The organism is Bradyrhizobium sp. USDA 4532 (assembly GCF_024171315.1).
Taxonomy (GTDB): domain Bacteria; phylum Pseudomonadota; class Alphaproteobacteria; order Rhizobiales; family Xanthobacteraceae; genus Bradyrhizobium; species Bradyrhizobium australafricanum.
The window spans coordinates 3508226-3565896 of record NZ_JALJZN010000001.1; the positions used below are offsets into that span (position 1 = coordinate 3508226).

The window sequence follows — 57671 nt, forward strand, 5'->3', positions numbered from 1 at the left end:
GCCCTCCACAAACATCCGGTTGTCCCGTCCGGTCGAACCCTTCTGGTCAGGCCGGCCGATGATCAGCGGCGCCATCCGCTCCCATGTCGCGTCGCTCAATACCAAGCGGTCCATCACACCCAAGGCGGCCTCCCCAAAAGCAGCCTTGAATCTGATTTGCGCCTAAAAGGGAATCCTTAGAGTCCACACCACCTAGTGCGACTTGGCAACGTAGGGGCAGCCGCCCTCATCGAGCGGACGGAAGGCCTGGTCGCCCGGCACCGTCGCGAGATACTCGTAGAGGTCCCACTTGCTCTTGGACTCTTCCGGCTTCTTGATGCGCATCAGATACATGTCGTGCACCATCCGGCCGTCCTCGCGCACGAGGCCGTTCTGGGCAAAGAAATCATTGACCGGGGTCTTGCGCATCTGCGCGATCACGGTCTCCGAATCGACCGAGTTGGTGGCGGCAACTGCCTTGAAGTAGTGCCGGAGCGCCGAGTTGACGCCGGCCTGATAGGCGGTCGGCATCGCCCCGTGCCGCTTGAAGAACTCCTGGGCGAACACGCGCGTCTCCGGCGTGCGATCCCAATAGAAGGAATCGGTGAACAGCAGATCGTGCGCATGCGCGAGGCCAAGCGCGGGCACGTCGGTGAGCGTCACCTGCAGCGCGACGACCTGCATGCTGGCGCGGATATTGAACTCGTCGGCCTGCGACACCGCGTTGCGGAAGTCGGAACCGGCATTGGCAAGCGCCAGGATCTTGGCGCCGGAGGACTGGGCCTGCAGCAGGAACGACGAGAAATCGGCGGTATCGAAGGGATGGCGGACCGCGCCCAGCACCTTGCCGCCGGCCGATGTCACGGCCTTGCTGGCATCGCGCTCCAGCGCCTGGCCGAACGCATAATCCGCCGTCAGGAAGAACCAGGGCGTGCCGCCGCGCGCAACCACGGCCTTCGCCGTCGCGTTCGAGGAGGCATAGGTGTCATAAGTCCACTGCACGCTCGTCGGCGAGCATTGCTTGCCGGTGAGATCGGACGAGCCCGAGCCCGAGATCAGAAACAGCTTCTTGCGTTCGCGCGTCACGGTCTGGATCGCGAGCGCCACCGCGGAATTGACGCCTTCGGCGATCACGTCGACACCCTTGTTGTCGATCCAGTTGCGCACGATGCCGGTCGCCACATCAGGCTTGTTCTGGTGATCCGCCGAAATGATCTCGATCTTGCGTCCGGCGACCGTGCCACCGATTTCCTCCGCGGCCATCTGCGCCGCGATCACCGATCCCGGGCCATTGCCGTCGGAATATTGCCCGCTCATGTCGGTGATGATGCCGACCCGCAGCACGCCATCCTCCGCTCGGGCAGCGCCGGCCGCAAATGAGAGACACACGGCAATTGCGACCAGGACATGCGAGCGTTTCGTGATGGACATTTCGTTCCCAGGGGTTTCGACGTTTCGGACGATCTCCTGAAGCAATCAGGGATCGCCGACAACCCCGTCGCCGGCATGGCGCTCTGCGATTCCGCTCAGAAATTCCGGGAGAAGGAACACAGCTGGACCCCGGCACGCTCGCATTTCCGATCATGCGAACGCCGCGACGAAATTTCGCCGCGGCGCGCGTTGAATCATACGAATGGATAATGCGTGGTGGCGTCGAGATCGCCTCAGCGCCGCTGCCACAATTGCCGTGCCAGAACGCCGGCCTTGCGTTCGATCGCCTCGGCGGCGTCGAGACACATGTCCTCGCGATAGCGCGAGCCGACGATCTGGACGCCGACCGGCAATCCCTCATCGAGACCCACCGGCACCACGGCCGCCGGCAGCCCCAGAACGTTCATCGACGAAATGAAGCGCAGGTCGTTCCAGAACAAATCCTTGACGCGCTGATCGCCGCCGAGATCGGCGTTGACCTCCGGCGTCTTGCGCACGGTGGTCGGCATCACGACCAGCGGATACTGCTCGAGGAACGTCATCCAGTTCCGGATATGGCGCGAGCGCTCGGCGATCGCCTTCATGTAGCCGGCCTGGTCGAGCGGGTTGGCCAGCGCCATGAAGCCGCGGAACGTCTTCTGGAAGTCGGCGCTGGTGGTCGCCAGCATCTGGTCCTGCTGCAACACGCGGGTCTCGGTCATGATCAGGTCGCACCAGAGCTGCCAGACCTTGTTGAGGTCGGGGACCTCGACCTCGCTGACCGCATAGCCGGCATCGGCGAGATGATCCGCCGCCTTGCGCTGGAGCGCAATCACGCTGCGATCGGTCGCCATGTCCTCGGGGATCTTTGCGAGCGCGACCTTGATCGGCCCGGCCGGCTTCGGCCCCGTCAGCGGCGCCGGCACATACCAGGGATCGCGTGGGTCGCGCTGCGCCATCACCTCGAGGCCGAGGCGCACGTCGGCGACGTGGCGCGCCAGCGGCCCTTGCGACGACATGAACTGCGCCATCAGCGGCCGTTCTACCGTGGCGCTGGGATTGAACGCCGGGATGCGGCCCTGGGTCGGCTTGATGGTGGCGATTCCGTTGCAATGCGCCGGCCAGCGCAGCGAGCCGCCGATGTCGTTGCCATGCGCGATGGTGCCGATGCCGGCCGCGATCGACGCGCCGGCGCCGCCCGACGATCCGCCGCAGGTCACGTCGGCATTCCAGGGATTGCGCGTCAGGCCATGCAGCGGGTTGTCGGTGAAGCCGCGCAGCGAGAACTCCGGCGTGTTGGTGAGGCCGATGATGACGGCGCCGGCCTTTCTGAGATTGGCCGTCACCGGCGAGTCGCCCGGCGCGATGTTGTCCTTGAATGCCACCACGCCGTTCGAATTGGCCTGGCCCTCGACGTCGATGTTGATCTTGATCGTGACCGGCACGCCGTGCAGCGGCCCGACGGCGCCGCCTCCGCGCTTGCTCGCGGCCAGCGCCTCGTCCGCGGCCTTCGCCGCCTGCATCGCAGACGCGCCGAGATCGACCACGACGGCGTTGAGCGCCGGATTGGCGTCCTGCATGCGGTCGAGATGGGCGCGAACCACCTCCTCCGACGTCACTTGGTTGTTTCGGATCGCCGCGGCCGTGTCGACGGCGGACCAGTGCCAGATCGGTGCATTCGTCACGTGATGTTCTCCCATGATGTTCAGTGCTTGTTGTTGGTTCAGTCTCGCGGGTCGATCGGCGTCAGCTTTGATGCACGCGCCTCGATCAGCTCGGCCACTGCGAGACAGACGTCTTCCCGGAAGCGGCCGGCGATCACCTGCACGCCGACCGGCACGCCCTCGGCGGTCCCGGTCGGTACGACGACCGACGGAAAGCCGAGCGCGGGCACCGCAAGCAGCGGCCGCTGCGCGTCGAGCAGCGCGCGGACCACCGCCGCGTCTTCCTGATCCTGATCGAAACGGAACGGCAGTTGCGCCGAGACCGGCAGGATGATGACGGGATAGCGCTCCTGGAACAGCTGCCAGGCCCGCACGATCGCCAGCCGCTGCTCGAAGCAGGCGAGCACCTGATCGCCGTCGAGCTCGGGCGCGTAGGCGATATGGCACTCGAGATTGTAGCGGCTCCGATCGTCGCCGAACTTGCGGATCATCGGCGCCAGCACGCGCCGCTCCTCATTGATGACGAGGCGATGCCAGAGATCGGCCGCCTCCGCGAGCCGCGGCGGCACGGTCTCCTCCACGGCAAAGCCGGCCTCCGCGAGCCAGCGTCCGGCAGCGCGCACCGCCGCGCTCACCTCCGGCGCCTCGTCGCCGAACGGCGCGGGCGCGACCGCGACACCGATCGGACGCTTGAGCGGCGCACCTTGCAGGGGCACCGGCAGCCATGTGCCGTCGCGCGCGTCCGCCTGGGCCATCGCGGCAAGGCCGAGCCCGAGATCGGCGACCGAGCGGGCCAGCGGCCCCTGCACCGACATCATCTGCGCGGTGATCGGACGATCGCTGGTTGCCGACGGATTGAACGCCGGAATCCGCCCCGGCGTCGGACGCAGGCCGGCGACGCCGCAGGCGTAAGCCGGATAGCGGATCGAGCCGCCGAAATCATTGCCATGCGCGATCGCGCCCATCCCGGAGGCGACGGCCGATGCGGCGCCGCCGCTGGAGCCGCCCGGCGTCAGCCGACGGCTCCACGGATTGTAGGTCGCGCCGTGCAGATCGTTGTTGGTGAACCAGCGGTGCGAAAAGGCCGGCGTGTTGGTGCGCCCGACAATGACCGCGCCCGCCTTGCGAAGACTCGCGACCACCGGGCTGTCCTCGGTGGCGATCACCTCGCGGAAGGCCACGACGCCATTGGTGGTGGCGCAGCCGCGCTGGTCGACATTGACCTTGATCGTGACCGGCACGCCATGCAGCGCGCCGAGTTCCGCGCCAGACTTCACCGCGGCATCCGCCGCGTCCGCGGCAACCAGCGCTTCGTCGCCGAGCACAGCGACAATGGCGTTCAATGCCGGATTGACCTCGGCGATGCGATCGAGGCTGGATCGCACGGCTTCCCGGCTGGAAATCGCGCGCGTCGCGATCGCACGCGCCAGATCGACGGCCGACCAGCTCCACAACTCATTCTCGCGCCGCGTGTCCATTGTCGTTTTCTCCAGGGCGTGATGCAGCAGTCCACCGATGCGGTTCAATCGAGCCGCAACGGCTGATGAAACACGGGCAGATCGATGCGCCGGTCTTCCGCGGGAACGACCACCGCTTCGGCGCTCAGCACATGATCGAGCATCACGCGCCGGGCGCGCGCGGCATTGCCGGAGCGGAACGCGGCCATCAGACGCTTGTGAAACTCGATATTCTCGCAGGTGAAGCTGGATGCGAATTCCTGCACGCCGAGCTTGCCGATCAGATGCCTGATGGCCTCGTTGACGAACCGGCACACCAGGCCGAGCAGCGGGTTGGGACAGGCCTCGATCAGGATGTCGTGGAAATCGATCTCGGCGTGGCGATGATGTTCCCAATCGGCATCGCCACGGGGATGATGCTCCTGGACCGCGATCGCCTTTTCCAGTGCTGCGAAATGCTCCGCCGTGAGGTGGCCGACCACGCTGAAGGCGAGCTCCGGCTCGATCAGCCGGCGGATCTGGTAGATTTGCGCGGTAGAGACCGACTGGAAGTAGAAGTAGTTGCTGAGCAGGCCGACGATCCGGTTGATCGACACCGGCGCCACCCGCGCGCCGCCGCCGGGTCCGGTGGTGTTCTGCACCAGCCCCTGCACCTCCAGGGACTTGAGCGCCTCGCGGATGGTCGAGCGGCTGCAGCCGAACATCTCGATCAGCTCGCCCTCCTGCGGCAGCCGGTCGCTCGGCTGCAAGCCGGCCTGGAAGATGTGGCTGCGGATCAGGTCGGCGACGGCGTCCGAGCGCTTGCGCTTGATCGAGGCGCGGCGCGAAGGGTCGAGGGACGGGAGAGCCGATTTATCCATTTTATGATCATAAATAGGTCCGGCACGGTATGGCAAGACGTTTCCGCCGGCCGCCCGGGCGACATCGGTCAATACTCCCGTTCCAGGAACGCAGAAATCGACGCTGCGGACTCAGGATCGATCAACATCTGATGCCTAGAATGCCACGGCAAATTCCAATGAGGCCGGCATGACAGGCGACGAAGTTCGAGATCAGGCTCAATCCGGTGGCGGCGTGGGACTGTCCGACGAAAACCTTGCGCTCCACCGAAGCGCCATCCAGAGCCGCATTACGTTTCAAGGCCTTGCGACCCCGGCCATTCGAGGGGCTGTCGTGGGACTACTTCCTCGCGGATGTCGAGCTGGAAGCGCGCGCTGCGCGCATCGGGATGCGCGACACGACCATCGGGTCGTACTGCGACACCATACAGTTGCTGCCTGCGGCCGCGATCGTCCGCCTGGATGCAGCGCTTTCCGTCTACTTCCTGCCTCCCGAGCCCGAGAGCGAGGCTCACGTCGATTACCTCTTGCGACCGCTGGACGCCGCGACGGCAAAGCGGATGCGGCAGCGTCGGCATGCCGTTCACGCCATGCAGGCCGTGGCGCAACAGCAGGAAGAGGCCAAAAAAAAAGCGGCTGCGCCGGACGAAGAACTCAAGTCGCAATATTGGCCGTGTCCGCATGCGGCGCTGAGTACCGAGCCCGACAACTTCCTGCTCTGGATCAAGGATCAGACGCCCGACACCTGGCACGTCATCGTCGACAGCTGGGATCACAACAGCGACGATCGGGATAGCGTGATCGAATGGATCTTCGAGCAGCCGAACTGCGACCTCGGCACGGCCGCGCAATACTTTTTCATCGCGGCATTGGGGCTCGCCAACGAGGAGCCGGCGCAACTCAGTTCCGGCTATCGGCGCAAATGGCATCTCATGAAGCGCGTGGCCGACAACTGGCAACGCGGGCATTATCTGCGCAATGAATTGCAGCCCTCAGTTCAGCCGTCCGACGTCCAATACTACGACGAGTTGGTGGCGCGCCGGGAGGCCAGTGGTCGTCCGCTGCCGTGGACAGTGCCCGGACCGAAACTGCGCCGGTTTGGCGGACGGCAGGCGAATTCAGCGTATTTCTACGAGGACTGCCATTTGAGGCTGGGCTTTACGGCTTGGAAACAGCAGCGCGAGCAATTCGGGTGCGGCAGGGACTTTCCGCGCTGTTGCCAAGAATGATCACGCCTCCTCAATTCGACAGGCGCTGCGCCTCGAGGCCGCGGCTGTAACGCGACATCGCAAAGCAGAACACGAAGTAGATCACGCCGACGAACAGCGTACCCCCCGGTCGCTTGGCATCGCCCCGTGGCAAAGCGCCTACGCGGTCAAAGGGTCGACCGGACGCTGGACGATGGTGATGACGAGGAGCCCGCGGAACCGAGGCGGCGTCTCGCTTAAAGCGGACTATGGTTCACGGTGTGGCGCATCTGGCGACAAAAGCCCTCCACGAACTGCGCGAGCGCCTCGAAATTGACCAGCAGCCTTTCGGCCTGCTCCCGGTCAACCGATCCAAGGGCAAACGATTCCGCCAGACGCCGCTGGCGATCTGCGCGATCCCGGCACGCTGCGGCCCTGCTTTCGGCAAACTCCAGTTGCTCGTGTCGGCGGCCGAGCTTGTCTTCTTCCTCAAGCAGCCGCTTGTTGAGCATCGATCTCGTGTTGGTTGGAACGTCCGGGCGCTTCAGCAGATCCAGATAGTGGTCGATGTTTGCGCGCGCGGTATACTCGTTCACGTATGTGCCTCCCGCCAGTCGCAGTCTCGGTCGGCGAGGCTTGGCTTCAACATTCAGGAGTTGCTCGATCTCCGCCAGGAGTTGGCGAAGCTCATCGGTCGAAAACCCTTGCAGGGCATCGTGGACCTGGTTTCGGGTACTCTCGGGATAGGAGGCGTTGTCTTCGGCCATTGGCGTACGGCAAAAATCAAGGTAACGCCCTGTCCGGGCCGAACCAAATCAACAAATCAACGGCAGCATTTGCGTTCAGTCCAGATCGAACGATGCCCGCGCGAACAATGATTTCTGTCATCGCGCGCGCTCGCGAATCCAATGGCGCTCAAGATAAGTTACGGGCGGAACATCGCCTAGTGCACTCTGTGCCAGCCGCGCCTTTGCGCCAACCATCGGCCAAGTCTTGGTTGCCGCATCGTTAAAACCAGAACAGGCCGCTCCAGAAATCAAAGCACACGGCTGCGGATGCGAACAGGCCGGCACCGAAGGATGCAGCATGTGAGGGAGGCAAGCGAGCGATGGGCCGCTATTGTGAAAACGCCCAGTAAAGGTGCTTCTCGTCTTCCGACAACAGCCTCACATGATTGATAAAGTCCCAGACCATTTCTCCGAAGGCACTGCCGCCGCCCTGGCTCGACTTGGCGGATACCATATCGAGCTCGTACCAGCCCCTGTACATTTCCTCGTCGATGCCTTCCAAGCGGTCCTTCATGGCCTGAGCATTGAAAGCGCCGCAAGATTCGGTGAACAGGCTTCTGACCGGATGGATTTGCCACATGCCGCGATGGCGCTCTTCGCTGCCCTGCTGCCCGTAGACACCCGACTCTCCACTGAACGGAAACGCGCCGCGCGTCGCCTTGATCATCTCGCGGCGCTTGGCGTTGCCTTCCTTGATGTCGACATACACCGATATGACCATATCGTTGTAGTACCAGAGGTCCAGGCACGCCGGATATCCAGCGTTCAGGATCACTTGCACGAGCTTTTTGATACGCTGCCCCTTGTAGCCCTTCATGCCCTGCGCAAGCGCAAGCAGGCGCATCAGAAACGTCTTGGCATCATTTGGAGTCCAGACGCAGATATCCTCGGCCTCGAAATCGATCGGATCATGATCGACGGGCGGGATGTAGATGATGCCGGGATTGGCCGAATTGCTGAACATCCAATTGTTGCCGCTAGGGCTGACCTTGACGCATCCCACATAGTGGCTGAGGTACCAGTTCACGACATCGGGGTCGTCGGTCATGAAGTTGAAATAGATCAGCTCCTTGACTCCGACACTGAACTTCTCGGCGACGGTGTGCCAGTCTTCCTGAGGCCGGGTATCTCCCGGTCGGACGGGCCCGTGGGGCCGGTAGGGAATGCCGCCTTGCATCAATCCCCAATTGCGTGGGACGGGCATGCCCTTTGGCGGTCGCTCGATCGGGTGAGGCGAGCGTTTCGGGGGCGCCATCATCGATCTCCTCATATGCGGCGTGATCGCATCACATGAGTGCAAGTTGCCGCTGCCGGGGTTCACACACTCACGGAGATGTTTTCCACTTTCTCAAGCTTGTCCGGATGGGGCATATCAGGTTCCGCGCAAAGCGGATCGATCCATCACGGCAGGCTCCAAAAACGTCCCATGCGACGAAGGAAAATGCGATGCGACCCAGACAAACGCATAGAGGTCGAGGCTTCGCGCTCGAACGTGATCACCACCTCAGCCGTGCGCGCGCTGCGCCTCGAGGCCGCGGCTGTAGCGCGACATCGCAAAGCAGAACACGAAGTAGATCACGCCGACGAACACATAGACCTCGACGCTGAAGGCCTGCCAGGCCGGATCGACGATCGCGGTCTTGGCGGTGGTCAAGAGATCGAAGATGCCGATGATCAGGACCAGGCTGGTGTCCTTGAAGAAGGCGATGAAGGTGTTGACCAGCGGCGGGATGACGTGGCGGATCGCCTGCGGCAGCACGATCAGCGCGTTCTTCTCCCAGTAGGACAGCCCGAGCGCGTCGGCGGCCTCATATTGTCCGCGCGGCACCGCCTGCAGACCGCCGCGCACCACTTCCGCAAGATAGGCGCCGGCATAGAGGATGAAAGCGATCTGGGCGCGCAGCAGTTTGTCGATGTTGACGCCGTCGGGCATGAACAGCGGAAACATGACGCTCGCCATGAACAACAGGCTGATCAGCGGCACGCCGCGGATCAGCTCGACATAGAGCACGCAGAGCGAGCGGATCGCCGGCAGCTTGGAGCGGCGGCCGAGCGCGACCAGGATTCCGAGCGGGAAGCCGAACGCCAATCCAAAAGTCGCCAGGATCAGCGTCACCGGCAGCCCGCCCCAGCGGTCCTGCGTGACAAAGGACATGCCGAGAAAGCCGCCCCACATCAGGCACCCGATCGCGATCAAGGCCGCAGCCCACAGCAGGAACAGCTCCTTGCGCCAGAAGCTGCGGCGGCTCGAGACCACGAACAGCGCAATGAAGATCACGACGGCGAGCGCCGGCCGCCACTGCTCGCTGAACGGATAGGTGCCGAACAGGATGAAGCGGTACTTCTCGGGGATCACCGCCCAGCAGGCACCGACGCCGCGCAGCGCGCGGCAGGCGCTGGTGTCGTTGCCCGAGACGATCCAGACCGCGTTGGCGATGCCCCATTGCCAGAGGCCGATGCACGCCTTGCCGAGCACGAACAGCAGCAGCAGCGTCATGATGCTCGACGTCACGGACGCGAACAGGTTGGCGCGCAGCCAGGCCACGATCTGGCCACCGAGCGTGCGCTGCGCGCGACGCCGGCCGATCGGCAGCGGATCCTGCGGGAGATGTGCGACCGAGCTCATGTCAGCGCTCCACCAGCGCGATCCGCGCGTTGTACCAGTTCATGAACAGGCTGATGCCGAGGCTGATGGTGAGGAACACCATCATGATCAGCGCGATCGACTCGATCGCCTGCCCGGTCTGGTTCAGCGTGGTGTTGGCGATCGAGACGATGTCCTGGTAGCCGACCGCGACCGCGAGCGACGAATTCTTGGTCAGGTTCAGATACTGGCTGGTCATCGGCGGGATGATGACGCGCAGCGCCTGCGGCAGCACGATGTGCTGCAGCACGAAGCTGCGCTTCAGCCCGAGCGCCTTGGCGGCGTCCGACTGGCCGCGCGGCACCGCCTGGATGCCGCTGCGCACGATCTCGGCGATGAACGCCGAAGTATACGTGACCAGCGCGATCAGCAGCGCGAAATATTCCGGCGCCAGGGTCAGCCCGCCGACGAAGTTGAAGCCGCGCAACTCGGGCAGCATGACGCTCCAGCTCGCACCCAGAAGCCACGACACCAGCGCCGGCAGCGCGATGATGAGGCCGAGCGCGTAGGGCCAGGCCGGCCGCGCCTTGCCATCGAGCATCTGCTGCGCGATCAGGCGGCGCCTGACGATGAGGAAGACGATCACGCCGGCGACCAGCGCAACGAGCGTCCAGCCATTGGCCTCATGCAGCGGCACCGACGGCAGCACCAGGCCGCGGTTGGACAGATAGACCCCGTCGACCGGCTTCCACGCCTGGCGCGCCGCCGGCAGGCCCTGCATCAGCACGTACCAGAACAACAGCTGCAACAGCAGCGGCAGGTCGCGCAGCACCTCGACATAGACGGCGGCGAGCCGCGCCAGCAGCCAGTTCGACGACAGCCGCGCGATACCGACCAGCGTGCCGATCACGGTCGCCAGCACGATGCCGATGACCGCGACGCGCAGCGTGTTGACGACGCCGACGATGAAGGCGCGCAGGTAAGTGTTCTTCGGCGTGTAGTCGATCCAGCTGTCGGCGATCGGCATGCCGGCTTCACGGCCGAGGAAGGCAAAACCGGTCGAGATGCGCCGCACCGAGAGGTTATGGACCGCGTTGGACCACAGCCAGGCGACGACGGCGACTGCGATGGCGACCACCAGGATCTGCCAGAACAGGCCCGCGACGCGGGGATCGCTGAGCGAAAGCCGCCAGGGCCGGGCGGGAGGGCGTTTCGGCGTCGATGTCGTCACAGCACAAGGACCCCAGTGAGAAGCGATCTTCTGCCATGCGCAAGAGCGTTTTCGAGCGAAGTGGATACCCGGTTCGCGTGAAGAAGACGCGTCAACCTCAAATCCTGCGCGCGTCATATGTTGCACCAATTTAATATTTGTGCAACATATGTTTCATGGCCCAGGCCCAGCCGAAACCATCGCCCCTGAACGAATTGTGCAGCGCACTGCCGTCGCTGCCGATGCGCTTGCAGGAGGTCGGCCGGTTCGTCGCCGCCAATGATTACGACGCCACCACCCGCTCGATGCGCGAGCTCGCTTCCGTCGCCGGCGCCGATCCTGCCTCATTCACCCGTCTTGCCAAGGCGCTCGGCTATTCCGGCTGGGACGAATTGCGCGCCGCGCTCACCGAGGCGCGCCGGCCGGCGCAGGGCTCGCCGTTCTCCGGCCGCGCCAGGAGCCGCCGCGCCGGGCCGAATGCCGATGTCAAACTGGTGCACGACAAATTGGAGGCCGAGGCCGCGGGCCTTGCGCGGATTTCAGCGAGCGCGATCGCGGAAGCCGCGCGTGGGCTGCACTCCGCTGACAGGATCTGGATATCGGGGTTTCGCAGCTGCCGCAGCGTCGCGGAACTGCTGACCTATCAGCTTCGCCTGTTCCGCCCCGATGCCGTGCAACTGGTCGGCGGCTCCGGCCCGTTCGATCTCGACCACGGCGCCTTCCGCTCAGGCGACACCGTGGTCGTGATCGGCTTTGCGCCCTACACCCTGGTCAGCGTCGAGACGGCGCGCGCGGCGCATCAGGCGCGCGCCGCGCTGATCGCGATCGCCGACACCATCACAGCTCCGATGGCCGAAGGCGCCGATCATCTGCTGCTGTTCGAGGCCGCCTCCTCCCCCGGCTTCTTCCCGAGCCTGACCGGCGCGATCGCAGTCGCCCAGTCGCTGGCGGCCGTCGCTTTCACGCTGGGCGGCGCGAGCGCAAAACGCAAGCTGGAGGAGACCGAGGGCCGGCTTGCCGAGATGTCGCAATATTTCGTCGAGAAAGGATGACTGTCATGGCAGCCAACAAGAGCCGCGTGATGCATCGCAGCCTGCGCGAGACCCCGCCGAAAGCGGTCGGCGGCGACGGCGTCTGGCTGATCGCGGAGGATGGCCACCGCATTCTCGATTCCTCCGGCGGCGCCGCGGTGTCCTGCCTCGGCCATCAGCATCCGCGCATCCTGGCCGCGATCGCCAAGCAGGCTTCGAAGATCGCCTATGCCCATACCGGCTTCTTCTCCTCCGAGCCCGCGGAAGAGCTCGCCGAGCGGCTGGTCGGCCACGAGCCCGGCGGCCTCGGCTATGTCTATTTCGTCAGCGGCGGATCGGAGGCGATCGAGGCCTCGATCAAGCTGGCGCGGCAATATTTCATCGAGCGCGGCGAGCCGAAGCGTGCCCGCTTCATCGCGCGCCGCCAGAGCTATCACGGCAATACGCTCGGCGCGCTGTCGGCCGGCGGCAATGCCTGGCGTCGCGAGCCCTACGCGCCGCTGCTGTCGCCCTCGTTCAGCCATGTCACGCCGGCCTTCGCCTATCACGAGAAGCGCGACGATGAATCGGAGGCGGCATTCGTGGCGCGCCTTGCCGCCGAGCTCGAAGCCGAATTCCAGCGGCTCGGCCCCGATACAGTCGCGGCGTTCATCGCCGAGCCCGTGGTCGGCGCCACCGCCGGCTGCGTGCCTGCGCCAGAGGGTTACTTCAAGGCAGTGCGCGAGATCTGCAACCGCCACGGCGCGCTGTTGATCCTCGACGAGGTGATGTGCGGCATGGGCCGCACCGGCACGCTGCACGCCTGGGAGCAGGAAGGCATCTCGCCCGACATCCAGGCGATCGCCAAGGGGCTCGGCGGCGGCTATCAGCCGATCGGCGCGATGCTTGCCAGCGGCACGATCGTCGACACGGTGCGCGACGGCTCCGGCGCGTTCCAGCACGGCCACACCTATCTGGCGCATCCGCTCGCCTGCGCCGCCGCGCTCGAAGTGCAGAAGGTGATCGCTGAGGAGAAGCTGCTCGACCAGGTCAAGGAGCGCGGCCGCCAGTTCGAGCAGCGGCTCACCGAACGGTTCGGCAATCATCGCCATGTCGGCGACATCAGGGGCCGCGGCCTGTTCTGGGGTATCGAGCTGGTCGCCGACCGTGCCACGCGGCAGCCGTTCGATCCCAAGCTGAAGCTGCATCAGCGGATCAAGTCCGCGGCCTTCGCCGGCGGGCTCGGCTGCTATCCGTCGGGCGGCACCGCCGACGGCCAGCGCGGCGATCACGTGCTGCTCGCCCCGCCCTATATCGCGACTTCCGGCGACATCGACATGATCGTCGAACGGCTAGGCGCCGCGTTGGACAGCGCGCTGAAGGATATTGGTCACGGAGCATGATCCGGAAAAACGGGCACCGGTTTTCCCGCGATAAACGCGAAGCGTTCGCGCAGGGATCATGCTCAAACGTTAGGAGGAGGAAAGCATGCTGAGGGTTATCATCACTCTAACCGTTCTCGCCGCGGGCATCGCGGGCGCGAGCGCGGCGACGCTCGACACCGTCAAGCAGCGCGGCACGTTGGTGTGCGGCGTCTCGACCGGCTTTGCCGGATTCTCGGCGCCGGATTCGCAAGGCAACTTCAAGGGCCTCGACGTCGACTATTGCCGTGCGCTTGCCGCCGGCGTGCTCGGCGATCCCGCCAAGGTGCGCTACGTCGCGCTGACCGCGCAGAACCGCTTCACCGCGCTGCAGTCGGGCGAGATCGACGTGCTCTACCGCAACTCGACGCAGACTTTTCTGCGTGGCACTACGCTTGGGCTGCGGCAGGGACCGGTCAATTTCTACGACGGTCAGGGCTTTGTCGTGAAGAAGGACCTCGGCGTGAAGGAACTGAAGGACCTCAAGGGCGCCACCGTGTGCGTCGCCCAGGGCACCACGCATGAAGTGACGCTCGGCGACTACGGCCGCGCCAACGGCATCGACTGGAAGCCGCTGGTGTTCGACCGCGTCGACACCATGTACCAGACCTTCTTCGGCGGCCGCTGCGATGCCATGACCCAGGATGCTTCCGCGCTCGCCGGCGCGGTCGCGACCGCAGCCCCGAAGGCCGATGACTACGTCGTGCTGCCGCAGACCATCAGCAAGGAGCCGCTCGGCCCGTTCACCCGCAACGGCGACGAGGTCTGGAGCGACATCATCACCTGGCTGCATTACGGCCTGATCGAGGCCGAAGAGCTCGGCGTCACCCAGGCCAATGCCGACGAGATGGCGAAGTCGCAGGTCCCGGCGATCCAGCGCCTGCTCGGCGCGTCGGGCGATCTCGGCTCGCGCCTCGGCCTCGACAACAAATGGCTGCTCGCCGCGATCAAGGCCGGCGGCAATTACGGCGAAATCTTCGAGCGCAATGTCGGCAAGGCCAGCCCCTTGAAGCTCGAGCGCGGCCTCAACGCCACCTGGAGCAAGGGCGGGTTGATGTACGCAATTCCGTTCAAGTGACCGAAGTTACCTCGCCCCGCCTGCGGGGAGAGGTCGGATTGCGAAGCAATCCGGGTGAGGGGGCGCCTCCGCATACCGTCCTCTCACCTGTTACGACGATAGAGCCCCTCACCCCAACCCTCTCCCCGCGAAAGAGCGGGGAGAGGGAGAGCAAGAAACATCGATGCGCATCACCCTGATTCACGCCCTGAAACACTCGATCGTGCCGATCGAAGCATCGTTCGCACGGCATTGGCCGGAGGCGCGGCTGATGAACCTGCTCGACGATAGCCTGTCGGCGGACCTCGCGCGCGACGGCAAGCTTGACGAGCGCATGACCGAGCGATTTCTGACCATGGGCCGCTATGCGGCAAGCACCGGCGCCAATGGCATCCTGTTCACCTGCTCGGCGTTCGGGCCGTGCATCGAGGCGGTGGCGCGCGCGCACGCGCCGATGCCGGTGCTGAAGCCGAACGAGGCGATGATCGAGCAGGCGGTGGCGAAGGGCAAGCGGATCGGCCTGCTCTCGACCTTCCCGCCGACGCTGGTGTCGATGCCGCCGGAATTTCCGCCACAGGTCACGCTGGTGCCGAAACTTGCCGATGGCGCGCTGGCAGCGCTCGACCGCGGCGACCGCGCCGAGCATGACCGCATCGTCGTCGAGGCGTCCAAGGAGCTGCGCAACTGCGACCTGATCGCGCTCGCGCAGTACAGCATGGCGCCGGCGGCCGAGCGCGTCGCCGAAGTCACCGGCCGCGAGGTGCTGACGACACCTGATAGCGCGGTGCTGAAGCTAAAGGCGATGCTGGGGGTTTGATCTCCGTCATTGCGAGCCACCCGGTCGGCGCGAAGCGCCGCCGGATGACAGGCTCCGCGAAGCAATCCATTTCACCGCATACGCGGATCGATGGATTGCTTCGTCGCTTCAGCGCAAAATTGCTTCGCAGTTTTGTCGCGAGCTCCTCGCAATGACACAAGGTCGCGGCTCACGCCCCCGCGTCGTGCACGTTCAGATCGACGCCTTGCGGATCCCTAATTGTCGACACCGTGATGAGCGAGATCAGCGACAGCACCGCGATGTAGACGCCGACGCGCCAGGACTGGCCGTAGGTGCCGATGATCCATTGCGCGATCATCGGCGCGAAGGCGCCGCCGAAGATGGCGCCGAGCGCATAGCCGATCGAGACGCCGGAATAGCGCACCTTGGCCGGAAACAGCTCGGCATAGAGCGCCGCCTGCGGGCCATAGGACAGGCCGAGCGCGATGGTGAGCCCGACCGCGCTGACGAAGAACAGCAAGAGGTTCTTGCTGTCGATCAGGAACCACATCGGCACCGCCCACAGCACCATCAGGGTGTAGCCGATCTGGAAGCAGCGCACGCGGCCCATTTTGTCGCCGAGGATGCCGCCGAGCAGCGTGAAGATGAACCAGCTGACCGCCGCGAGCGTGCCGATCAGCAGCAGCTGCTCGGACGGCATCTTCAGCGTGTTGGCGCCGTAGCTGATGATGAACGCGATCAGGATGTAGCCGGCTGCATTGTTGGCCATGAAGATCAACGCGGTGCGCAGTATCTCCTTGCTGTGATTGCGCATCAGGTCGCGCAGCGGTGCAGAGGATTCCTTGTGCCGCCGCTGCATCGCCTGGAACACCGGAGACTCTTCGACCGTGCGGCGGATCACGATACCGACGACGATCAGCACGATCGAGAGCAGGAACGGAATCCGCCAACCCCATTCGATCATCGCCTGCTTGCCAAGCGTCGCGGTGAGCACCCACAACACGCCGGTCGCCAGGATCATGCCGAGCGGCGTGCCGATCTGCGGGAACGAGCCGAAGAAGCTGCGCTTGTCGACGGGCGCCGATTCCACCGCCATCAGCGCCGCGCCGCCCCACTCGCCGCCGGCCGAGAAGCCTTGCAGGATGCGCAGGAGAATAAGGAGTGCCGGCGCCCAGGCACCGATCTGCGCGTAGGTCGGCAGCAGGCCGACCAGCGCGGTCGCCGCCCCCATCAACAGCAGCGTGACGACCAGCATGTTCTTGCGCCCGAAGCGGTCGCCGAGATGGCCGCAGACGATGGCGCCTAACGGGCGGAACAGGAATGAGAGGCCGAGCGTCGCGAACGAGACGATCTGCGCCAGCAGCGGATTGTTCGCGTTCATCGGCGCGAAGAACAGCGCGCCGAACACCAGGCCCGCCGCCTGGGCGTAGACGAAGAAGTCGTACCACTCGATGGTGGTGCCGACGAGCGTTGCAGTGAGGACCTTGCGCTCCTCATCCGACAGTTCAGCGCCGCGCGAGCGCGCGGACAGTTCGATGGACATGTCGCCTCCCCAAAACCCGTTCTTGAACCTGTTCTTGGCCGCGCGGGCGTGGTCGGCGGCGATGCGCCTGCCCCGCACGGATGCTGGGCCCGGGATTAGCAGAGGTTTCCGCACCACACGAGCAAAATAGTTGCAACCGCAACGATATTCGGCGAATTGTGCTTTTGGCCCCGGTTCCCGACCCCGCTACCTCGACCGCGATCGGCGGGCAGCTATCCCGAAACGCCGATTGTGCATCGCAGCAAGATCGCTACGATGCAAGGATTCCCAAGAGGTTGCTAAGTGTCTGACATCAATGCCGATGCCTGGGTTTCCTCAGGCCACCGCCCGATGGGCTTTCCGGAATTCATCGTCGTCATCGCCTCGATCATGGCGCTGAACCCGCTGGCGATGGACATGATGCTGCCGGCGCTGCCGAACATCCGCTCCGCGTTCCAGATCGCCGACGCCAACCGTCCGCAGATGGTGCTGTCGATCTTCCTGGTCGGCTTCGGCGTCGGCCAGTTCGTGATGGGCCCGCTATCGGACCGCTTCGGCCGCCGCCCGGTGCTGCTCGGCGGCATGACCGTCTACACCATCGCCGGCCTGCTCGCGATCATGGCGCCCTCGTTTGAGACGCTGCTGCTGGCGCGCGCGCTGCAAGGGCTCGGCACCGCGGCGACCCGCGTGATCGCAACCTCGATCGTGCGCGACTGCTACGCTGGACGGCGGATGGCGAGCGTGATGTCGCTGGCGATGATGGTGTTCATCGCAGTCCCCGTGATCGCGCCGTCATTCGGCCAGGCGGTGATGCTGCTGACGCACTGGCGCGGCATCTTCGTGCTGCTGATGATCTACGGCGTGATCGCGCTGGCCTGGAGCGCGATGCGGATGCCGGAGACGCTGCCGCTGGAATTGCGCAAGTCGCTGGCGATCCCGGAAGTGCTATCCGCGTTTCGCCAGACCGTCACCAATCGCCAGACGCTCGGCTACGCGCTCGCCGCCGGCGGCGTGCAGGGCTCGCTGTTTGCCTTCGTGTTCTCCTCGCAGCAGATCTTCACCGAGATCTTCAAGCTCGGGCATTACTTCCCGGTCGCCTTTGCGGCCTGCGCGGTCGGCGTCGCGATCGCCGGCTTCCTCAATTCGCGTATCGTCGGCCGCATCGGCATGCGGGTGATCTCGCACGCCGCGCTGACCGGCTTTGCCGTCGTCGCAGGCGCCCTGCTGCTGGCGGTGAAGACCGACACGCTGTCGCTGCCGCTGTTCATGGTGCTGTCGGGCCTGATGATGTTCGCGTTCGGGCTGATGATGGCGAATTTCACCGCGCTCGCGATGGAGCCGCAGGGCAAGATCGCCGGCACCGCCTCCTCGCTGTACGGCACGATCACGACGCTGCTCGGGATCGGCGTCGGCACCACGATCGGCCAGGATTACGACGGCACGCTGGCGCCGTTCGCGACCGGCTTCTTCCTCTGCACGCTGGCCGCGCTCGCCGTGGTCTTGGTGACGGAGAAGGGCCGGATGTTCCGGCCGCATCATCATCCGATTTGATTGATCCGTAGCCCGGATGCAGCGCAGCACAATCCGGGACGGTGTTACCTGCGCCACGAACCCCGGATTTCGCTGACCCTGTCATCGGGCGCGCGTTCGCGCGACCCGTTGGCTCCATCCGGGCTACAATTCTGACTGGTTGCATCACTGTAGCCCGCATGAGCGCAGCGATATGCGGGGCAACTGTTCCCGGATGTCGCTTCGCTCATCCGGGCTACAATTCTGACTGGTTACATCACTGTAGCCCGCATGAGCACAGCGATATGCGGGGCAACTGTTCCCGGATGTCGTTTCGCTCACCCGGGCTACGATTCTGAGATCGCGTCAGGCTTCGCGAGTCCGTCCGACGCTGCTTTGCGCCCGGGCGGGCGCCACCGCACGCCGCGTCGCCGCGAATCCCTCCATCCCCAGCTGCCACTGCAGGCCCACGATCGCGCCCTTGGTCGGCTGCAGCAGCGCGAGCGCGCTGAACAGCGTGAAGGGCAGCCAGATCGCCAGTTGCAGCCAGGCCGGCGGCGCGTAGTTCATCTCGAGCCACAGCAGCGCCGGCACCACGACGTGGCCGACCACGACGATCACGAGATAGGCCGGGAAATCGTCCGCGCGCTGCGGGGTGAAGTCCTCGCTGCAGACTTCACAGTGATCGGCGACCTTGAGGAAACGGCCGAACAGATGGCCACGCCCGCAGTTCGGGCACTTCATGGTGAAGCCGCGCCACATCGCCTTTGGCAGGGAAACCGTCTCGGTCATCGTCGTTTTCCTTTCGCCGTCGTCCTTGACCTGATCTGGATGATCCATACAATATGCATTCGAGCACCTACAATCAAAGACAAAGCGTCGAATTGCATGGATTGGATCCCTACAGTTTCGGAATGGCACGGCCCGATGTTTCTGCGCATCGTCGATGCGCTGGCCGCCGACATCGCGAGCGGCCGGCTGGTGCGCGGCCAGCGGCTGCCGACCCATCGCGCGCTGGCGTCAGCGCTCGATATCGATCTGACCACGGTGACTCGCGCCTATGGCGAGGCGCGGCGGCGCGGACTGCTCGACGCCCGTGTCGGCCAGGGTACGTTCGTCTCGGAGACCACCGCGCGCGCCGCGTCCGACCTGCCCGCGCCCGTCAACATCGACCTGTCGATGAACCTGCCGCCGCAGCCGGTCGAGGCCAATCTCGACCTGCGCATCGCGCAGGGACTTGCGACCATCCGCTCCGAAGCCGGGTTCTCCGCCTATCTCGGCTACACGCGTCCGGGCGGCACCACTGCGGAGCGCGAGGCCGGCGCCGCATGGCTCGCGCCGCGGGTGCCGCAGGCCTCGGCCGACCGCATCGTGATCTATCCGGGTTCGCAGGCGATCATCTTCAACACGCTGCTGGCGCTGACATCGCCGGGCGATGTCGTGGTGACGGAGGCGTTGACCTTTCCCGGCATCAAGGCCGCGGCGGCGCGGCTCGACGTCCGCCTGGTCGGGGTTGCGATGGACGCCGAGGGCGCGCGGCCCGACGCGCTCGACGAGGCCTGCCGCAAGCACAAGCCGAAGGCGGTCTATCTGGTGCCGACGCAGCAAAACCCGACCACGGCGACGATGAGCGCGATCAGACGCAAGGCGATCGCCGATATCATCAGCAAGCGCGGCTGCGTCCTGATCGAAGACGACGTCTACGGGCCGCTCGAACCGCAAATGGCGCCGATCGCTACGCTCATTCCGGAGCGCACCTACTACGCCGCGAGCATCGCAAAATGCATCGCGCCCGCCTTGCGCGTCGCCTATCTCCTGGCGCCCGATGCCGCCGCCGAGCAGCGCATGCGCGCCGGCATGCAGGCCACCATGCAGATGCCGCCATCGCTGATGGTCGCGCTGGTCACGCAATGGCTGCGTTCCGGCGTCGCCGCCGACATCATCCGCGCCATCCGCAACGAGGCCGCGGCGCGCCAACAGCTCGCGGCCCGCTTCCTCAAAGGCGTCAGCTATGCGGCGCGGCCGGCGAGCCACCATCTCTGGATGCCGCTGCCGAAACATTTCGACGGCACCGACCTGCTGTCGCATCTGATGCGCAACGGTCTCGCCGTGGTCGGCGAAGACGCCTTTGCGGCGGGCGAAGCCGCGCCGCGCGGCCTGCGCGTGTCGCTGGGCGCCGCGCGCAACCGCGCCGAACTGAGCCAGGCGCTGCAGGTGCTGTCGAATGCGGTGCGCACGCCCGTCGGCGCTACCCAAATCGTATGATTCCGGCGATCGCCGGGAATAAACTCGCTCCAAAATGATTATGGTGCGCGGGAGCGCGCGCCGCTAAAACTCTGCGCTCAGGGCATCAGGCAGGGGCAGGCTTTTCAATGTCACGCGGATATGATCGGGCAGTCCACCGTGCTGTGCTGACGCTTCGCGGAGCAATGACCGCGATCGGTTGTCTTGCAGTTGTCATATCAGGCGCGGCGCGCGCCTCCGATGCCCCTGCCCCGGTGCCGGAAAAACTCGAACGCATCACCGCATTCTTCGACAACGAGGTTGCGACAGGAAAAATTCCGGGCGCGGTCATCCTGATCCAGCAGCACGGCAAGCCGGTCTACCTGAAGACCTTCGGCTATCGCGACGTCACGACCAAATCGCCGATGCGGCCCGACACGATGTTCGCGCTGCATTCGATGACCAAGCCGATCACCAACTCCGCCGCGATGATGCTGGTCGACGAGGGCAAGCTGTCGCCGCAGGACCCGCTGTCGAAATACATTCCGGCTTTCGCCGACGTGAAGGTCGCCATTGAACCGGACGGTGGAAACGATCCGGCCAAGGTTGAGCTGGTGCCGCCGATCCGGCCGGTGACCATTGAAGATATCATGCGGCACACTTCGGGCATCACCTACGAATATATCGGTGCCGACTGGATCCAGAAGATCTACCGCGCAGGACATCTGTTCGACGGCAAGTTCGACAACGAGGAATTCGTGGCGCGGCTAGCCAAGCTGCCGCTGTCGCGGCAGCCGGGCACGCTGTGGCGCTACGGCCATTCCACCGACGTGCTCGGCCGGGTGATCGAGATCGTCTCGGGCAAGACGCTCTATCAGTTCGAGAAAGAGCGCCTGTTCGATCCCCTGAAGATGAACGACACCAGATACGTGCTCGATGCGGAGACCGAACGGACAAGGCTCGCGGAGCCGCTGCCCTCGGACACCATCCTGATCGAGGGCGAGAACGACCGGCGCGCGCATCCGGAATGGGAATCCGGCGGCGGCGGCCTGGTATCGACCATCCTCGATTATGCGCGCTTCGCGCAGATGCTGCTCAACGGCGGCGAGCTGGACGGCAAGCGCTATCTCAACCCCGCAGCCTTCAAGACCATGACGACGGACCATATCGGGCCGGGCTCCGGTGTCGGCCGCGACTACTGGTACTTTCCCGGCGACGGCTTCGGCTATGGCTACGGCATCGCCGTGCGCACCGATCCCGGCATTGCCAAGCCACCACCGCCCGGCTCGATCGGCGAGTTGAAATGGGACAGCGGCAGCGGCACCTATTTCGGCGTCGATCCGAAGCTCGACATGATCTACATCATGCTCGAGCAGACCCAGAACGAGCGCCAGCGCATTACGCCCGCGTTCCGCAAGCTGGTCTACGACGCGTTCAGCCCGGATTGAGTTCCCACCGTCATTGCGAGCGCAGCGAAGAATCCATGTCTCCGCATGGGGATAGATGGATTGCTTCGTCGCTTACGCTCCTCGCAATGACGCGGAAACCTTCCCGCCTTACGACTTGCGCCGAACCGGTTCCTGCCTGCGCCGTGCTGCGGCCGCGATCAGGCTCGCGGTGCATTCGTCGCAGACGAACGCACACCCGTCCGTAAACAGGCCGACCCGTGCATCGAGGCCGATCGCATCGTCGTCGACGATTCCATCGATGATGCCACCGCAACACACGCATTGGTGGTGCGACGCCAATTCCCGTTCCATGACGCGCTCTCCAGCGGACGCTGCTTCCCTCACGCTATATACTATCGTATATATCGCGACGACAAGGCAGGCGGGTGAACAATCCGGTCGGGAACCCTGCAGACAACAACCATCGACCGGAGACGATCGCCAAGAAAATCCTGCCTGGTCCAACCAGGTTCATCGAGGAAACGCGATCATGATAAAAAACAATGGCGCCGCGGGACGTCCGCGCGCAACGGGAGAACTGCTCGAGATCCGCCGCGCATCGCTAGCGGCCATCATCCTTGCGCTCGGTGCAGCCGGCGCAGTGCGCGCCGAAACAGCTGCGGTCGGCGTTCCCGACAAGAGTTTTCCGGAGAGCGTGACCTCGACTTCCGACGGGACGCTCTACGTCGGCAGCTTCAACCATGGCGGCGTGACGAAGATCTCGGGCGGCAAGGCCGAGCAGCTGGTCAAGCCGGGCGCCGCCGACAGCCGCTCGACGCTGGGCGTGCTCGCCGACGAGAAGAGCGGCACGCTCTATGTTTGCTCCAACGACATCAGCGCTATGGGCGTGGCGGGGCCGAGCGACACCAAGGGCGCCTGGCTGAAGACCTTCGATCTCAAGAGCGGCGCGCCGAAGGGCAGCTTTGCCCTGAGCGATCCGAAATCGTTCTGCAACGACATCGTGGTCGGGGCCGACGGCACCGCCTATGTGAGCGATTCCTTTGCGCCGTTCGTTTATAGCCTGAAACCCGGCAGCACGGCGCTGGCGACGTTCGCGACCGATCCGCAGCTCGCGCCCGCCAAGGACGGCGTCGGGCTCGACGGCATCGCGATCGGCGCCAACGGCAATCTTTATGTCACGACCTTCATTCCGGCAAAACTGTTCAAGATCGAGATGAAGGACGGCAAGGCGGGCGCGGTGACCGAGTTGAAGCCGTCGCGGCGGCTCGACCACGCCGACGCGTTGCGTGCCCATGGCGGCAGCTTCCTGCTGATCGAGGGCAACGGCAAGCTCGACAAGGTCACGGTGAAGGGCAGCGAGGCTACCATCGACACCATCAAGGATGGCCTCGCCGAGCCGGTCTCGGTGACGCAGGTCGGCGATGTCGGCTGGGTCGCCGAGGGCAAGCTGTCCTACGTGATCGGCGACAACAAGGGCAAGGACCCCGGCCCGTTCAAGCTGACGCCGGTGGCGTTGCCGAAGTAGCGGCGGGCTGGGTTATGCTTCGCAGCAAACTCGGTGTATCTCCCCGGCTTGCGGGGTCGAGACGAGCGAAGCTCGCTGTTAGGTCGGGTCGCATCGATAGATGCGATCCGACTCCTCACGGCGTTCGTGCTTAAAGGCCGCGCCGTACTGGATGCCTGTGCGGGGTATGGCACCGGAGAGATGAGAGCCCGCGGCTCCCTCCAACACGTCGTCCCTGCCTAGTGCGCAATTGCGCACGGGAGCAGGGACCCATACTCCGCGGCGGACCTTGTTGAAGGAATTCGTCGTTCCAGCATCGCCCAGCAATTGGCATTTGTGGTTATGGGTCCCTGCTTTCGCAGGGACGACCATGCCGGCACGATTTCTGAATAATGGAAAAATACCACTGATTTGCCCGACGAGTCAAGTTGCCGTGTCCGCCGGCAGCCACCGGCTCCTTTGCATGGGGTTGTTTTCGATATTTTGGCAGTGCGCCCCTGCGTCTCGGCACCGATGCGGTCGCCCCGCCGTCACCACGTCATCCGCTAGATCACATAGAACCCGTGCGTGCCGTCGCGGCGCAGCTGCTCGACGAGGCCGTACTCCCAATCGAGATAGGCCTGCATCGCCTGCTCCGCGACGCCGGTGCCCTCATAGGGTCGCCGGTAGCGGTGCGCGGGATCGGGCCGCGGCACGATGCGCGGCGGGCCGACTTCGAGCCGGCCGTCATAGCCGCCGCCGAGCACATAGACCTCCCAGCCCATCTGCGCGAGCCAGGACGCCGTCATGTCGGCGCGGATGTTTTTGTCGTCGCTCAGCACGATGCGCGCGCCGCGCACGGGCGCGGCCATGTCGATTTCCTGCACCAGCTGGCCGCCGGCATAGTGGCGGAAGCCGGCAAGGTGACCGGTCGTGTATTCCTCGGCATCGCGCACATCGAAGCGATACAGCGTACGGTGTGCGTCCTCGTCCAGCGCAGCGAGTTCATCGATCCCGATGTGACGGACGCCGGCGCGATAGGCGACGTCGCGCGCATTGTCGCCTGCGCCCTCGAACGGACCGATGCCGCCGCGCTTGCCGGCGCCGTGCTCGAGATCGTGCTTCGCCAGCGTCCAGCCGATCGTGCCGTTGCGCAGCGCCCGCACCTTGTTGGGCAGTCCGGCATTGATCAGCGACTGCGTGCCGATGATCGAGCGGGTGCGGCCGGCGCAGTTGACGATGATGGTGGTGTCGGGATCCGGCGCCGCGCCGCCGGCCCGCAGCACCAGCTCGGCGCCGGGCACGCTGACCGAGCCCGGGATGTTCATGGTGGCATATTCGTCGAAGCGACGGACATCGAGGATCGCGATGTTGGCCTTGTCCGAAATCAACGCGGCGACCTCGTCGGCACTCAGCGACGGCGTGTGCCTGCGCGACTCGACCAACTCGCCGAACGCCTTGGCGTAGGAATTGACATCCTCAAACACCTCGTAACCGGCCGCCTTCCAGCCTCCTAAGCCGCCGGCAAGCGCGGCGACATTGCCGTAGCCCAGCGCCATCAACTGCTCCACGGCGGCAGCGACCAGCCCCTCGCCATTGTCATAAAGAACGATCGGCACGTCCTTGCGCGGCAATCGCAGCTCGGCTTCGAGCGCGATCCGGCCGGCCGCCATGTTGGCGGCAAACAGCGGATGACCGGTGGCGAATTCCGCCTCATGCCTGACGTCGAGCAACGCGATCTCCCGACGCAGCAGCAGCGTTGCGCGGATGTCCTGGGGCGTGACGGAAGCAAGTGTCATGGAATGCTGGCCTGACAGAAGAAAACGGCAGGCTTGCTCTAGGCCGAAATCACGCCTCGTCAATAGCTTTATCCGGCCCGCAACCCCGATCTTCACGAGCGGGGGTCCGGGGAACGAAAGCCCGCCATCCCGCTTTGCTCAACCGGGATGCACTTGCTACGTTCCCAATCGGCCCCGTTGGCGCCCGATCAGGCCTTCCGGACAAGAGAAGGTAGCGGGGCCAGCCTGAAGTTCTGGGAGGATGACCATGAGATCCGTCGGAAATGAACCCTTGTCGCGTCACGCCCTCGCCTTCGTGCTGGCCGGCGGACGCGGCAGCAGACTTCAGGAGCTCACCGACAAACGCGCCAAGCCCGCGGTCTATTTCGGCGGCAAGTCGCGCATCATCGATTTCGCGCTATCCAATGCGGTGAATTCGGGCATCCGCCGCATCGCGGTGGCGACCCAGTACAAGGCGCACAGCCTGATCCGGCATCTGCAAGGCGGCTGGAACTTCTTCCGGCCGGAGCGAAACGAGAGTTTCGACATCCTGCCCGCAAGCCAGCGCGTCTCCGAAACGATGTGGTATGTCGGCACGGCCGACGCGGTCTACCAGAACATCGACATCCTCGAAGCGCACGGCACCAAGTACATCCTGGTGCTCGCCGGCGACCACGTCTACAAGATGGATTATGAGATCATGCTGAAGCAGCATGTCGAAAGCGGCGCCGATGTCACGGTCGGCTGCCTTGAAATGCCGCGGGCTGAATCCAGCGCCTTCGGCATCATGCATATCGACGAGACCGGCCTGATCCAGTCCTTCCTCGAGAAACCCGCCGATCCGCCACCGATGCCCGGCAAGCCCGACAAGTCGCTGGCCAGCATGGGCATCTATGTCTTCAATTCGGAATTCCTGTTCGACGAGTTGCGCCGCGATGCCGTTGACCCGAACTCGGCCCACGATTTCGGCAAGGACATCATCCCCTATATCGTGAAGCACGGCCGGGCGATCGCGCACCAGTTCAACGATTCCTGCGTCCGCTCCGGCGACGATCCGCGCTCCTACTGGCGCGATGCCGGCACCGTCGATGCCTATTGGGGCGCCAATATCGATCTCACTGACGTGGTGCCCGAGCTCGACCTCTACGATCGATCATGGCCGATCTGGACCTATGCCGAGATCACCCCGCCTGCCAAGTTCGTGCATGACGAGGACGGACGGCGCGGCCAGGCGGTGACCTCGCTGGTCTCGGGTGCCTGCATCATCTCGGGCGCGTCGCTGCGCCGCTCCTTGCTGTTCACCGGCGTGCACGTCAATTCTTACGCCAATATCGAGAATGCGGTGATCATGCCCTATGTCAATGTCGGCCGCGGAGCACGGCTCCGAAACGTCGTGATCGATCGCGGGGTGAGGATTCCGGAAGGGCTCGTGGTCGGCGAGGATCCCGAATTCGACGGCAAGCGCTTCCGCACCACCGAGAGCGGCATCACGCTGATCACGCAGTCGATGATCGACAGGCTGGGGACATGACGCCCATCCGCGTCCTCGCAGTCGCCTCTGAAGTCTACCCGATCGTCAAGACCGGCGGCCTTGCCGACGTGGTCGGCGCGCTGCCGGTGGCGCTGAAGCAGCACGGCGTCACGACGCGGACGCTGGTGCCCGGCTATCCCGACGTGCTCAAGGCGCTGGCTTCGGCGGAGACGCTGCTGCACTGGCCGGAATTCTACGGCGGGCCGATCCGCGTGCTGGGCGGCACGCATGATGGCCTCGATCTGTTCGCGCTCGATGCGCCGCATCTCTATGCGCGGCCCGGCAATCCCTATGTCGGCCCGGACGGACGCGACTGGCCGGACAACGGCATCCGCTTTGCCGCGCTGTCGCGGATGGCGGCGGAGATCGGCCAGGGCGCGATCACCTCCTTCGTCCCCGACATCGTGCATGCGCATGACTGGCAGGCGGGCCTCGCACCCGCCCTCCTGCATTATGCCGGGCAACCGCGGCCCGGCACGGTGATGACCGTGCACAACCTCGCCTATCAGGGCCAGTTCTCGCCGGACATGCTTGCCGCGTTCGGCCTGCCGGGCGAATCCTACGCGCTCCATGGCGTCGAATATTACGGCACCATCAGCCTGTTGAAGGCCGGCCTGCAATTCGCCGACCGCATCACCACGGTGTCGCCGACCTATGCGCGGGAGATTCAAAGCGACGAGGGCGGCATGGGGCTCGGCGGCCTCCTGCGCGAACGCGCCGATGTGCTGAGCGGCATCCTCAACGGCATCGACATATCGGTGTGGAATCCGGCCACCGATCCCGACATCGCGGCACGCTTCAGCGCCGAGCAGCCGGCGGAGCGCGCGGTGAACAAGGCAGCGCTGCAGCGGCGCTTCGGGCTTGATCCCACGCCGGATGCGATGCTGCTCGGCGTCATCAGCCGGCTGTCATGGCAGAAGGGCCTCGACCTGCTGCTCGAGAACATTCCGACGCTGCTCGGCGAAGGCATTCAGCTTGCGCTGCTCGGCAGCGGCGATCGCGACCTGCAGGATCGCTACGCCGCGCTGGCGCGCGACAATCCCGGACGGATCGCGGTCGTGATCGGTTACGACGAGGCGCTGGCGCATCTGATCCAGGCCGGCGCGGACGCGCTCGCGGTGCCGTCGCGCTTCGAGCCGTGCGGCCTCACCCAGCTGTGCGCGCTGCGCTACGGCGCGGTCCCTGTTGTCGCCAATGTCGGCGGCCTTGCCGACACCGTGCTCGACTTCGACGAAGTCGCGATCACCGGCGATGCGCCGACCGGCGTCAAGTTCGCACCCGTCACCTCGGATGCGCTCGCCCACGGCTTGCGCAAGGCAAACCTGCTGTTCAACGACAAGGTGACATGGCGCCGGCTGCAGCAGGCCGGCATGGCCACCGATGTCTCCTGGCACAATCGCGCCGGCCGCTACGCCGCGCTCTATCGCGAGCTCGCGACGACGCGGCGCTAAGCCGCCGCGATCAGTTCAGCAGATCGCAGGACGCGATGCGGTTGATGTCGGCGAGGCGCCGGTCGGGATTTCCCTTGAGATCAAGGCTTGCGACGAGATCGAGCAGCCGGCCATAGGCGCGGTCGGCGACCGCGACCGGCAGCGGCTCCTCGTCGAAGGTTTCGACGTAGTTGCCGACGAGTCCGCTCAGCAGCCGGCAAACGCCGCGTTGCTCCGGGTCGTCCTTGCTCAGAATCTCGAGTTTTTGCTGGAAGGTCCTGAAGGTTCGCAACCCATGGGGCTGTTGCGAAAGCCAATTGTGCAAATCAGGATACAGATCGGTCATATCAGCCTCTTCAAAATGGAGAAGAAGCTACCGGCTTATACAGCTCATCACGGTTCCGCGCCATCGCGATTTTTGCATGCATCCTCTGCCCTGCCGCGCAGGCCGTGTCATTGGACTGGCACGTCCTGCGATTAAAGTCGCGCGAGGGCCGGCAAGATCCTGTAGCGCGCGATCTCGTGCGGATAGTCGCCGCGATTGGCGAGCAGCACGATGCCGAGCCTGCGCGCCGGCACCAGGCCGACATAGGCTGAGGCGTTATTGAGACCGCCCGGCTTGTCGATCACGGTGATGCCGTCCAGCCGCACATGCTCCCATGCCATCGCCTGGCCGAACTTTTCGTCGACGCGAAAACTCTCCCGCTCGGTCATCTGCAACGCTGCGCGCAATTCGGGATCGATCACCGCGCCGTCGAGGCAGGCGCCCAGCAATATGCCGAGATCGCGCGCCGATGAGAACATCTGGCCGGTGCCTGGAAAATCGTAATAGCGCTGCTGATTGCCCGGCGGACCGATCGCCGTGCCGTCGTGGGAGTAGCCCTGAACCACGCGCTGCATCAGCTCGGGCGCCATCCTCGCGCGGTTGTCCTCGCTGCGGTCCGGAACGAAGGTCGACGTCATTCCGAGCGGATTGAGGATGCGGCTCCCGATCAACGTCGCGATCGGCATCTCATAGCGCCGCTCCAGCACCAGCTGCAGCAGGACATAGCCGGCATGGCTGTAGATGCGCTGCTTGCCCGGCTGCTCTCCTGCCGGCGGCGTCCACGCGTTGAGCATCGCGATGAACTGATCACGGCTGAAGGTCCCGACCGGCCATGGCGGATGATCGGTCGGCAGCAGCAGCCCCGACGTATGATTGACGAGTTCGCCGATGGTGACGCGGCTGACGTAGTCGCCGTTGAGCTCGGGCAGATACTTGCCGACCGGATCGTCCAGCCGCAATTCGCCGCGCTCGGTGCCGAGCGCGACCAGCGTCGCCTCGAACAGCTTGCGCAACGAGGCAAGGTTGAACAGCGTGTCCGGGGTGACCGGCCGCTTCGCTGAGTCATCAGCGAAACCGTAGTTGAAGAACGCGACCCGGCCCCCGGCGTAGACCGCCGCGGCGAGGCCGCCCGGGTCGGTCGCGGTCGCGGTCGGCGCGAGTTCCGTCGTGACGATGTCCCTGATCTGCGCGTCCATGTCGGAATCCGCGCGCGCTACCCCAAGCACGCTACCAGCGACCACGAACAGGACGGCCGCGATCCGGACGGTGAGCCATTGTCTCATGAAGAACGAAATCGGCACGATGTTGCGATGCGACCTGCAGACAATCTGTTCACCATCGATAGATGGCGACATCACGATCCTAGCGGTGGAACCCAAGCGTCCGAATTCACGATTGCGCGTCTTGCGCCGTTACCCGCCCGGCTGGGGACGGGGCGGCCCGATCGCTGTTCCGGTGGTCACTTCCGGAAGCCGCGATCGCGACCGCCCTCCCACTCCAGCCACGGTGCGGGAACTGCAATCGAACTAAAAAATGCGGGACGTTTGAAAATGACGGGAGTGGGCTTCGACGAAAAGGCAAGATCGGCGCTTACCGATCGGGCCAAGGATATTTCTGACTTCGTCACATTCCGCTCCCAACCGGGGACGTTTCTTCCTAGCAACAATTCGTCAATCGAAGGTTGCATAAGCCGATCGGATTCGATTTTCAAGACACGGTCATCCGCGACGTTTTGTCCTGTTCCAGATGCCGGATGCGCGCGATGCCTCGTTAAACATCGATTAACCATCGATCGCGCCGCGCGAGCCTATGTGGCGCGCAAGCGGACGATCGACCGCGGCAACGACGCCAACAGCAGCACGAGACAGACGCAAAGCAGCACGATGTCTTTGAACAGGAACTCGCCGGCCAGGTTCCAGCCCATCGGATCGGTCGACAGGCTCCATTTGACCACCCCCGGCGTCGTGAAGAAGAACGACCACGTCACCGCAAAGGTGATGACGCCCATCAGCGAGCCGATCGCCGAGAGAAGCGGGCTGAACGCGCCGGCGGCGAGCAGCGCCGCAATGCCGAACTCGGCGACGCCGAGCACGTAGGCCTCGCCGCGGAGGCCGAACACCGACAGCCACGAGATGAACGGGCTGTTGCTGATGAACTGCGCGATGCCTTGCGCCGATTGCAGCGTGAACTTCTGCATGCCGAACGACACGAAGATCACGACCATAACCCAGCGCAGGATCGCGAGCGCTCGATAAGACCCCTCGCCCTGTTCGGCGATGTTGAACGACAGATTCATGCGGTTGTTTCTTCCCTCGCTGCGATGCCATCATCGGCCGCTGTTGCGGCGTTCGTGGCAAAACTACGCAGCGTGCCGCGCGTGCGTTACGCGCGGGACAACGTCTCGGCCTTCACGATGATGTGCAGACGAGATGAGGAATAATCGCTGCGAGAGATGTCTTCGGCGCGAAGCCGCAGTGCGCGCCGCGATGGCCTCACGCGCGCTGGCGCAGCGCACGCGCGGCGTCCTTTGCCGGCACCGGCATGGTGAAGCCGTACAGGAACAGGTCCACCACCATGTCGGCGAACTCCGTTGGATCGATCCCGCCCTTCGGATCGTACCAGGTGTGGCTGAAGTTCAGGATGCCGAACAGCATCATGCTGTAGATCTTCTTGGTCCGCTTGACGATCTTGCCTTCCTTGTCGAGCTTGACCAGAAGATCCGAGACCGTGTCGACGAGTTGGCGCTCCAGCGCCTTGATCGCATCCTGCTCGGTCTCGCCGAGGAACGAGAGGTCGTTGAGGATCACGCGCTGCTCGTCGCTCGAACGCGCATTCAGCGCGACGATGGCCTGGATCGCGGCGCGGAACTGCTCCAGCGTCGTCGCCTTTTCGGCCATCGCGGCTTCGACGTCCGCGATCATCTCGCGGATATGGGCGTCGAGGATCGCGAACAGGATCGCTTCCTTGGAATCGAAATAATGGTACAGCGCGCCGCGCGACAGCTTGCAGGCATCCGCAAGGTCGGCGATCGAGGCACGCATGTAGCCCTGCCGCGCGAACAGGCCGCAGGCAGTGGTGAGAATGTTCCGCTGAATCTCGTCGTAATTCTCTGAGCGCGTCCGCGCCATTGCCGTCTCTCTCATGCACCATCGGCGCCGCCGGAATCGGGCGACTGCCTCTCTCTATACTACCGCCGCCCCACGCTCTCCTCCCCTTTGCGGGCACCATCCACCAGACTCTTCCATCGCCCGTGCGACGAGCGACCTGCGTCAAAAAATAATTTGAACGACCGGTCGGATTATATTAGACTGCCTTCCATCAAGCAAGCAGATTGCGCATGCCGGGACCAACCCGGCGGCATCGCGGGAGGTTGCGCGTGGATTCTCAGAGGATCGATGCTGTCGTGATCGGAGCCGGTGCCGGCGGGCTGTGTGCCGCGGCGCGTCTCGCCCATGGCGGGCTGCATACGCTCGTCGTCGACGACAAGGACCGGCTCGGCGGGCGCGCCTCGACCGAGGAGATCGATGGCTTCAAGGTCAATATCGGGGCGATCGCGATCGAGTTCGGTGGCGTGTTCGAGGAAACCTTCAACACCATCGGCGCCCCGCTCGACATCCGCGCGCCGGAGCCGGCGAGTTCGTTCTTCATCGACGGCAAGGTGATCGATGTCGGCCGCGGCGGCTGGTCGCTGCTGCTCGGGCAGCTCACAAAACAGGCCTCACGCATCCTGGAGAAATTCGCCGACGCCCGCTCCGGCAATCTGCCCGACGGGCGGCAATCGACCGAGGACTGGCTGAAGGGCTACACCAGCAACGCCACCGTACACGCGCTGTTCCGCAATCTTTGCGCGGCGATCTTCGCCTGCAACGCCGCCGAGCTGCCGGCCCGCGCCTTCCTCACCTATTTCACCAGCAAGGGCGCCTTCAAGAAATTCGGCTTCTGCCCGCAGGGCACGATCGGCGTCTGGAACAGTCTAGGCAATGCCGTCAGGCGCAATGGCGACATCTGGCTCGAAACACCGGCGACCACGATCCACACCGCGAACGGCAAGGTCGAAGGCGTCACCGTGCTCAGGAACGGCGAGCGGGTGCGGATCGACACCGATCTCGTGATCAGCAATGCGGGACCGAAGGCCACCGTCGCGCTCGCCGGCAGCGAGGCGTTCCCGGCGGATTATATCACCAGGGTGAAGAACGACCTTCGCCCGGCCGCCAACATCGTCATCAATGTCGCGAGCCGCGAGCCGCTGATCGGTCATCCCGGCATCGTCACCTTCGGCAAGACGCGCCGGCTCTGCAACATGGCCAACCTCTCCGCTACCTGTCCGGAATTGGCGCCGCCCGGCTGGCACCTCTATGTCGCCTATGCCGTGCCGGTACCCGCGCTCGGTGACTTTGACTCCGATGCAGAAGTCCAGCTCGCGCTCGAGGATCTGCGCGAGCAGTTCGCGAATTTCGACCAGGCAAAAATCCTGTCGATCCGGGTGATGCGCGACGACTGGCCGGCACAACGGAGTTGCGCCGGCTACGATTTGCCGCGCGAGACCGGTATCGAGGGCCTGTGGTGCGTCGGCGACGCGGTGAAGCAATATGGCAATGGCGGCACGCAAGCCTGCGCCGAGACCGCCAAGCTCGTCACCGATGCGATCCTCGCCGCGCGCCCTCGCCGGTCAGCAGGCGGGGTCTGAACGCGATGCCGACGACCATCCCGCATCCGACGCCGCAAGCAGCGCCGCAGGCCGCGCCGGCGCAGGATGGCTTGCTCGAATTCCGCAACATCCGGATCGTCTACGATAATGCGATCGAGGCGATCCGTGACATCTCGATCGCGGTGCCCGAGGGCAGCATCGTCGCCCTGCTCGGCTCCAACGGCGCCGGCAAATCGACGCTGCTGAAGGCGATGTCCGGCATCCTCTATACCGAGGAAGGCGTGATCGAGAACGGCAGCATCCGCTTCCGCAATGACGAGGTGCATCGCCTTGCACCGGACGAGCTGGTCCGCCGCGGCATCGTGCAGGTGCCGGAGGGCCGCCGCGTGTTCGCGGCGCTCACCATCGACGAGAACCTGCAAATGGGCGGCTACACCAGGACCAGCGCCGAGGCGCGCGAGCGCCGCGACAAGGTGTTTGCGCTGTTTCCGCGGCTATATGAGAGGCGCGACCAGATCGCCGGCTACATGTCCGGCGGCGAGCAGCAGATGCTAGCGATCGGCCGCGCGTTGATGACCGATCCCGTGCTGCTGGCGCTCGACGAGCCGTCGCTCGGGCTCGCGCCGCTGATCATCGACCGCATCTATGAGGTGATCGTCCGGCTGCGCGACGAACTGAAGATGACGGTGCTGCTGGTCGAGCAGAACGCGCAGCGCGCACTCGACATCGCCGACTACGGCTACATCCTGGAGACCGGCAGCGTCGTGCTCGACGGCACGGCAGCGAGGCTCACCGCCAACGAGGACGTCCAGGAATTCTATCTCGGCGTCTCCTCCACCGGTCGCAAGAGCCTGCGCGACGTGAAGCACTACAAGCGCCGCAAGCGGTGGCTGTCGTGACCGCGCTGCTCACGGTCGAGAACCTGTCAAAGCGCTTCGGCGGCCTGCAGGCAGTCGCCGATGTCAGCCTGCGCGTCGCGCCCGGCGAGATCTGCAGCGTGATCGGTCCGAACGGCGCCGGCAAGACCACGCTGTTCAACATGATCTCGGGCGTGCTGCGGCCGAGCGGCGGCCGCATCATCTTCGACGGTATCGACCTCTCGACGATCTCGCCGTGGAAGTTCGCCGCCGTCGGTATCGGCCGCACCTTCCAGAATCTGGCGCTGTTCAAGCACGGCACCGTGGTCGAGAACATCCTGACCGGCCGCCACACCCATCTGCGCTCGACCGTGCTCGATGCGGTGTGGTTCTACGGGCGTACCCGCAAGGAGGAAATCGCGGCACGGCAGCGCGTCGAGCACATCATCGAATTCCTCGAGATCGAGCATATCAGGGACGCCGTGGTCGGCACGCTGTCCTATGGCCAACAAAAGCGCGTCGAGCTCGCCCGCGCGCTCGCCTGCGAGCCGAAGCTGTTGCTGCTCGACGAGATGGTCTCCGGCATGAACCAGGAGGAGACCGAGGACATCGCGCGCTTCGTGCTCGACATCCGCGACGAGCTCGGCATCACCGTCGTGATGATCGAGCACGAGATGCGCATCGTGATGGACATCTCTGACCGCGTCCATGTGCTGAATTTCGGCCGCAAGATCGCCGAAGGCGCACCTGGTGCGATCAGGCGCGATCCGGCAGTCGCGGAGGCCTATCTCGGCGGTCAGCGCACTGACGCGATGACAAAGGCAGGCGCGTGATGTCGACGCTGGACAGCCTGCGCACCGCTCATCCGCCGCTGCCAGCCAGCGCCGCACGCAGTGTGCCCGCAGCCGGCATCGACGCGTTGCAGGCTACGCTTGCGGATGCCGCCATCACCATCCCGCAATTGCTACGGCAGCGCGCCGCGATGCACGGCGAGGCGCTGGCGCTGCGCGAGAAGGACTACGGCATCTGGAATCCCTATTCCTGGCGGCACTATTACGACACCGCGCGCGCGGTGGCGCTCAGCCTGCTCTCGCTCGGCATCAAGCCTGGCGACCGGATCGCCATCGCCGGCGAGAACACGCCGGAATGGTTTTACGCCGACCTTGGTGCGCAGATGATCGGCGCGGTGGCGGTCGGCATCTATCCGACCAATCCCTGGGTCGAGCTGCAATATATCGTCAAGCATTCGGGCGCCCGCATCGTCGTCACCGGCGACCAGGAGCAGACCGACAAGGTGCTCGACGCGATGGCCAATAATGGCGGCCTGCCGGACCTCGAGGCCATCGTCTGCGTCGACATGAAGGGCCTGCGGCATTACCGGCAATCGGAGCTGATGTCGTTCGCCGCATTGTGCGAGCGCGGCAGGACCTACGCCCAGGAGAATTCGGAGGCCGACGCGACGCTCGACCGCCTGATCAGCCAGGGCGCGCCCGACGACGTCTGCATCCTCGTCTACACCTCAGGCACAACCGGCCCGCCCAAGGGCGCGATGCTGACCCATCGCAATCTCGTCTACGCCGCCTATGCCTACGCCAAAACCGTGGGCACTGCCGACAAGCCGTTCGAGGCGGTGAGCTATCTGCCGCTGTGCCACGTCGCCGAGCGCTGCTACGGCACCGTGACCCATCTCGTGCTCGGCGGCACCGTTTCGTTCGCCGAATCGATCGACACCGTCGCGATCAACATCCGCGAGATCGCGCCGACCTTCTTCGTCGGCGTTCCCCGCATCTACGAGAAGCTGCAGCAGGGCTTTCTGTTCCGCCTCGGCGAGAGCGGCCGCCTGCGCCAGAGCTTCACCAGGGCCTGCCTCGCCTGGGGCCGCACGCTGTCCGACCGTCGACAGGCCGGCAAGGCCAGTATGCTCGATCGTGCCGCCTACGGACTGCTCTATCTCCTGATGTTCCGCAATTTGCAGCGCCATCTCGGCTTTGCCTACAGTCGGCACCGGCTCTGCGCCGGCGCCTCGATCTCGCCGGAGACGCTGCGCTTCTTCGACATCATCGGCCGTCCGGTGTCGCAGGGCTACGGCCTCACCGAAAGCGGCGGCGTCGCCTTCATCCAGACCGCAAGCCATCATCGGATCGGCGGCTGCGGCGTGCCGCTGCCGCAGACCGAATGGAAGTGCGACACCGACGGCGAGATCCTGCTGCGCAACCCCGGCGTCTTCAAGGGCTACTTCCTCGACGAGAAGGCCTCGACCGCCTCGCTGGAGCCCGGCGGCTGGCTGCGCACCGGCGACATCATCGATGTCCTCGACAATGGCGAGATCGCCGTGGTCGACCGCAAGAAGGCGATCATCATCACCGCTGGCGGCAAGAACATCGCGCCGTCCGAGATCGAGAACGCGCTGAAGGATTCCGAATTCATCAAGGAAGCGATCGTGGTCGGCGAGGCCAAGAAGTATCTCGGCGCCATCATCCAGGTCGACTACGACAATGTCGGCCGCTGGGCGCGCGACCGGGCGCTCGCCTACACCAACTACAAATCGCTCTCGCAGCTTCCCGAAGTGAATGAGCTGGTCGAGCGCGTCGTCAACGAGACCAATAAGCGGTTCGCCCGGGTCGAGAACATCAGGCGGTTCGCCATCCTGGAAAAGGAGCTCGACCATGACGACGGCGAGCTGACCGCCACCCAGAAGGTACGCCGCGCAATGATCGAGAAGAAGTTCGCCCGTGAACTCGCCATCATCTACCGGGCGGAGGGCTGAATGCAGTATCTCATCCAGCTGCTGATCTCGGGGCTCGCGATCGGCGCGATCTACGGGCTGATCGCGATGGGCTTTGCGGTGATCTACAAGTCCACCGGGCTGGTCAATTTCGCCCAGGGCGAGATGACCATGATCACCGCCTATACCGCCTGGACGATCTCGACCACGGTCAGCGGCAATGTGTTCGTCGTCGCGGTGGGCGCGATTCTCGCCGCTGTCCTGCTCGGCCTGATCATCGAGCGGCTCGTGATGCGGCCGATGCTGGGCGAGCCGGTATTCGCGACCGTGATGGTCACGATCGGGCTCGCCGTGATCCTGCGCTCCGCCATCAACTTCATCTGGGACGCCTATCCGCACGGCCTCGACATCGGCATGGGCCGCGGCATCGTGCATCTCGGCGGCATCGGCGTGCGTACCGGGCAGATTGCGGTGATCGCGACGCTGCTTCTGCTGATCGCCGCGATCTGGGCGTTCTTCCGTTACAGCAAGGTCGGGGTTGCGATGCGCGCGGTCGCAGCCGACGATCGCACGGCGCTGTTGATGGGCATCAGCGCAACAAGAGTTCATGCGCTGGCCTGGGCCGCGTCTTCGGTGATCGCCGGCATCGGCGGCGTGTTCTTCGCGCTGTCTTATGATCTATCGCCGGCGATGTTCCAGCTCGGGCTGAAGGCGTTTCCGGCCACCATCCTCGGCGGCCTCGACGCCGTGCTCGGCTCCGGCCTCGGCGGCCTCCTGATCGGCATCACCGAAAACCTGGCCGGCGGCTATATCGGCTCCGGCATGAAGGAGGTCGCGGGCTTTGCCATGATCATCATCGTGCTGATGATCCGCCCGTTCGGCATCTTCGGCGAACGCGACATCGAGAGGGTGTGATGCGCACCGGCGATTACAAGCAGAGCTACGGCGAACTGGTTGCGCTGATCGATTCCCCGCCGGTGTGGCTATGGTCGGCCGTGCTGCTGCTGGCGCTGATCACCGCTCCTTTTGTGCTGAACTCCTACGCGCTATCGTTCCTGATGATCATCCTGATCACGGTCACCGGTGCGCTCGGACTCAACATCCTGACCGGCTACACCGGCCTGATCTCGCTCGGCCATGTCGGTTTCCTCGTCACCGGTGCCTATGCCTATGCGGTGCTGGTCTCGAAGTACCACATGCCGCCGCTGGTCGGCTTCTTCGGCGCCGGCGTGGTGCCGGCGCTGGCGAGCCTGATCGTCGGTGCGCCGTCGCTTCGGCTCAAGGGACTTTACCTCGCCATCACCACGCTCGCCTTCTCCTTCATCATCAACACCGTGATCCTGGAGATGCGCTGGCTCACCAACGGCGCACGCGGCATTCAGGTGCAGCGGCCCGAGATCCTCGGCATCAGCTTCGACGGCGACGCGGCCTTCACCTATCTCTGCCTCGGCATCGCGGCACTGACGCTGTTCGCCACCCTCAACATCCGCCGCAGCCGGGTCGGCCGCGCCTTCGTCGCGATCAGGGACAACGACACGGCGGCGCGCGTCATGGGCATCAACCTGCATGCCTACAAGCTGTTCGCCTTCGTCACCTCGGCGTTCATCACCGGCATCGCCGGCGCGCTGTACGGCATCTATCTCTCCTTCGTCAGCGTCGAGGGCTTTCCGTTCCTGCTCTCGATCGAGGCGCTGGCGATCCTGATCGTCGGTGGACTCGGCTCGGCGCTCGGCGCGGTGCTCGGCACCATCCTGATCGTGCTGCTGCCGGAGGCGACGCGGCTCGTCTTCAGCCTGTTCAGCGCGCAGATGGACGCGACCTTCACGACCGGCGCGCAGGAGCTGAAGAGCATGCTCTACGGCCTCGTCATCATCCTGTTCCTGCGCTTCCAGCCGCGGGGGCTGGTCGGCGCCTGGCACGACATCAGGCGGGCCTGGGTGCACTGGCCGCTGCGCTACTAATCAAAAAAAGACGCAACACCATGATGAGGAGACAATGATCAGACACCTGGCAGCAGTTGCGCTGCTGCTCACCACGGCCTGTCTCACGACCGGCCCGGCTACTGCCGCCGATCCCGGCATCACCGACAGCGAGATCCTGATCGGCGACGTGGAGCCGCTGACCGGCCCGCCGGCGCTGCTGGGCGTCGCCGCCTCGATCGGCCACAAGATCGCGATCGCCGAAGCCAACGCCGCCGGCGGCATCAACGGCCGCAAGATCAAATATGTGCTGGAGGACGACGGCTACGTTACCGCGCGAACCATCCAGGGCGTCAAGAAGGTGATCGACGTCGACAAGGTCTTCGCGATGCTGGGCATCTCCGGTTCGGGCCAGTCGATCGCCGTGATGCCGGTGCTGGAGAAGTCCGGTATCCCGACCGTGATCGACGTCGCGCCGGTCAAATTCCTGTGGGAGCCGGCGCGCAAGAACGTGTTCGTGGTCGGGCAATCCTACGAGGAGGGCATCATCCACCTCGTCAACTTCCTCGCCGACAGGAACCCCGGCAAGAAATGGGGCCTGATCACCCAGGACGACGATTACGGCATCACCGTGCGCGACGGCTTCGATTCCGTGGTCAAGGCCAAGAAGCTGAACGTCGTCTACAGCGGCAACTACAAGAAGGGCCAGCAGGACTTCTCGTCCGACATGCTGCAGCTGAAAGATGCCGGCGCCGAGGTGTTTTTGGCCGGCGGCATCATCGCCGAGAACATCGCGATGACAAAGGAGCTCGAGAAATTGAACATCAAGCCGGTGACCGGCATCTTCTGGCCCGGCCGCATCGAGCCGGTACTGAAGCTGATGGGCCCGGCCGGCGACGGCATCTACGCCGTTGATTATGTCGAGCCGTTCGCCGGCGCGGCGGGCAAGGCGTTTCTCGAGAAGGCCAAGCCGCTGGTGTCGGAGGCCGAGTTCAAGGGCATCAACCGCTACACCATGACCGGCTATGCCGCCGCGAAGGTCTTGATCGCGGCGATCGAGCGCTGTGGCAAGCAGCCGACCTGGGCCTGCACCATCTCGGAACTGGAGAAGACCAGGAATGTCGAGACCGGCGTGATGGCGCCGATCAGCTTCGGTCCCGGCGTCCGCTTCTCCAACCAGAAGCTGCAGATCATGCAGGCCGATGCCGCGACGCTCAGCTTCAAGCCGGTGAACTAGAGAGATGAAGGTCCTGATCGTCTTTGCCCATCAGGAGACGCAGTCGTTCAACGCTGCACTGCTGGCGCGGTCGGTGGCGGAACTGACCGCGCTCGGGCATACGGTCAGGATCTCCGATCTCTACGCCATGCGGTTCAACCCGGTAGCGACCGCCGAAGACTTTGGCGCGCGGCGGTTTCCCGACCGGCTGCAATATGACCGCGAGCAGAAATACAATCTGCAGCACGGGGCGCTCAGCGGCGACATCGCCGCCGAGATCGAGAAGCTGCTGTGGTGCGACCTCCTGATCTTGCAGTTTCCGCTGTGGTGGTTCTCGGTCCCCGCCATCATGAAAGGCTGGATCGACCGCGTGTTCGTCAACGGCGCAATTTACGGCAGCGGCCGCCGCTACGACACCGGCGGCCTTGCCGGCCGCCGCGCCATGGTCGTGACCTCGACCGCCGCCTATCCCGGCATGTGCGCGCCCGACGGGCTGGTCGGTGCGCTCGATGTGGTGCTGTGGCCGATCCAGAACGGCATGCTGGCCTATGCGGGCTGCAAGGTGCTGCCGCCGTTCGTGTCGTATTCAGTGAACTTCGTCGACGAGGCCACGCGGCACCGCTATCTCAACGACTATGCCGAACGGCTGCGGCGGCTCGAGACCACCGAGCCGCTGTTCTTCCACCCGCTCGCGGATTTTGGCGAGGACTGGCGGCTGAAGCCGGGCATTGCGGCGCAGACTGTCGGCCAGGGCGCTCGTGCCCAGAAATGACATGACCCGGACGTAGGTCTGCTCCCTCGCCCCGTTCTTACGGGGAGAGGGTTGGGGTGAGGGGCCGCATCCGCAGACGCGCTGCCAGAAACGCTCGTGGAGACTCCCCCTCACCCGGATCGCATCTCACGATGCGATCCGACCTCTCCCCGCAAGCGGGGCGAGGTAAGAAAGAGCGCCGGCGTCACATCCTTTTCGCCACTTCCTCCAGCATCACCTCGGTGGCGCCGCCGCCGATCGTCAGCACCCGCGCGTCGCGCACCATGCGCTCGATCGGGGTGCCGCGCATGAAGCCTGAGCCGCCGTGCAGTTGCAGGCAGCCATGCACGACCTCGTGCAGCACCTCGGGCGACAGCGCCTTCACCATCGAGACCTCACGCAGGCAATCCTGCCCGGCCGCCGCGAGCTCGGCGGCCTGATAGGCCAGCGCCCGCGCCGCCGCCGCCTTCGCGGCAAGCTGGGCGAGCTTCAGCCGCACGCCCTGCTGATTCCAGAGCGGGCCGCCGAATGCCTGCCGCGTCTTCACGTAATTCGTCGTCAGCTCGATCGCCTTGGCGGATTCGCCCGCGCAGATGCCGCCGATGCAGATGCGCTCGTTCTGGAAGGTCTCCATGATGCCATAGAAGCCCTTGTTCTCCTCGCCGAGCAGGTTTTCCGCCGGCACGCGCACGTCCTGGAACGCGATCTCGGCGGTGTCCGAGCAGAGCCAGCCATGCTTGTCGAGCTTGGTCGCCGTGATGCCCGGCGTGTTGCGCTCGACGATGAACAGCGAGATGCCGCGGCTGCCCTTGGCATGCGGGTCGGTCCGCGCGGCGACGATCAGGATGTCGCCATAGACCGCGTTGGTGATGAACATCTTTGCGCCGTTGATCACCCAGCTGTCGCCGTCGCGCCGCGCCCGCGTCTTGAGGCCTGCGACGTCGGAGCCCGCATCGGGCTCGGTCACCGCGATCGAGCAGACCGTCTCACCGCGGATAATCGCCGGCAAATACTTCTGCTTCTGTTCCGGCGTACCGCGCAAGGAGATGTGCACCGCCGACATGTCGGTATGCACGAGGATCGACGAGGTGAAACCGCCGAAGCTGGAGCGCCCCAACTCCTCGGCGAATACCATCGAGGCCAGCGGCCCCATGTCGGTGCCGCCATGGTCGACCGCGTGGCGCATGCCGAGAAAGCCGAGCGCGCCCATGCGGCGATAGATCTCGCGCGGGATCTTGCCGTCGCGCTCCCACGCCTCGGCATGCGGCACTACTTCCTTCTCGACGAAGCGGCGCACCTGCTCGCGCAGCATGCGCAGCTCCTCGGGCAGATTGGGCTGCTCCGAAAAGTGGAACTCGGCCTCAGTGAGCTGGCGCGGATCCGACGTCATGACGTTCATTGTGGCGCCCTCTCATGACCGATGTGAAGATGGTTGCGCAAAAAAGCTGCCAGCGATGCGATCGCCTCGCGCGCCTGCGAAATCTCCGGGAACATCTGGAAGACGTGGATCATGCCGTCCCACACCTGGAGCTTGACGTCGACACCGGCAGCCTGCGCCCGGGCGGCCAGTTCCGTCGCATCGTCGCGCACGGTCTCGCGGTCGCCGACCTGCACCAGCAGCGGCGGCAGACGGGTGAGATCGGCATAAAGCGGCGAGGCCAGCGGATCGCGGACATTGCCGTCCTTGCCAAGGTAGTTCTTCGCCAGCGCCAGGATCATCGCGCGCTGGTGGATCGGATCGGCCTCGGCCCTGCTCTGATAGCTCGCGCCGCTCGCGGTAAGATCGGTCCAGGGCGACATCAGCGCGGCGGCGGCGGGCAGCGGCAAGCCACGGTCGCGCGCCGCCAGCATCGCGCACAGCACGAGATTGCCGCCGGCCGAATCCCCGGCGAAGGCGATATCCGCCGGATGCAGCCCCTGATCGCGCAGATATCGATAGGCAATCAGCGCATCCTCGAGTGCCGCGGGGAAACGATGCTCCGGGGCAAGCCGGTAATTGATCGAGAGCACGCGGCAGCCGGATGCATCGGCGATCCGTGCGGCCAGGTCGCGATGCGACGCGACCGAGCCGATACGGAAACCGCCGCCGTGAAAATAGAGGATCACCTTGTCGCGCGATGCGCCCGTCGGCACGAGCCATTCGCCGTCGACCCCGCCGGCGGCGACCGGTTGGCGCGTCACCGGCACCGAGCAGCCGGCAAAGGCTCCGTCCCAGTCGTCGCGCATCTGCGCCACCGATGTATCGCGGGTCCAGCCGCGATAGATCGCGCGCAAACGCTCGATCGCGCGATCGACCGGCGTGATTGCGATATCGTCGTCCGCGCTGCCCATTTCAGCCGCCGATGCCCATGCCGCCGGAAACGCCGAGCGTCTCTCCGGTGATATAGGCGGCCTGGTCGGAAGCCAGGAACAGCGCGGCAGCCGCGACCTCCTCCGGCTCGCCGAGGCGGCCGAGCAGCGTTGCGCCGGTCATTGCCTGCAGGATCCTGTCGCCGCCCTTTGCCACCGCCTGCTCCAGCATCGGCGTGCGGATCGGTCCCGGCGCGATCGCGTTCGCAGTGATGCCATAGCGTGCATTCTCCCGCGCGATGCTCCGGGTGAACGAGATCACGCCGCCCTTGGCCGCGGAGTAGACCGCGCCGCCCTTTGAGCCGAGCCGCGCCGCTTCCGAGGTAACGTTGATGATGCGGCCAAAGCCCGCCGCCTGCATCGCCGGCAACGCGGCGTGGGTGCAGGCCAAGACCGAGGTGAGATTGACCGCGATCAGCCGCGCCCAATCCTCCGCCGTGGTATCGGTGAAGAAGGCATGCTGATCGATGCCGGCATTGTTGACGACAATGTCGAACGGGCCGTCCTGCGCCATCACAGCCTGCACTGCCGTCGCATCGCTGACGTCTAATCCTGCAACGCCGGCGCCGGTCTCGCGCGCCAGCTCCGAGGCCGCGGCGACATCGAGATCGGCGATCACGACCCTGGCGCCCGCGCCGGCAAAGCTGCGCGCGATCGCAGCACCGATGCCCCGCGCGCCGCCGGAGACGAAGGCGCGGCGGCCATCGAGACGTCCGAATGGCAAGCTCGCCACCTCAGCGCCCCGTGAATACAGGCTGGCGCCGCTCGATGACCGCGGCGAGCCCTTCGCGTGCATCGGCCATCCCCGAGAGTTCCGCGACTGTGCGCGCCTCTTCCGAGAGGCACTGCTCGATGCTGGTGCCGGTGCCGGCCCAGACCAGCCGCTTGGTCGCCGCCAGAGCCATCGGCGCGCCGGCCGCAAGCTCGCGGGCCAGCGTGAGCGATGCATCGGCGAGCTCGGCATCGGGCACGACCCTGGTGACGATGCCGATCTGCAACGCTTCGGCAGCCGGGATCACCGGGTTGGTCAACAGGATCGACATCGCGCGCCGCAAGCCGACCAGCCGCGACAGCGTGACGGAGACGCCGGCATCCGGCGCCATCGCCACCCGCGTCGCGCCGGCGAGGAACTTTGCCGATTCCGCCGCGATCACGATATCGGAAGCGCAGACCAGGCCGAAGCCGCCGCCGCCCGCCGCAAAGCCCTGCACCGATGATATGACCGGCGCCTCCAGCCGCAGCAATCCAGTCACCGCATTCTGCAGATACGCCGTCGCCTGACGGATATAGTCCGGCAGCTTCTCGCCCTTGGAGGCGAAGGCGCGGACGTCGCCACCGGCGCAGAAATTGGTACCCTCGCCGCTCAGCAGCACGACGCGCAGATCGGAATGACCATGACAGACCATGATGGCGTCACACAGCGCGCGGAGCAGCTCGACGCTCATGCCGTTGGCCGCATCGGGGCGGTTGAGCCGCAGCCGCGCGATGCCGTCGGTAATATCGAGCAGAACGGGGCCCTTGTCGATCATGGCGCGTTTTCCTCTAGACCAGGAACGAAAGCGTGTAGATCGCCTTGTCGTTGTTGACGAGGATGACCTTCTTGGCGGCCATCCGCAATTCGCCATCGACATGGCGCAACCGGTATTCATTGCGCGCCGCCCACAGCGTGTCGTCACGCAGGCTCGATTCGAAGATGAGGCTGTTGCTGGCGACCGCGATGTCGCCATCGTCAGGCTGGTCATCCATCAATTCGATATTGGAGATCAGCCGGCGCAAATTCGACTGCGGCGTCTGGGTGAAGTGCTTGCCGGTCATCAGCTGCCGGACGCGCAGCGCGATCCGCGAGCGGTTGTCGTAGATGATCGACATCTGCCGTTCCGGGTCGATGTCGGCGCCGTTGGCCGGTACCCAATAGACGCCGTCGTCGGTCCAGAGCTTTTCCCAGGCCTCGTATTGATGCTCGTCCTGTAGCCGCGCCTCGCGATAGAGGAAGGCGGTGATGGCGCTCATCAACGTGGCGCTGCTCTCGCGCGACAGCATCAGCTAGGCTCCATCAACTTGCGATAATGGGTCCAGATGCCGCGCGACGGCACCTCGTCGGTGACGTGGCCGACCGTGAAGCCGAGTTCGTCCTGCCGCTCGCGCTTCTCGCCGCGGCCGAGGAAGATCCACTCGGGATTGCGCGCCAGCACGCCGCGATGGCAGCGCTCGTACATTTCGGAATCGTCCGCCAGCAGGAAGCCGGCTGGGCCGACCGAGCCCATGGTCTGCTGGCGCAGCCTTCGGTTCAGATCGGGCGCGCCCTTGAACTGCAACGCGGTGACGTGCTGCACGCTGTCGTCGACGCCGAGCGGCTGGATCACGAACATCTGGATCTCGGCGATGAACAGGTTCGGGAAGATCATCACATGCGGCGTGCCGTCGATCATGATCTCCCGCGCGGCGGTGTCGCCATGGGCGGCCTTCATGCGCGCCGTGTAGTCCGGCAACCGGTCCTCGCTGGTGCCGAACCAGCTCATCGGCGCGTCGCGCTTGCGGAACTCGGGCCGCAGGTCGATCTCGGTATGGCCGTTGCCGTAGTCGCGCGTCAGCGCGGTCGAGGCTCCGCCATAGAGTTTGCCGATCATGCTGTCGGCGACGCCGAAGATCGAGGTGTGCACGAAGGCCGGGTGATAGCCGTCGCACTCGTTCTCCAGGATGAACTTCCAGTTCGCCTTGACGCGATGCTTGAGGAAGCCCGCCGTGATCTCGACCTCGTTCTCCGGCGAGGTGCGCACCAGCCGGTCGATGGTCTCGGCGGCGCCGCCGAGATGCTCCTTCAACGTCGGGCCATCGGCCGCGAACGAGCCGAACACGAAGCCGCGGTAAGACTCGACGCGCGTCACCCGCCCGAGCGCAAGCTGCGACTTGTCCTGCCCCTCATAGCCGTCGGGAAAGGCATAACCGACCAGGCGGCCGTCATTGGCGAAGGTCCAGGAGTGGAACGGACAGGTGAACGAGCGCGCATTGCCGCGCTCATAGGAGCAGATCTGGTTGCCGCGATGCGAGCAGCGATTGAGCAGCAGATTGACCTTGCCCTGCTCGTCGCGCGTCATGATCACGGATTGCGGGCCGATCGACTTGACGACGTAGTCGTTGGCGTTCGGCACCTCGCTCTCGTGCCCGACATAGACCCAGGTCCGGTACCAGATGTTCTTGAGCTCGGCCTCGAAGATGTCTGGGTCGGTGTAGAGCGATCCGTGCACCCGGTCGGGCCGGATCAGCCGCTCCCATGGCGGGACGCCGGTCATCATGTTCATCGCTCCGTCTCCCTCGCCGGCCGCTTGCCGCGGATGTCTATCGGCCATTCAATAATAATCCGAACGACCGTTCGGTGAATTAATAGCATGAGCGCCATGGACCGGCAAGCTTCTTCGTGAGCGTCGCCGCTGGTCGCGGAAGGCGTGCAACGATGCATCCCGGCGGCGGTCGGCGACGAAACCACGCTAGCCCTGCGCCGCTCCACCGTCGCGCTCGCCACCTGCGATCTGCTGCAGCATCGACTTCGGCGTTGTCGCGAGCTCGATCTTGAGCTGGTCGCAGGTCGCCCGCCGCAGCAGGCGCTCGATCTCGGTCGCGGCATTGGGATTAGCCGCCCGTGCGTGCTCCCCGCTCGCCCAGAGCAGAAGTTGCCCCAGCCGCCGGTCGCCATCGTCGCGCAATGCCTCGATCGCGGCAACGTCGGACGTGCCGCCCTGGATGCGCGGCGTCGAAGGAACCTCCGGATGCGCCATGCTGCCGGCCAGTCGTTCGACCGTCGCGAAAGTATCGTCCTGCAGACGCACTTGCTCGAGCAGCGGCTCGGCCTTCCAGTCGGCTGCGAGCTTCAGCCCGTTCAGCGCGTAGACTGCAGAGAACACCTGCCCGCGAACGAAATCGTCGTTGCTGTTCGGCACGACATGGCTTTGCAGTGCATCGATGATGCCGTCGATCAGCCGTTCGAATGACGCGCTCATGCCGCGGCCTCCAATGCGCGCTCGAAGGCCCGCACGATCGAGGGCATCTGGCTTGCCATCACCGCAAGCCGCATGTCGTTGAAACGATCGACCTCGAAGGCGCGCACCGCGCACATCTGGATCGCGGCTGCCTGATACAGCGCATAGGCCTCATAAAAGGCGAGACTCTTGTCCGAGACGGCAATGCCGGAGGCACGCTGATAGAGATCGATCACCTCCGCGCGCTCGAGCACGCCATAGAGCTTGCGGCTCCTGGCATTGAAGGTCGGCATCAGCGCCCAGGCCAGATCCTCGTGGGGATCGCCGAGATGAGTCAGCTCCCAATCCAGAATGGCGGCGATCCGCCCCTGGTGCTCGATGAAGTTTCCGATCCGGTAGTCGCCATGCACAATGGTACGGCGCGGCGGCTGCGGACAATTGTCGCGCAACCAGCGCCCGCCCCAATCAAGCAGCGGATAATAGCGCGCAGTGGGACGCGCGAGAGAAGCGCGCCAGCCGGCGATCGCACGCAGCTCGGCGCGTTCCCCGCCCAGCTGCAGCGAAGCAAATGGGGTCGAGCCCGGGTCGATCCGGTGCAGCGACGCGAGGATCTCGACGAACTGCCGGGCGATCGCGCGCTTGTGGTTGGGATCAAGCCCGCTCGCCGCCCAGGGCGCAGGAACATCGCCCTCGACATGCGCGCAGATGAAGAACGGAAAGCCGATCTCGGCGCCATCCTGTTCTGATGACACCAACGCCGGCACCGGTACGCCGCTGCCGGCCAGCGACTGCAGCGCATAAACCTGGGGCAGCACCGAGTAAGGCGCAAACAGCCCGCTCGGTGGACCGACGCGCAGGATCAGTTTGCGGTCGCCTTCAGCCGCAGTGCGGGCCACGAACGCATAGGTGATCCAGGAGAAACCCGATGACTTGCGGCCGAAGCCCACAATCTCCGTCCGGCTCCCGGATATCCGCGACAGATGCCGCCCGAGTGCTGGCCGCACCGCGTCGTCATTGACCACGACCGGGCGAACAGGCTCCGGCACATCTTGATGGGATCGTTTCGCAGCCTCCGGCATCAATTGACCGACCTCGTATAGCCTTGCCACTTCTCCTCACGCAGCGCCGACTTCATGATCTTGCCGGAGCCGGTCAGCGGCAATGGCTCGAGGCGGATATCGACAGAACGCGGGCACTTGTAGCCGGCGATCAAGGTGCGGCAGTGCGCGATCACCATTTCGGAATCGAGACTCCTGCCGTCCTTCGGCACGACGATCGCATGTACCGCCTCGCCCCATTGCGGATCGGGCACCGCGATAACGGCGCATTCCTTGACGTGCTCGTGCTGGAAGATGGCGTTCTCCACCTCGCCGGAATAGACGTTCTCGCCGCCCGAGACGATCATGTCCTTCAGTCGGTCGACGATATAGACAAACCCGTCCTCGTCCATCCAGGCGCCGTCGCCGGTGTGCAGCCATCCGTTGCGCAGCACGCGCGCGCTTTCCTCAGGCTTGCGCCAATAGCCGAGCATCACGCCGGCGCCGCGGATCGCGATCTCGCCCACCGTCCCGCGCGGTACCTCATTGCCCGCGGGATCGATGATGCGGATTTCAACGCCTGGCGCTGCCCGCCCCGCCGATTTGCGCTTGCCCGCCAGCGGCCCTTCCAGCGCGTGATACTCCCACGGCAGGATGGTCGCCAGCGCTGCGCTTTCGGTCATGCCGTAGCCCTGGTGAAAGCGCCAGCTCGGCAGCACGCGCATCAGCTTGACCAGCAGCGCGTCGGGCATCGGCGAGGCGCCATATTCGCAATCCTTGACGCTGCTCAGGTCATATGTGCCGAAGGATGGATGATTGAGCATCATGTTGAGCATGGTCGGCACAAACAGGCAGTAGTCCACTCTGTGTTCGGCGATGGTCCTCATCGCGAGCTCGGGCTCGAACTTCGGGATGGTGACGTGGGTACCGCCCACGAGCGTGAGCGCGATCATCGGCGAAGTGCCGGCCAGATGGAACATGCCGGCCGAGTGCAGATACCGGGTATCTTCACGGAACCGGAGCGCATAGATCCAGACCAGCGATTCATAGATGATATTGGCATGTGACAGCATCACGCCCTTGGGAAACCCGGTGGTACCGCCGGTGTAGAAGATGCCCGCGAGATCGTTGTAGGCGCCAGAGGCGTCCTCGATCGGCGCATGCGCTATGAGCTCGTCATAGCTTTGCATACCGTCGGGCACTTGCCCCTCGTCGAGATAGACCATAGCGGTGAGTGATTTTACGCCGCGCAGCGCGGACGCAATCTCGGCAAAGGCCTTGTCGACCAGCAACAGTTTTGGCGTGGAATCGTCAATCGCATAGGCATTTTCGGCGACCGCCCAGCGCGTGTTGAGCGGCACCGCGACCGCACCGGCCCAGGCGATGGCATAGAGCGCCTCGATATAGAGGTCGCTGTTGTGCGCGAGGATGGCGACGCGATCGCCGGCATCGACGCCGAGCCGTCGCAGCCCGGCCGCGGCACAGGCGACGCGATGGCCGATCTCCTTCCAGCTCCGCGACCGTCCGGCGTGGATGGTGCCGGGTGCGTCCTTGCGCAATTGCACCGCCGCGATCAGCGCCTGCGTCAGCTTCATGTTTCCTCCACACCGTCATGCGGCCGCGCACGCCTGCGGATGTTTCCGTCACGCATGAGGCCGATACGCCGTCCGTAGATTCCAGTTGATAATCCGGACAGACGGTCTATTATTGCATAGCCGATGCGAGGGGTAAAGCCTTTCAAGGCTTCCATCGCCGGATCAACCAACCCCGCAAAAGAGGGCGTCATGGGAGGGGAAGATGCGGAAGCCAATCGTCACGCTTGCGGTGTGGGCGTTCGCGCTCACCGGCGCGCTCGGAACGGCGAATGCCCAGAAGGCCTATGGCCCGGGGGTCAGTGACAGCGAGATCCTGCTCGGCGCCAACGCGCCCTACAGCGGACCGGCGTCGATCTATGCGAGCTTCCCGAAAACCATGCTCGCCTATTTCACGATGCTGAACGAGAAAGGCGGCATCAATGGCCGCCACATCAACTTCCTGACCCGCGACGACGCCTATAGCCCGCCCAAGACCGTCGAAGTGACGCGCGCGCTGGTCGAGAACGACAAGGTGCTCGCGATCATGGCGCCGTTCGGCACGCCGACCAACGCCGCGATCCAGAAATATCTCAACAGCAATGGCGTTCCGCATCTGCTGGTGCAGAGTGGCGGCACCCGCTGGAACGATCCCAAGCAGTTCCCCTGGACGACGCCCTACTCGCCGACCTACGTCAACGAGTCCCGGATCATCGCGCGCTACGTGCTGCGCGAGAAGCCGGATGCCAGGATCGGCGTGCTGCTGCAGGCCGACGACATCGGCAAGGACTTTGTGCTTGGCCTGAAGGAAGGGCTCGGCGCCAAGGCCGACACCATGATCGTCAAGGAGGCGATGTATCAGTCGACCGAGCCCACGATCGATTCCCAGATCGTGAACCTGAAAGCATCAGGCGCCGATACGATCCTGATCGCCGCACAGAACAAGTTCGCCTCGATGGCGATCCGCAAGATCCACGAGCTCGGCTGGAAACCGCTGATCTTCCTCGGCTCGACCGCGAATTCGATCGCCGGCGTGCTGGTGCCGGCAGGCATCGAGGCCTCCACCGGCATCCTGACCACGACTTCCTACAAGACGCCGAACGATCCGGCCTGGGCCAATGACAAGGGCATGACCGACTATCTCGCCTTCGCCGCCAAATATATGCCGGGGATGGATCCGAACGACGTGATCGCGGTGACCGGCTACACCACGGCCCAGCTCGGCGCGATCATCCTGCAGCGCTGCGGCGACAACCTCACGCGGGAGAACGTGCTGAAGCAGGCCACCAATCTCAGCGGCATCGAGCTGCCGATGCTGCTCCCGGGCATCACGATCCAGACCGCGCCGCAGGACTACGCGGCGATCACCGAGCGCCGTTTCGCCCGCTTCGACGGCAAGACCTGGGTGCTGTTCGGCGACATCGTGGGCGCCGGCCCGGCCAAGGACTGATCCCGCGCTACCCATCCGACCGAACCGGCTCAAACACAAGGACAAGAACAATGCTGACAGCCCAGGACGATCTCATCGGCCACCAGACGCCGCAGCCGTTTGCCAAGGCAGGCGGCGGCGATGCAAGGTTCACCGAACGCTACTGGTACACCGCGCATCCGATCGACGGCAGCGAACTGCTGATCGACATCGGGCTCGGCTATTACCCGAACCGCAACGTGATCGACGGCTTTGCCGGCATCACCATCGGCCGGCGTCAGCACAATTTCCGTGCCTCGCGCCGGCTCGGGACCCGTCCGCTGGAGACGGAAGTCGGCGGGCTCAGGATCGAGATCGTCGAGGGTAACAGCCTGCATAGGATCTCGCTCGCCGACAATCCGTCCGGCATCAGCTTCGCGCTCGAATTCAAGGCGAGCTTTCCGGCGGCGCAGGAGAAGCAGAATTTTCGCGAGCGCAACGGTGTCGTCGAGGAAGACCTCGCGCGCGTCTCGCAATTCGGCCGCTGGCGCGGCTGGATCGTCGCCGACGGCAAGCGTTACGAGATCGAGCCCGAGCTGTGGTGGGGGCAGCGCGACCGCTCCTGGGGCCTGCGATCCGAGATGCGCACCGACGAGACCAGGCCGCCGGTCGCGACCCATCGCAATTTCTTCTGGACCTGGTCGATGTTCCAGTTCCCGGAGTCGGCGCTATCGATCTTCATCAAGGAGCGCGCGCCGGGCAAGCCGCATTACCTCTCGGGCACCGAGTTCCACCGCGAAGCCGACGGATCGGTGTCGCATCGCGAGGTGACCTCGCTGGAGCACAAGATCGAGTGGGCTGACGATCCGCTCGGTCAGACCATCGCGTCGGCCGACTTCACCTTCACATTCGATCGCGGCGAGCCGCGCCGCGTCAGGATGCATGGACTGCCGACGCGATTCTATCTGAAGGCCGGCATGTATGGCGGCCTGCAAGGCTGGACCCATGGCGACGACCGCGGCGAGAGCCATGCCGGGCACGACATCTGGAACCTCGACGATGCGGCGACGCGCGCCATCGCACGGACGCTGTCGGATCATGTCGTCCGGCTCGAGAGCGGCAACGAGACCGGATTTGGCATCAGCGAATACGGTGTCGCCGCCGGCTATCCGCTCTATCCCGGACCACAGAAATTCCCAGCGATGTGATCGGAATGGACGGGCAACGCAAGCGCGTCGCGGAAGGCAGCGAATTCACTTGCGATCAATGGGACAATCAGGCAGCCGAGGCGCTGGTCTCGCTCGAGACGATCGCCCCGCTCCGCTATCGCAGCCGCTTCGGCGACGGCAATCTCAATGGCCGGTCCTATGGCGGCCAGATCCTTGGCCAGGCGATGATGGCCGCGACCCTCAGCGCGCCCGAAGATCGTCCCGCCGCGATGCTGCAGCTCCTGTTCCTGCGCGGTGCCGATCCCGGCCGCCGCATCACGTTCGACGCGCAGGTCCTGCAGGACGGTAAGCGGTTCTCCTCACGCCACGTCGTGGGAAGCCAGGGCAACGGGCGCACGGTCCTGAGCGCGCAGGCCACGTTCTGCGCAGCGCAACCGGGTCCGCGGCACGCAGCGCCATTCACCCCCTCAGAGGATCCCGAAAGCCTGCCCGATCTGAGCATGATCCCCGACGCGCTGATGGCGCAGTTGCGGCCGCTCGGCCCATATTCCCAGCACATCAAGCCCAGCATGGATTTCCGCATTCCGGAGATCGAACGCCAGCTCTCGGCCACGACGGCAGGGCCATGTCTGCGCTTCTGGATCAGATGCCGGCAGCCGCTCGCCGCCGGTTCCCGCGCCCAGGCCGCGGTGTTCGCCTATCTCTCGGACTGGTGGCTCAACTTCTCCAGCGTCGGCGGCCATCTCGGCGATCTGCAGTCGCGCGCGCCACTCTATCTGTCGAGCCTCAACCATTGCATCTGGTTTCATCGCACATTTTCGCCGGACGCCTGGATGCATGTCGAAACCGAGAGCCCCTGCGCCGATGGCGGCCGCGGGCTGTCGATCGCGCGCGTCCACGACCGTGACGGCGCGATGCTCGCCACCGCGATCCAAGAGACGCTGATGGTCCATCCAGAGGGCGACGCTAGACGCCACGACGGTTGAGCAGATGCCGCGATCGCGGCTTAGTTGCAGTGACGAGCTACAGCAAGTTCCACCCGGTGTTGAATCCTGGCAACACCGGCCAACAAAATGAACAAACGTTCAGCTTAGCTCGATCGCGACCACGACTGTGCCGCATCCCTGTCAAATCCTGCATGCGGGTGGCGCAACAAAAACACTTTGGGGAAAACCTACATGCAGCAGGCACCGCTGGCCGCACGGAGTGCGGAATCGTCTGGATATGTTCTCTACTTCCAGCTCGCCAGCAACGGCACGAGGCGCGCGTGCAGTCTGACGATCCAGGCGGAAAGCGCCAACGAGGCGGCGCGGATCTTTCGCGAGAACTGGGGCACGATCGAATCCATGGCCCGCGACGGCGTCAGCACGGGAATGGTCGGCTCTGCACCGGTCAGCCTGGCGATGTCGTGAAGCGCATCGCGCGGCCTACGGCGAACCATACACCTGAGATGTGACAGGACGACGGCTGCAGCCTTAGGCGACGATCGCACAGCCATTTGACGCGCAGACGCGACAAGCAGGTCACGACGTTCAGGGCTCGCGCACACGCGCGAGCCCTGTCGTGTCTTAGAATGATTCAAATCTATTCCGGTTAGAGAGATTCAAGTCTGCTCCGGTTCTTTTCGCGCACGCCGACTGCTAGAGGCGCGCCGTGAACGAGTTCGCGTGAATCGGAAGTCCAAGAGTGCCTGTGAATGCTGATGGCCGGGTTGTCGGCGACCGTCGAAATGCCGCCGACAAGGGCCGTACCCATCTGCTGATCGGCGCAGCATTCCTGCTCGCCGATGTCGCCTCCCCGGCAACGCCGGCAAACGCCCAATCGAGCGTCCCGTTGCCGCCTGTTTCGGTCGACCAACCGACGCCGAAGCGCAAGCCGGCTGCCGCCGCGGCAAAGCCGGCGCAGCGAACGCTGGCGGCCGCCGCGGCACGGCAGCGCAGCCGGAATGCCCAACCGGCGCCGCCGACACCGTCGGAGCGCGCGGCAGCTGCCGCCGCGGCGCTCAACGAAGCCAAGCTGCACTACCGCGCGATGCCAAGCCCAACCACGCTGCGCAGCGGCGGCTCGCCGCTGGACACCTCGCAGACGGTCAACGTTGTGCCCGAGCAGGTGCTGAAGGATCAGCTGCCGCGCAACCTCGACGATGCGCTCGCCAATGTCAGCGGCGTCACCCAGGCCAATACGCTGGCCGGCACCCAGGATGCGGTGATGCGCCGCGGCTTCGGCGACAACCGCGACGGCTCGATCATGCGCAACGGCATGCCGCTGGTGCAGGGCCGCAGCCTCAACGCAGCGGTCGAAAGCGTCGAGGTGCTGAAGGGCCCGGCGTCGCTGCTGTACGGCATCATGGATCCCGGCGGCATCGTCAACACGATCAGCAAGCGCCCCGAGCTCTACCAGCATGGTTCGGTGACCCTGCTCGGCTCGACCTATGCCAACTCCAGGACCGGAGCCGACGGCACCATCGACATCACCGGCCCGATCGGCGATGGCGGACTCGCCTATCGCTTTATCGGCTATGGCGTGAGCGAGGATTACTGGCGCAATTTCGGGCGCCATCGCGAAATGCTGGTCGCACCGTCGCTGGCCTGGTACGGCGAGAACACCACCGTCCAGCTCAACTACGAGCACCGCGAATTCATCACGCCGTTCGACCGCGGCACCGCATTCGATTCCGTGACCAAGGCGCCGCTGGCGATCCCGGCGACGCGCCGGCTCGACGAGCCCTTCAACAACATGTGGGGCACCTCCGACCTGATGCAGGCGTCGGTCGAGCACCGGCTGAACCAGGACTGGAAGCTGTTCGCGGCCTACAGCTACAACACCGAGACCTTCAGCGCCAACCAGCTTCGCATCACCGGCGTCAACGCCAAGACCGGCGTCGAGACCCGCAGCAATGACGGCACATGGGGCTCGCTCAGCAATGCCAGCTACGGCACCTCCTATCTGCAGGGCAATGTCTGGCTCGGCAACATTCGCAACGAGGTGCTGTTCGGCGGTGACGGCCAGTACCGCACGATCTACCGCGACGACCTGATCCGGCAGGCGACGCCGAGCTTCAACTTCTACAATCCGATCTATGGGCTGATCACGCCGGGGACGACGGTGTCCGCCGCCGATAGCGCGCAGACCGACAAGCTCGGCCAGTGGTCGCTGTTCTTCCAGGACACGCTGCATCTGACCGAGCGCTTCGCGCTGATCGGCGGCGTACGCTACATGGATTACGACCAGCTCGCCGGCAAGGGCCGCCCGTTCATCACCAATACCAATGTCTCGGCCGACAAGGTGCTGCCGCTCGGCGGCGCCATCTTCAAGCTCACCGACCAGGTCTCGCTTTATGCGAGCTACACGCAATCGCTGAAACCCACCTCGACCATCGCGCCGCTTACCGGCGGCGTCGTGATCGGGTCCAACATCGCGCCCGAAGAGGGCACCCAGTGGGAGACCGGCGTCAAGTTCGACTTCAACAAGCAGATCTCCGGCACACTTGCGCTCTACGACATCGACAAGAAGAACGTGCTGGTTTCGCAGCTCAACGCCACGACTGGTATCGTCGAGTACCGTACGGCAGGCAAGGTTCGCTCGCGCGGCGTCGAACTCGACGTCACCGGCAGGCTGACTGACAATTGGAGCATGATCGGCAGCTATGGCTATACCGACGCACGCGTAACCGAGGACCCGACGCTCGCCGGCAAGGCCCTGCAGAACGTCGCGCTGAACACCGCATCGCTCTACCTCGTCTATGATTTCGGCACCACCCTGCCCGGCCGGCTTCGCCTCGGCGGCGGCGCGCGCTATGTCGGCGACCGGCCGGGCGATGCCGCGAACAGCTTCGTGCTGCCGGCCTACACGGTCGCTGACGTGTTTGCGACCTACGAGACCAAGGTCCAGTCGTTCCCGGTCATCTACCAGTTCAACGTCAAGAACCTGTTCGACACGGTCTACTACCCTTCGGCCAACAGCATCCTGACGGTCGCGATGGGCGACGCGCGGCGCTTCTCGCTCTCGGCGACGGTGAAATTCTGATGAGTGACGTTTGGCGCCCAATCAAGGCTGCACTGCTGCAGGTCCATTCCCTGGTTGGCCTCGTGCTGGCGCTGCTGTGGGCCGTGGTCGGCCTCACCGGCGCGACGATGGCCTTTGAGGATGAGATCGAGGCCAGCCTGAACAGTCGGATGATGCACGTCGAGGCCAGTGCAGCCCGGCGGCTCACGCCGGACGAGTTGATCGCGCGGCTGGCGGCGGCGGGCGATTTCGGCAAGGTCTCGGCCGTGACGATGTCGAGCGATCCATCGGCCGCGGCCCGCATCCGTTTTGCTCGCAGCGAAGGCGGCACGCGGCCGTCCTCGGTCTATGTCGACCCCTATGATGGGCACGTGCTCGGCTCGCCGCGCGGCGAGGACTTTTTCGCAACCGTCCGCAAGCTGCACCGCTGGCTGCTGTTGCCGGGCGACGGCAATGGCATCGGCCGCAAGATCACCGGCTCAGCCGCGATCTGCCTGATCGTGATGCTGATCACCGGCCTCGTGCTGCGCTGGCCGCGTCGTGCGCGCAGCGTCAAGATGTGGCTGAAGCCGAATTTGGGACTGCGCGGCCGCGGCCTGCATCGCTCGCTGCACGCCGTGATCGGGACCTGGGTGCTGCCGGTCTATCTGGTGATGACGCTGACCGGCCTGTGGTATTCGTTCGAGTGGTACAAGGCCGGCGCCAACTGGCTGTTCGCGCGGCCTCAGGCCACGGCAAACGCGATACAGTCCAAGCCGCCGCGCGGCGGCGCCGAGAGCAAGGGTGAAGCTAAGACCGAAGCGAAGGCCGAGGCAAAGCCGCTTGCCTTCGATCACGCCTGGTCGGCGTTCCTGCAGCAGGAGGACAACAGTTACGGTAGGGCCCTCCTGACCATGCCGGCCGGCGCGGGCACGGCCGTGCGCGTGCGGTCATGGCCGCGGGACTCGTCGCGCGAGGCCGTGCGTGACGAATTCCGTATCGATGCCCTCACCGGCCGCGTCATCTCATCGGATCGCTACGCCGACAAGACGTTTGGCGAACGCGTCCTCGCCAGCGTGCTCGACATCCACCGCGGCGCCATCCTGGGATGGCCCGGCAAGCTCGCCTTCATGCTGGCCGCCGCCATGATGCCGCTATTCGCCGTGACCGGCCTGCTGCTTTATCTGTCCCGTCGCAGGCACCGGCGGCTCGCGCGGCAGCCGGTCGGCCACCTCGTTCCGGGCGAATGAAGCCGTTCTATCAATTTGTCTCTCAGCCGAAATCGCACGCCGCGAGCCGGACACGTAACTCGGCGTCCGTTTCGGCCGCGAGCTCAAGCAATCCACGATAGGGATCGCCCGATATCCCGAGCACGGTAGCGAACGCAGGCTCGGTCTTGAGACCGCCCGCCCTCAATTCCCTGACGGCTCGCCGCAGCCCTCCATCATCAAGCGCAAGCAGCCGCCGTT

General features: G+C 64.9%; 53 protein-coding genes and 1 pseudogene (2 of these 54 running past the window's edge). 26 read left to right on the plus strand and 28 right to left on the minus strand.

Translation table 11 applies throughout. The features are described 5' to 3' along the window. The 5 genes from J2R76_RS16590 to J2R76_RS16610 form a co-directional block, all read right to left on the minus strand. Positions 1-123, minus strand: a protein-coding gene (locus J2R76_RS16590) for an IS5 family transposase (protein ID WP_139481326.1); it reaches 641 nt to the left of the window's first position. Within the gene, positions 1-123 belong to an annotated coding region that runs on past the window's edge; the region does not span the whole gene. Positions 124-192: 69 nt separating this feature from the next. Next, complete coding sequence (locus J2R76_RS16595) at positions 193-1410, minus strand: ABC transporter substrate-binding protein (protein WP_141343109.1); 1218 nt, start codon at positions 1408-1410, stop codon at positions 193-195. A 233-nt stretch (positions 1411-1643) separates the two neighbouring features. Next, on the minus strand, positions 1644-3089 hold the full coding sequence (locus tag J2R76_RS16600; RefSeq protein ID WP_253624203.1) for an amidase family protein: 1446 nt from the start codon (positions 3087-3089) through the stop codon (positions 1644-1646). Positions 3090-3112: 23 nt separating this feature from the next. Beyond that, positions 3113-4531, minus strand: a complete 1419-nt coding sequence (locus J2R76_RS16605) for an amidase family protein (RefSeq protein WP_253624204.1) — start codon at positions 4529-4531, stop codon at positions 3113-3115. Positions 4532-4575: 44 nt separating this feature from the next. After that, positions 4576-5370 carry a FadR/GntR family transcriptional regulator gene (locus tag J2R76_RS16610; RefSeq protein WP_141343101.1) on the minus strand — a complete coding sequence of 265 codons (795 nt, stop codon included), beginning with the start codon at positions 5368-5370 and terminating at the stop codon, positions 4576-4578. A gap of 569 nt (positions 5371-5939) precedes the next feature. Here J2R76_RS16610 and J2R76_RS40955 point away from each other — a divergent pair. Continuing rightward, positions 5940-6281, plus strand: a pseudogene (locus tag J2R76_RS40955) (DUF4274 domain-containing protein); the annotation flags it as partial. Positions 6282-6327: 46 nt separating this feature from the next. Next, the gene (locus J2R76_RS40960; RefSeq protein ID WP_375166569.1) at positions 6328-6498 is read left to right on the plus strand and encodes a hypothetical protein; all 171 of its coding nucleotides are present in this window, start codon (positions 6328-6330) and stop codon (positions 6496-6498) included. 90 nt (positions 6499-6588) lie between these two features. Here the strand turns inward: J2R76_RS40960 and J2R76_RS40645 are convergent, their stop codons facing one another. The 5 genes from J2R76_RS40645 to J2R76_RS16635 all read right to left on the minus strand — a co-directional run bounded on the left by J2R76_RS40645 (position 6589) and on the right by J2R76_RS16635 (position 11139). Continuing rightward, the gene (locus tag J2R76_RS40645) at positions 6589-6711 is read right to left on the minus strand and encodes a hypothetical protein (protein WP_256520758.1); all 123 of its coding nucleotides are present in this window, start codon (positions 6709-6711) and stop codon (positions 6589-6591) included. A gap of 82 nt (positions 6712-6793) precedes the next feature. After that, complete coding sequence (locus J2R76_RS16620) at positions 6794-7303, minus strand: hypothetical protein (protein WP_253624206.1); 510 nt, start codon at positions 7301-7303, stop codon at positions 6794-6796. A gap of 349 nt (positions 7304-7652) precedes the next feature. Continuing rightward, complete coding sequence (locus tag J2R76_RS16625) at positions 7653-8582, minus strand: hypothetical protein (protein WP_156436369.1); 930 nt, start codon at positions 8580-8582, stop codon at positions 7653-7655. 246 nt (positions 8583-8828) lie between these two features. Further along, the gene (locus J2R76_RS16630; RefSeq protein WP_057018832.1) at positions 8829-9950 is read right to left on the minus strand and encodes an amino acid ABC transporter permease; all 1122 of its coding nucleotides are present in this window, start codon (positions 9948-9950) and stop codon (positions 8829-8831) included. A 1-nt stretch (position 9951) separates the two neighbouring features. Beyond that, positions 9952-11139: an ABC transporter permease subunit gene (locus J2R76_RS16635; protein WP_028339572.1), complete on the minus strand. Its 1188-nt coding sequence runs from the start codon at positions 11137-11139 to the stop codon at positions 9952-9954. 155 nt (positions 11140-11294) lie between these two features. On the opposite strand from J2R76_RS16635, the gene J2R76_RS16640 reads away from it, so the two are divergent. The 4 genes from J2R76_RS16640 (at position 11295) to J2R76_RS16655 (ending at position 15423) form a co-directional block, all read left to right on the plus strand. Continuing rightward, the gene (locus J2R76_RS16640; protein WP_253624207.1) at positions 11295-12170 is read left to right on the plus strand and encodes a MurR/RpiR family transcriptional regulator; all 876 of its coding nucleotides are present in this window, start codon (positions 11295-11297) and stop codon (positions 12168-12170) included. 5 nt (positions 12171-12175) lie between these two features. Continuing rightward, a complete protein-coding gene (locus tag J2R76_RS16645; protein WP_253624208.1) occupies positions 12176-13531 on the plus strand; it encodes an aspartate aminotransferase family protein in 1356 nt (451 codons plus the stop codon). 85 nt (positions 13532-13616) lie between these two features. Beyond that, positions 13617-14627, plus strand: coding sequence for an amino acid ABC transporter substrate-binding protein (locus J2R76_RS16650; RefSeq protein WP_229190959.1), 1011 nt, complete (start codon positions 13617-13619; stop codon positions 14625-14627). A 163-nt stretch (positions 14628-14790) separates the two neighbouring features. Further along, positions 14791-15423 (plus strand): aspartate/glutamate racemase family protein, encoded by a 633-nt coding sequence (locus J2R76_RS16655; protein ID WP_057018837.1) that lies wholly within the window; start codon positions 14791-14793, stop codon positions 15421-15423. 169 nt (positions 15424-15592) lie between these two features. Here J2R76_RS16655 and J2R76_RS16660 read toward each other — a convergent pair whose 3' ends face one another. Next, entirely contained in the window at positions 15593-16927 is a 1335-nt protein-coding gene (locus tag J2R76_RS16660) for an MFS transporter (RefSeq protein WP_253624209.1), read from the minus strand. 330 nt (positions 16928-17257) lie between these two features. On the opposite strand from J2R76_RS16660, the gene J2R76_RS16665 reads away from it, so the two are divergent. Beyond that, a complete protein-coding gene (locus J2R76_RS16665; protein WP_256521636.1) occupies positions 17258-18457 on the plus strand; it encodes a multidrug effflux MFS transporter in 1200 nt (399 codons plus the stop codon). Between the two features lie 324 nt (positions 18458-18781). Here J2R76_RS16665 and J2R76_RS16670 read toward each other — a convergent pair whose 3' ends face one another. Further along, positions 18782-19207, minus strand: coding sequence for a DUF983 domain-containing protein (locus J2R76_RS16670; RefSeq protein WP_057018899.1), 426 nt, complete (start codon positions 19205-19207; stop codon positions 18782-18784). A 135-nt stretch (positions 19208-19342) separates the two neighbouring features. Between J2R76_RS16670 and J2R76_RS16675 the strand changes: the two genes are divergently transcribed. Then, positions 19343-20680, plus strand: a complete 1338-nt coding sequence (locus J2R76_RS16675) for a PLP-dependent aminotransferase family protein (RefSeq protein WP_253624211.1) — start codon at positions 19343-19345, stop codon at positions 20678-20680. Positions 20681-20844: 164 nt separating this feature from the next. Beyond that, positions 20845-22086 (plus strand): serine hydrolase, encoded by a 1242-nt coding sequence (locus tag J2R76_RS16680; protein WP_253624212.1) that lies wholly within the window; start codon positions 20845-20847, stop codon positions 22084-22086. Between the two features lie 108 nt (positions 22087-22194). Here the strand turns inward: J2R76_RS16680 and J2R76_RS16685 are convergent, their stop codons facing one another. Then, positions 22195-22398: a hypothetical protein gene (locus tag J2R76_RS16685; protein ID WP_141342433.1), complete on the minus strand. Its 204-nt coding sequence runs from the start codon at positions 22396-22398 to the stop codon at positions 22195-22197. 178 nt (positions 22399-22576) lie between these two features. Here J2R76_RS16685 and J2R76_RS16690 point away from each other — a divergent pair, with 178 nt between their 5' ends. After that, positions 22577-23572, plus strand: coding sequence for a hypothetical protein (locus J2R76_RS16690; protein WP_253624213.1), 996 nt, complete (start codon positions 22577-22579; stop codon positions 23570-23572). A 524-nt stretch (positions 23573-24096) separates the two neighbouring features. Here the strand turns inward: J2R76_RS16690 and J2R76_RS16695 are convergent. After that, on the minus strand, positions 24097-25329 hold the full coding sequence (locus tag J2R76_RS16695; RefSeq protein WP_253624214.1) for a rhodanese-like domain-containing protein: 1233 nt from the start codon (positions 25327-25329) through the stop codon (positions 24097-24099). 247 nt (positions 25330-25576) lie between these two features. Here J2R76_RS16695 and glgC point away from each other — a divergent pair, with 247 nt between their 5' ends. Together glgC and glgA are read left to right on the plus strand one after the other, a co-directional pair. Beyond that, positions 25577-26839, plus strand: a complete 1263-nt coding sequence (gene glgC / locus J2R76_RS16700; RefSeq protein WP_057018901.1) for a glucose-1-phosphate adenylyltransferase — start codon at positions 25577-25579, stop codon at positions 26837-26839. Then, the gene (gene glgA, locus J2R76_RS16705; protein WP_253624215.1) at positions 26836-28290 is read left to right on the plus strand and encodes a glycogen synthase GlgA; all 1455 of its coding nucleotides are present in this window, start codon (positions 26836-26838) and stop codon (positions 28288-28290) included. The genes glgC and glgA overlap by 4 nt, the downstream gene beginning before the upstream one ends. Before the next feature lie 10 nt (positions 28291-28300). Here glgA and J2R76_RS16710 read toward each other — a convergent pair whose 3' ends face one another. The 4 genes from J2R76_RS16710 to J2R76_RS16725 form a co-directional block, all read right to left on the minus strand. Next, positions 28301-28615 (minus strand): hypothetical protein, encoded by a 315-nt coding sequence (locus J2R76_RS16710; protein WP_057018843.1) that lies wholly within the window; start codon positions 28613-28615, stop codon positions 28301-28303. Positions 28616-28746: 131 nt separating this feature from the next. Then, positions 28747-29877 (minus strand): serine hydrolase, encoded by a 1131-nt coding sequence (locus J2R76_RS16715; RefSeq protein ID WP_082653927.1) that lies wholly within the window; start codon positions 29875-29877, stop codon positions 28747-28749. A 524-nt stretch (positions 29878-30401) separates the two neighbouring features. Then, on the minus strand, positions 30402-30890 hold the full coding sequence (locus tag J2R76_RS16720) for a DUF417 family protein (RefSeq protein ID WP_229190951.1): 489 nt from the start codon (positions 30888-30890) through the stop codon (positions 30402-30404). 196 nt (positions 30891-31086) lie between these two features. Next, positions 31087-31722, minus strand: coding sequence for a TetR/AcrR family transcriptional regulator (locus J2R76_RS16725; protein WP_229190950.1), 636 nt, complete (start codon positions 31720-31722; stop codon positions 31087-31089). 248 nt (positions 31723-31970) lie between these two features. On the opposite strand from J2R76_RS16725, the gene J2R76_RS16730 reads away from it, so the two are divergent. The 8 genes from J2R76_RS16730 to J2R76_RS16765 are packed head-to-tail and all read left to right on the plus strand — an operon-like array spanning position 31971 to position 40731. Further along, positions 31971-33281: an NAD(P)/FAD-dependent oxidoreductase gene (locus J2R76_RS16730; protein ID WP_229190949.1), complete on the plus strand. Its 1311-nt coding sequence runs from the start codon at positions 31971-31973 to the stop codon at positions 33279-33281. Between the two features lie 5 nt (positions 33282-33286). After that, a complete protein-coding gene (locus J2R76_RS16735; protein ID WP_253624216.1) occupies positions 33287-34141 on the plus strand; it encodes an ABC transporter ATP-binding protein in 855 nt (284 codons plus the stop codon). Beyond that, the gene (locus J2R76_RS16740) at positions 34138-34932 is read left to right on the plus strand and encodes an ABC transporter ATP-binding protein (protein WP_253624217.1); all 795 of its coding nucleotides are present in this window, start codon (positions 34138-34140) and stop codon (positions 34930-34932) included. Before J2R76_RS16735 ends, J2R76_RS16740 begins: the two co-directional genes overlap by 4 nt. Beyond that, complete coding sequence (locus tag J2R76_RS16745; protein WP_253624218.1) at positions 34932-36866, plus strand: long-chain fatty acid--CoA ligase; 1935 nt, start codon at positions 34932-34934, stop codon at positions 36864-36866. Before J2R76_RS16740 ends, J2R76_RS16745 begins: the two co-directional genes overlap by 1 nt. Further along, positions 36867-37739 (plus strand): branched-chain amino acid ABC transporter permease, encoded by an 873-nt coding sequence (locus J2R76_RS16750; protein ID WP_076829052.1) that lies wholly within the window; start codon positions 36867-36869, stop codon positions 37737-37739. It begins immediately after the preceding gene. Beyond that, positions 37739-38785, plus strand: a complete 1047-nt coding sequence (locus tag J2R76_RS16755; RefSeq protein ID WP_057018850.1) for a branched-chain amino acid ABC transporter permease — start codon at positions 37739-37741, stop codon at positions 38783-38785. The genes J2R76_RS16750 and J2R76_RS16755 overlap by 1 nt, the downstream gene beginning before the upstream one ends. A 34-nt stretch (positions 38786-38819) precedes the next feature. After that, complete coding sequence (locus J2R76_RS16760) at positions 38820-39980, plus strand: ABC transporter substrate-binding protein (protein ID WP_057018851.1); 1161 nt, start codon at positions 38820-38822, stop codon at positions 39978-39980. A 4-nt stretch (positions 39981-39984) separates the two neighbouring features. Beyond that, positions 39985-40731 (plus strand): NAD(P)H-dependent oxidoreductase, encoded by a 747-nt coding sequence (locus J2R76_RS16765; protein ID WP_057018852.1) that lies wholly within the window; start codon positions 39985-39987, stop codon positions 40729-40731. A gap of 184 nt (positions 40732-40915) precedes the next feature. Here the strand turns inward: J2R76_RS16765 and J2R76_RS16770 are convergent, their stop codons facing one another. The 9 genes from J2R76_RS16770 to J2R76_RS16810 all read right to left on the minus strand — a co-directional run bounded on the left by J2R76_RS16770 (position 40916) and on the right by J2R76_RS16810 (position 49665). After that, complete coding sequence (locus tag J2R76_RS16770) at positions 40916-42109, minus strand: acyl-CoA dehydrogenase family protein (protein WP_092083745.1); 1194 nt, start codon at positions 42107-42109, stop codon at positions 40916-40918. Next, a complete protein-coding gene (locus J2R76_RS16775) occupies positions 42106-43041 on the minus strand; it encodes an alpha/beta hydrolase (RefSeq protein ID WP_253624219.1) in 936 nt (311 codons plus the stop codon). The genes J2R76_RS16770 and J2R76_RS16775 overlap by 4 nt, the downstream gene beginning before the upstream one ends. Position 43042: 1 nt before the next feature. Continuing rightward, on the minus strand, positions 43043-43792 hold the full coding sequence (locus tag J2R76_RS16780; protein ID WP_057018854.1) for an SDR family NAD(P)-dependent oxidoreductase: 750 nt from the start codon (positions 43790-43792) through the stop codon (positions 43043-43045). A 1-nt stretch (position 43793) separates the two neighbouring features. Next, a complete protein-coding gene (locus J2R76_RS16785) occupies positions 43794-44588 on the minus strand; it encodes an enoyl-CoA hydratase/isomerase family protein (protein WP_076829060.1) in 795 nt (264 codons plus the stop codon). Between the two features lie 13 nt (positions 44589-44601). Further along, complete coding sequence (locus tag J2R76_RS16790; RefSeq protein ID WP_168858853.1) at positions 44602-45099, minus strand: aromatic-ring-hydroxylating dioxygenase subunit beta; 498 nt, start codon at positions 45097-45099, stop codon at positions 44602-44604. Further along, positions 45099-46358 carry a Rieske 2Fe-2S domain-containing protein gene (locus tag J2R76_RS16795; RefSeq protein WP_057018905.1) on the minus strand — a complete coding sequence of 420 codons (1260 nt, stop codon included), beginning with the start codon at positions 46356-46358 and terminating at the stop codon, positions 45099-45101. The genes J2R76_RS16790 and J2R76_RS16795 overlap by 1 nt, the downstream gene beginning before the upstream one ends. Before the next feature lie 186 nt (positions 46359-46544). Further along, on the minus strand, positions 46545-47054 hold the full coding sequence (locus J2R76_RS16800; RefSeq protein ID WP_253624220.1) for a hypothetical protein: 510 nt from the start codon (positions 47052-47054) through the stop codon (positions 46545-46547). Further along, positions 47051-48079 (minus strand): phosphotransferase, encoded by a 1029-nt coding sequence (locus J2R76_RS16805; protein ID WP_253624221.1) that lies wholly within the window; start codon positions 48077-48079, stop codon positions 47051-47053. The genes J2R76_RS16800 and J2R76_RS16805 overlap by 4 nt, the downstream gene beginning before the upstream one ends. A 32-nt stretch (positions 48080-48111) precedes the next feature. After that, positions 48112-49665 (minus strand): long-chain fatty acid--CoA ligase, encoded by a 1554-nt coding sequence (locus J2R76_RS16810; protein WP_253624222.1) that lies wholly within the window; start codon positions 49663-49665, stop codon positions 48112-48114. A gap of 202 nt (positions 49666-49867) precedes the next feature. Between J2R76_RS16810 and J2R76_RS16815 the strand changes: the two genes are divergently transcribed. From J2R76_RS16815 to J2R76_RS16840, 6 genes are all read left to right on the plus strand, one after another. Further along, entirely contained in the window at positions 49868-51091 is a 1224-nt protein-coding gene (locus tag J2R76_RS16815) for an ABC transporter substrate-binding protein (RefSeq protein ID WP_253624223.1), read from the plus strand. 50 nt (positions 51092-51141) lie between these two features. Further along, complete coding sequence (locus tag J2R76_RS16820; protein WP_057018861.1) at positions 51142-52257, plus strand: hypothetical protein; 1116 nt, start codon at positions 51142-51144, stop codon at positions 52255-52257. Positions 52258-52262: 5 nt separating this feature from the next. Beyond that, a complete protein-coding gene (locus tag J2R76_RS16825) occupies positions 52263-53204 on the plus strand; it encodes an acyl-CoA thioesterase II (protein WP_253624224.1) in 942 nt (313 codons plus the stop codon). Positions 53205-53396: 192 nt separating this feature from the next. Next, entirely contained in the window at positions 53397-53630 is a 234-nt protein-coding gene (locus tag J2R76_RS16830) for a hypothetical protein (protein WP_028339610.1), read from the plus strand. A gap of 280 nt (positions 53631-53910) precedes the next feature. Then, the gene (locus J2R76_RS16835) at positions 53911-56244 is read left to right on the plus strand and encodes a TonB-dependent siderophore receptor (RefSeq protein ID WP_253626014.1); all 2334 of its coding nucleotides are present in this window, start codon (positions 53911-53913) and stop codon (positions 56242-56244) included. Next, complete coding sequence (locus J2R76_RS16840) at positions 56244-57452, plus strand: PepSY domain-containing protein (protein ID WP_076829068.1); 1209 nt, start codon at positions 56244-56246, stop codon at positions 57450-57452. The genes J2R76_RS16835 and J2R76_RS16840 overlap by 1 nt, the downstream gene beginning before the upstream one ends. 22 nt (positions 57453-57474) lie before the next feature. Here J2R76_RS16840 and J2R76_RS16845 read toward each other — a convergent pair whose 3' ends face one another. After that, positions 57475-57671, minus strand: the final stretch of a protein-coding gene (locus tag J2R76_RS16845) for a DUF4269 domain-containing protein (RefSeq protein WP_168858849.1). Its footprint extends 331 nt past the window's final position; only the last 197 of its 528 coding nucleotides appear in the window; its start codon lies beyond the right edge, outside the window — the gene reads right to left on this strand; it ends in the stop codon at positions 57475-57477.

What these genes read in the sequence shown, in the direction of transcription:
- J2R76_RS16595 (WP_141343109.1), bottom strand. Translation starts at nt 1,410, where the DNA reads ATGTCCATCACGAAACGCTCGCATGTCCTGGTCGCAATTGCCGTGTGT.
- J2R76_RS16600 (WP_253624203.1), bottom strand. Translation starts at nt 3,089, where the DNA reads ATGGGAGAACATCACGTGACGAATGCACCGATCTGGCACTGGTCCGCC.
- J2R76_RS16605 (WP_253624204.1), bottom strand. Translation starts at nt 4,531, where the DNA reads ATGGACACGCGGCGCGAGAATGAGTTGTGGAGCTGGTCGGCCGTCGAT.
- J2R76_RS16610 (WP_141343101.1), bottom strand. Translation starts at nt 5,370, where the DNA reads ATGGATAAATCGGCTCTCCCGTCCCTCGACCCTTCGCGCCGCGCCTCG.
- J2R76_RS40960 (WP_375166569.1), top strand. Translation starts at nt 6,328, where the DNA reads ATGAATTGCAGCCCTCAGTTCAGCCGTCCGACGTCCAATACTACGACG.
- J2R76_RS16620 (WP_253624206.1), bottom strand. Translation starts at nt 7,303, where the DNA reads ATGGCCGAAGACAACGCCTCCTATCCCGAGAGTACCCGAAACCAGGTC.
- J2R76_RS16625 (WP_156436369.1), bottom strand. Translation starts at nt 8,582, where the DNA reads ATGATGGCGCCCCCGAAACGCTCGCCTCACCCGATCGAGCGACCGCCA.
- J2R76_RS16630 (WP_057018832.1), bottom strand. Translation starts at nt 9,950, where the DNA reads ATGAGCTCGGTCGCACATCTCCCGCAGGATCCGCTGCCGATCGGCCGG.
- J2R76_RS16640 (WP_253624207.1), top strand. Translation starts at nt 11,295, where the DNA reads ATGGCCCAGGCCCAGCCGAAACCATCGCCCCTGAACGAATTGTGCAGC.
- J2R76_RS16645 (WP_253624208.1), top strand. Translation starts at nt 12,176, where the DNA reads ATGGCAGCCAACAAGAGCCGCGTGATGCATCGCAGCCTGCGCGAGACC.
- J2R76_RS16650 (WP_229190959.1), top strand. Translation starts at nt 13,617, where the DNA reads ATGCTGAGGGTTATCATCACTCTAACCGTTCTCGCCGCGGGCATCGCG.
- J2R76_RS16655 (WP_057018837.1), top strand. Translation starts at nt 14,791, where the DNA reads ATGCGCATCACCCTGATTCACGCCCTGAAACACTCGATCGTGCCGATC.
- J2R76_RS16660 (WP_253624209.1), bottom strand. Translation starts at nt 16,927, where the DNA reads ATGTCCATCGAACTGTCCGCGCGCTCGCGCGGCGCTGAACTGTCGGAT.
- J2R76_RS16665 (WP_256521636.1), top strand. Translation starts at nt 17,258, where the DNA reads ATGGGCTTTCCGGAATTCATCGTCGTCATCGCCTCGATCATGGCGCTG.
- J2R76_RS16670 (WP_057018899.1), bottom strand. Translation starts at nt 19,207, where the DNA reads ATGACCGAGACGGTTTCCCTGCCAAAGGCGATGTGGCGCGGCTTCACC.
- J2R76_RS16675 (WP_253624211.1), top strand. Translation starts at nt 19,343, where the DNA reads ATGTTTCTGCGCATCGTCGATGCGCTGGCCGCCGACATCGCGAGCGGC.
- J2R76_RS16680 (WP_253624212.1), top strand. Translation starts at nt 20,845, where the DNA reads ATGACCGCGATCGGTTGTCTTGCAGTTGTCATATCAGGCGCGGCGCGC.
- J2R76_RS16685 (WP_141342433.1), bottom strand. Translation starts at nt 22,398, where the DNA reads ATGGAACGGGAATTGGCGTCGCACCACCAATGCGTGTGTTGCGGTGGC.
- J2R76_RS16690 (WP_253624213.1), top strand. Translation starts at nt 22,577, where the DNA reads ATGATAAAAAACAATGGCGCCGCGGGACGTCCGCGCGCAACGGGAGAA.
- J2R76_RS16695 (WP_253624214.1), bottom strand. Translation starts at nt 25,329, where the DNA reads ATGACACTTGCTTCCGTCACGCCCCAGGACATCCGCGCAACGCTGCTG.
- glgC (WP_057018901.1), top strand. Translation starts at nt 25,577, where the DNA reads ATGAGATCCGTCGGAAATGAACCCTTGTCGCGTCACGCCCTCGCCTTC.
- glgA (WP_253624215.1), top strand. Translation starts at nt 26,836, where the DNA reads ATGACGCCCATCCGCGTCCTCGCAGTCGCCTCTGAAGTCTACCCGATC.
- J2R76_RS16710 (WP_057018843.1), bottom strand. Translation starts at nt 28,615, where the DNA reads ATGACCGATCTGTATCCTGATTTGCACAATTGGCTTTCGCAACAGCCC.
- J2R76_RS16715 (WP_082653927.1), bottom strand. Translation starts at nt 29,877, where the DNA reads ATGAGACAATGGCTCACCGTCCGGATCGCGGCCGTCCTGTTCGTGGTC.
- J2R76_RS16720 (WP_229190951.1), bottom strand. Translation starts at nt 30,890, where the DNA reads ATGAATCTGTCGTTCAACATCGCCGAACAGGGCGAGGGGTCTTATCGA.
- J2R76_RS16725 (WP_229190950.1), bottom strand. Translation starts at nt 31,722, where the DNA reads ATGGCGCGGACGCGCTCAGAGAATTACGACGAGATTCAGCGGAACATT.
- J2R76_RS16735 (WP_253624216.1), top strand. Translation starts at nt 33,287, where the DNA reads ATGCCGACGACCATCCCGCATCCGACGCCGCAAGCAGCGCCGCAGGCC.
- J2R76_RS16745 (WP_253624218.1), top strand. Translation starts at nt 34,932, where the DNA reads ATGTCGACGCTGGACAGCCTGCGCACCGCTCATCCGCCGCTGCCAGCC.
- J2R76_RS16750 (WP_076829052.1), top strand. Translation starts at nt 36,867, where the DNA reads ATGCAGTATCTCATCCAGCTGCTGATCTCGGGGCTCGCGATCGGCGCG.
- J2R76_RS16755 (WP_057018850.1), top strand. Translation starts at nt 37,739, where the DNA reads ATGCGCACCGGCGATTACAAGCAGAGCTACGGCGAACTGGTTGCGCTG.
- J2R76_RS16760 (WP_057018851.1), top strand. Translation starts at nt 38,820, where the DNA reads ATGATCAGACACCTGGCAGCAGTTGCGCTGCTGCTCACCACGGCCTGT.
- J2R76_RS16765 (WP_057018852.1), top strand. Translation starts at nt 39,985, where the DNA reads ATGAAGGTCCTGATCGTCTTTGCCCATCAGGAGACGCAGTCGTTCAAC.
- J2R76_RS16770 (WP_092083745.1), bottom strand. Translation starts at nt 42,109, where the DNA reads ATGAACGTCATGACGTCGGATCCGCGCCAGCTCACTGAGGCCGAGTTC.
- J2R76_RS16775 (WP_253624219.1), bottom strand. Translation starts at nt 43,041, where the DNA reads ATGGGCAGCGCGGACGACGATATCGCAATCACGCCGGTCGATCGCGCG.
- J2R76_RS16785 (WP_076829060.1), bottom strand. Translation starts at nt 44,588, where the DNA reads ATGATCGACAAGGGCCCCGTTCTGCTCGATATTACCGACGGCATCGCG.
- J2R76_RS16790 (WP_168858853.1), bottom strand. Translation starts at nt 45,099, where the DNA reads ATGCTGTCGCGCGAGAGCAGCGCCACGTTGATGAGCGCCATCACCGCC.
- J2R76_RS16795 (WP_057018905.1), bottom strand. Translation starts at nt 46,358, where the DNA reads ATGAACATGATGACCGGCGTCCCGCCATGGGAGCGGCTGATCCGGCCC.
- J2R76_RS16800 (WP_253624220.1), bottom strand. Translation starts at nt 47,054, where the DNA reads ATGAGCGCGTCATTCGAACGGCTGATCGACGGCATCATCGATGCACTG.
- J2R76_RS16810 (WP_253624222.1), bottom strand. Translation starts at nt 49,665, where the DNA reads ATGAAGCTGACGCAGGCGCTGATCGCGGCGGTGCAATTGCGCAAGGAC.
- J2R76_RS16815 (WP_253624223.1), top strand. Translation starts at nt 49,868, where the DNA reads ATGCGGAAGCCAATCGTCACGCTTGCGGTGTGGGCGTTCGCGCTCACC.
- J2R76_RS16820 (WP_057018861.1), top strand. Translation starts at nt 51,142, where the DNA reads ATGCTGACAGCCCAGGACGATCTCATCGGCCACCAGACGCCGCAGCCG.
- J2R76_RS16825 (WP_253624224.1), top strand. Translation starts at nt 52,263, where the DNA reads ATGGACGGGCAACGCAAGCGCGTCGCGGAAGGCAGCGAATTCACTTGC.
- J2R76_RS16830 (WP_028339610.1), top strand. Translation starts at nt 53,397, where the DNA reads ATGCAGCAGGCACCGCTGGCCGCACGGAGTGCGGAATCGTCTGGATAT.
- J2R76_RS16840 (WP_076829068.1), top strand. Translation starts at nt 56,244, where the DNA reads ATGAGTGACGTTTGGCGCCCAATCAAGGCTGCACTGCTGCAGGTCCAT.